Here is a 56,707-nt window from a genome sequence, read left to right as displayed (position 1 = left end):
TCGTAGCCTGAGCGCTTGGCGATCCTAGCCGCCCCACCACCGTGGTTGCGAGACATAGATAATGCCATCTGTGTCAGTCGTCTTCGAAGTTGTAGCTGCCCGGCGCCAGGTTTTCAAAGCGGGTGTATTTACCGATGAACGCCAGTCGTGACGTACCGATGGGACCGTTCCGCTGCTTGCCGATGATGATCTCCGCGATGCCTTTGTGCTCGGTTTCCGGGTGGTACACCTCATCCCGGTACACAAACATGATCACGTCAGCATCCTGCTCGATCGCTCCGGATTCCCGCAAGTCGGAGTTGATCGGGCGCTTGTTCGGGCGTTGCTCCAGGGAGCGATTGAGCTGGGACAGCGCCACCACCGGGCAGTTGAATTCCTTGGCCAGCGCTTTCAGGGACCGGGAGATCTCGGAAATCTCGTTGGTCCGGTTGTCACCGCCCGAACCCGGGATCTGCATCAGTTGCAGGTAGTCGATCATGATCAGGGCGATATCGCCGTGTTCACGCACCAGACGCCGGGTCCGTGCGCGCATTTCCGACGGGCTGATACCGGCCGTATCGTCAATGAACAGCTTGCGATCGTTGAGCAAGTTGACCGCCGATGTCAGGCGCGGCCAATCGTCGTCTTCCAGGCGACCGGCACGAACCTTGGTCTGATCGATACGGCCGAGGGACGACAACATACGCATGATCAGCGATTCGCCTGGCATCTCCAGCGAGTAAACCAATACGCATTTGTCGCTGCGCAACACGGCGTTTTCCACCAGGTTCATCGCAAAGGTGGTTTTACCCATGGATGGACGGCCGGCGACGATGATCAGGTCAGACGGTTGCAGGCCGCTGGTCATACCGTCGAGATCGGTATAACCGGTGGACAGGCCGGTAATGGCGTTGTCAGTGTTGAACAAGGTGTCGATGCGGTCGATGGCCTTGGTCAACAGGTCATTCACGCTCACCGGGCCGCCGGTTTTTGGCCGGGCCTCGGCGATCTGGAAGATTTGGCGTTCGGCTTCGTCGAGAATCTCTTCAGCCGAGCGGCCTTCCGGATTGAAGGCGCTGTCGGCAATTTCGGTGGCGATGCCGATCAACTGTCGCAACGTTGCCCGTGCGCGGACGATCTGCGCATACGCCTTGATGTTGGCGACGGACGGCGTGTTTTTTGCCAGCTCGCCGAGATAGCCAAGGCCGCCGACTTGCGAGGTCTGACCTTCCTTGTCCAGTTGCTCGGCCAGGGTCACGACGTCGATCGGTGAGTTCTGATCGGCCAGCTTGGCGATCGCACGGAAAATCAGGCGGTGGTCATGTCGATAGAAATCACCGTCCGATACCTGATCGAGCACGCGCTCCCAGGCATTGTTGTCCAGCATCAGACCGCCAAGCACGGCCTGTTCGGCTTCGATCGAATGCGGTGGCACCTTCAGCGAGGCGGTTTGAAGATCGTATTGCTCGGGATTGGAGATGTCATTCATTGGGAAAACCATCTTGTTGTTCCGGCAAAAGCCAGGGGCGCAGGGGATTGGAAATAGGCGAACTAATCAAAACCCCTACGGAGGGCGGCGAGGCCCACCTCTGCCAGTAGGTGGGCGAGCCCCTTCTTTTTTCGCTTTGACAGATGTAGCGAGCTGCTGGGCGCCAATCCGGCCCAGTCGCGGGTTGGGATCGACCTGCTCGACGCCCATTTCTTCTTCAGTGAAATCGTGAGTGCCCGGCACTAGGTTCTCAAACCGCGTGAAGCGGCCAACGAAGCCGAGGCGCACGAACCCGACCGGGCCCTCACGCTGCTTGCCAATGATGATTTCAGCAGTCCCCTGAAACCTCGACTCAGGGTGGTAGACCTCGTCACGGTAGGCAAACAGGATCACGTCGGCATCCTGTTCAATGGCCCCGGATTCCCGCAAGTCGGAGTTGATCGGTCGTTTATTGGCTCGCTGCTCGACACTACGGTTCAGCTGCGACAAGGCAACCACCGGGCAGTTGAATTCTTTGGCGAGCGCTTTGAGCGAGCGCGAAATCTCGGAAATCTCGTTGGTACGGTTTTTCCCGGTTGAGCCTGGGACCTGCATCAGCTGCAAGTAATCGACCATGATCAAGCCGATCTCGCCATGGGCGCGTTGCACCCGTCGGGTTCGGAAACGCATCTCCGAAGGACTCAGCCCGGCCGTATCGTCAATGAAAAAGCGGTTGCCTTGGTTGATCAGGTTGGCGGCGCGTGTCAGTTTTGGCCAATCGTCGGGCAGAAGTTTCCCCGACCGCACCCGGGTATGATCAATGCTGCCGATCGAGGAAAGCATCCGCGAGATCAAGGCTTCGCCGGGCATCTCAAGGGAATAGACCAGGACAACCTTTTCCGACCGCATTACAGCGCTCTCGACCAGGTTCATCGCGAAGGTGGTTTTACCCATTGAGGGGCGGCCGGCGACGATGATCAAATCCGCCGGCCGAAGGAAATTAAGCTTCTTGTCCAAATCATGAAAGCTGGTGGACAGGCCGCCTGCTTCCCCACCCGACTCCTGCAACGCTTCGATTTTGCTGACCGCTTTGCTCAGCAGCTGATTCAACTGGACCGGACCACCCGCCTTCGGCCGGCCGCTGGCCACGGACAGGATCAGTTGCTCGGCTTCGTGCACCACGTCGTCAGCCGCTTTGCCGTTTGGATGCAAAGCGTTCTTCTGAATGGTGGTGCTGATGCCTACGATATGCCGCAGGCTCGCACGCTCACTGACAATTCGGGCATAGGTGGAAATGTTTGCGACGGAGGGAGTGTTCTGAAACAGTTCAGATAAGTACGCCGGGCCGCCCGTTTCCTCGAGAACACCCTCAGTGGCGAGCACATCCTGGAGCGTCACAACATCAAAGGCTCGGCCATTGTCTGCCAGCTCACTGATGGCTTTGAAGATCAGCCGGTGATCTTCACGGTAAAAGTCATTTTCCCTTACCAGATCTGAAACCCTGCTCCACGCGCTGTTGTCCAGGAGCAGCCCACCAATAATCGCTTGCTCAGCTTCGACTGAACAAGGGGGCTCCCTTTCGGGTGGCAATGAAGTATCGGCTGATACGTGCAGTTGGTCGTTCAAGCGGTTGGCCTTGCGAAGTTGAGAGCACGACAGGACACAGAGAAAGCAAAACCCGGCCGGCGACAAGCCAAACCGGGCGAAAGATTACCACCCTAACGGCGCCTTGGCTTGCGCTCGACGGTTCCTACAGATTGCAGGCCCAGAGCTCAGAGCCTCAGGGATCAATGGCCTAGCAAATAAACGCTTAGCCGGCCGATCCGGCGGATACGGCGCTGTATGGCGATATGCAACAGTAGCACCGCTATGCCCGGCAATCCGAACATCAAAGTTGCGATGCCAACCCAGTGGGACAAGGAAGAAAACAACTCTGCCTGCGCCGTTGCGGGGTCAGCGTACGCCTTGGCTGGACCCGAAAAGTGCTTCACCTCAGCGGCACTCTCGATCGCATAGGCCAGGCGGTCAACGCTTGGCGGTGCTAAACGCAGCTGATTGACGATCAATCTTCACGCACAGCACTTGAACCGATCCAATGTCCCGCCGAGAAATCTCTCGTGACATGCGATTCGCATCGGTGAGCTTTTGCTTCACGCACGGCGAACCGCCGGCAATCGCCGCCTGGAGTTCCTCCACGGAAGCTGGTTCAAAGTCATGAGAAAGGTAGTCGCCTGCGATGACACACACCAGCAACGCAACGGTACCGGCTAAAATTGGGATCGGTTTCATTTCTTACCTGCATGTTGATCGCGCATGGCTTAGCGATTAATGATTCGTAACGCGTACGCAGACTATACGAACAAAACGAATACAGGGAAGTTGCTCCGTAAAGTTTGTTGTGGGGCCGCGCTTGCGCGTAAACCTGAGGAAACGTCTTGCTACTGCTCAGTAGTCGGGCGTCTTTTTTCCAAACCGTAGCTGACCATCTTCAAAACATCTGTCGGGTCTTGTCCTTCCTCGACCATCCTGAATGCCGCATCGACAAGGCCTTCTAGGTGCTTCGGAACTGTCGCGTATGCATCCGGCAGTTCGTCATTGCTTTCTTTCTTCTGTGACATCGGAATCTCACCTCAGCGGAACTTCGATGGTTTCGGCCCGGCCACTCAAGGTCTGGAAATCACAGAGGCCGAATTGCATGGCGCCTGGCTGGTGGTGTGCAGCAGCCACCGCCACCTGTTCGGTAAAGGCCGATATTTCCCTGGGCAACACCTCCCGGCCGGTGGCGGTCCTGATCTTGTCTCTGAATTGCCTCAACTCTTCTTCCATAGGTGCTCTTCTACACCGGGGTGTCCCGCGGTGGCTACGTTAGGGTACTTGTAGGGTGCTTGTGGTCTTGATCATCCGCCCACCGATGCCGGGGAGGGAGTAAACAAGGGGGCCTTCGAGGTTTTCGCCACGTTGGCCAATAACCGCCCTCACCTCTTGGCTCTGGAGCTGAGGTAAATGCGAGGAAACCTCCACGCTTGCCTTACCAGATGGCAAGGGGCGCCCTTCGACGCTAAACCGTGTGGACGCAAACCGGCCATTCACCACCTCGACGTTCTGCATGCCACCGTACTGGCCGGGAATTCTGAGTGTTACGGTGAGCAGGGTTCCGTCCGGCATATTGGTCTTGCCATAGATGATGGGGTAGCCGCTTCGATCGGCCTGGATGGTGACCTCGGGAACAAGGGCCAAGGTCTGTGCTGCCATTCCGATCATGATCAGAAATGCAGATCCGCCGACAAGACATAGCCGCCCCTTCATCTGTTCGCCCCTGGTTGGATCGAGCCGGCTGGTGTCGCCGAGACAGATTTACTTTAGCTGCTTTATTGGCTCGTTCTTGCTCCGCGACGCTTTCGCCAGAACTGAGATAGGAAAAATCTTGCCAAGTGCCTTCAACACCATGATGACTGCCGCTACGCCCAGCACCAGACCAAGCACCATGCGAATCAGCATGGTCATGTCGTTGGGACCATTCAGCTGATCACCGGCGGACAGGACGCTCGATACGCCCAACAACATGTTGAGTTCGGTCGGGTAACCAAACACGCAGAGGTACCAAACGCTCCAGAATGCGAGCGCCCCGAGCAATTTCCTGGCTTTCGACATCAACTGTGGAAGTGTCACGGTTTGTCTCTCCAACTCTCTTCTCGACTCAGTATCGGCTTTGACCTCTCTCGCAGCTGTTGTGAGCCTCGCGGATTACAGATGGGGAAAGCCAATTACTTCGTCAAAGGGGAAAAGTTTTTCCGGTTAAGTGCAAAGTTTTTCGATTGAGCGCAAACCCGTCGTCAAGCGGCTTGAAGTTCAACCTGCCAACGGCAATTGTGAGTGCTGCCCGGGTATCGCCAGCCTGAGCCCACAATCAAGGTGATGCCCTCGGTGGCGTCCTCGTATACGCGGCAAGATAGCTCTGCGACGTCACCCGCTGGCTGCGAGGTCGCGGTACCTTTGAAGAGGGACCCCTGATGCCGCTTGAGAGCTACCGTGTAGCGGTAGCCATCGGAGTGCGAGAGGTCAAATGCGATCTCATTTCCGTCATTGCGCGAGACGGCAGCCGTGATGTCCTCACCGTCGTCCAAATCGTAAAACCGTCCAGTCAAATTCATTTCGAAGTGTCCTTGATCACTCAGGTGAGGTTTGGAATTCCGATCGCATCCCAATCGCCAGGTTGCGGGAGGTAGCCAAGAATCCAGGGCCATTCCACCGTGAATTCATGGTCTTCGGACGCGAAAGTAGCAGTTTCGGTGTCGAGGTAGTCAAGCACCCACATATGCGTCTTGAGGCCATCTTCCAGCGTGACTGGCGTCAGAATGGCAACCAGATGGCGATAGGCAGGTGGTGGCGCGGGCGGCGTCCAGCCGGGCACCAATTTGGCATGGAGGGGTGGATGAGTTGTGTCGACCCCTTTGAAGATCTCAGCATCTTTTTGAGTGAGCAAGTTAAAACCCCTTCGATTTACGCAGCTGCTTGGTCGGGACGAAAAACACATTTGCACTCGTCGAAATGAGCGATGAGGGTCCCTTCCCCGTCGAAGTATTTCACGTTCCAGGTCGGGTGGCAGTTGTGCAGATGATCGCCATGCTTCAGCCGGTTCGTGAACCGCACATCAAGGTTGGCACTGCCGTTCATGCCTTCGATAGTGCCCATGTCACCATTCACTTCAACCATCATGCCGAGTCGAGCAAACTCGATTCCCCGGCATCGAAGCATCTCCTCTTGGAACTGCTCCGCCTTCCTCTTTTTTGCTGATGTGGCCACGGTAACTTCCTCGTTTTGTCAGACGCAAAAAAGGGCGTCCTCCCCGCAGAAGCCCCGATAAGGCGGGGCTGTAAGCGATACTGCATTTAGGCTTCTGAAATCGAGTTTTCCATCATTCGGGTCAATCGCCCCGCTCTTACGGCCTCGGCCCAGCAGTGCTGGGCTTGGGCGTACCTAGTGCGTTTATCCTCGATATTGGTTATTCGTCTAAGGAGTGCTTACGTCGAAGATGCTCGCTTACGCAATCCAACGAACAACTGAACGCCACGCAAAAATGGACGTCCTTCTACGGCCTCGGCCCCGGCTTTTAAGGCCGGGGCTTGGGCGTACCTGAGCGCGAGTTTCCTATCACAGTTCGCGTGATGCACCTGAACGACTTACTGCACGCGCACACGCCAAGTCCTCATAGGCCAAAAACGCGTAGAACGCTGCTAAGGCACCAGGCACAACATACATAACGACTTTTGCCAAGAGCTTTGCCAGACCAAGCATGTTGGCCTGTATTTGTGTGAACGCATCACCGCTGGTGTAAGGCTCGGTGAATGTCAAAAAGCCGATTCCCAATACCAGGATCACGGCGATCACAAAGAACATCATGAATTTAATTTGTTGCCGGGCTGCCCGTGATCCGATCAGGAGCGAGACACACAGACACACAGAGAGGATGTAGTACCAAAACGTGTACTGCGTGAAGCCCAGTTGTCCAACTCCCACACCTACTAACGTGGTGAAGACGATGATTCCGACCGCGCAAAACCAACCGGCAAACATGCCCAAAAACAAACCTGCGATGGTTTTCATTTTTTACCTCGGTTGTGCGGGCGCTTGCGGCACCCTTGATGACTTACGGATGAAGCCATATGCCATTATTTAATCATAACGCGTATGCATAACACCACATCGATAAAGACAGAATCTCAGTCCCCCTCCGGCTAATGGACGAAACCGCCTGTATTTACCATCGGTTCCAGGTCCTGATCATTTACATTCGGCGCCGGTGTGTAATTCAGCGTACCGTTGAGGATTGCTGCCTTGATCGCTTCAAACTCCCAGGCGTGATACTGCGACTCCGCGTAAACGCGCATTTCACCGTAGTCATGCTTCTTGCGCCGGATGAACGCCTCGGCGGCATCCTTGGTGAAATGGCTGTTCACGATCTCCCAGCGCGTGTTCCAGCCGGTAACGGTGTGGTCTTCAAGCTCGCTGAGGATCTCCCATTGATCATCTTGATCCGCACTCATGAACTTGCACTGACAGTGGGCTTGGGCCTTTCTGTTGATGCTGGCTTTCTCATTCCGATCGAGGTGTGCCCAGTATTCTTTGGGGCTGAACCATGACCGATCCTCAAGGCAGACGACGCGACCTTTGGCATAGTCCACTTCAAAGCCGTAATCGATCTTCTTGACCTGGACGGTGAACAGGGCTGCCGCGGTTCCGTGGGAACGAACACCCTGCCCCACACAGTCATGCCGCAGGCGCTGAACGAAATCAGCCCACGTTGCTGCGTTGAGATCTGCGCCGGTGGCCAGGCTCGGTGCTGGCTCACCGTCAGTACTCATGGGGTCAGTCATCACACCGCCTCCGTCGACAACAGGTCATGAGCACTCACAACCGTCATCCCAAGGCGTTCGGCGATGATCACTTCAAGACGGGCACCCTTCGAATGCTCCCAACCCGATAGCGTGGCCAGGGTGTAACACTCCATCAGGGCGACGATGTCGCGGCGCAAGCAGTCGCTCCAGTCCTTGGTTGGGTGGTCGATTTCGGCGGGGTTGATTACGGCATGACCGGCCGCCCGAAGGCGAGCTGCCATTGCATGGAAGGCCGGGAAGTTCAGGTCGACCAACCCGGTCATGGGCCCTGATAGGTAGATTGGCTTTTGCGGTGTGGCATCGTGCCAAGTGCAGACCTCGAACTCTCCGGGTTTCAGCCCCAAACACTGGCCGTCAGACATAACCGCCGCAACAGCACCATAGCTGTTTGTCCATGCCCGGAATGTTTGACTGATCACCGCCGTAGGAACAGCGCCTGTGATGTAGGTGAAGCCGATCACCGGCATTGGGTCGGCGGTTACGGTCTTGACCATGCGAACAGTGTGCGGGACACGATCACCGAACGGGTAACCCTGGGCCCGATGGTGCAGTGCCGGGCAATCGATTTCGGGTTCAATGATCATGCGGCCTCCTCGGCTTGCCGGAAGACCGGCAAGGCGCCGGCTTGTTCGCGCACCTTCTGCATTTCGTCTTCGGGGTAGCCCCAGATGTTCTCGCCGTTGAAACGCTCAGGCCCGAGATAGAACGGATCCAGCGGTTTACCGGTAAGAATGAAGTCCCGGAACCCTTCAACCACGTTGCGCAGCGTGCCGCCGCTTGAGAAACCGCGCCATTTGTTCCAGAGCGTCGGGTGCGTGTAAATCCGTTTATGCGTGGCGTAGTCGATGTACCAGACACGACCGCGCTCGTCGACTTCCATGCTTGCATAAGTCTGCTTGCTGGCGCTGTAGAAGAACCGGCGCCCATGCGCGGCAATGATTTGAATTGCTTGGTTGACCTGTTCGCAGCGCTGCCGCTTCAAAACGAGTTTGTTAACTGGGAGCATGGGATGTCCTGTGCCGAGACAAGCCCGGCAGGTTGATGGTTGGGTTACGCGGCTATTGATCGACGCTCGGCTGATCGCCATGGGTCGTTCGCCCGGGCGAGGGCTGCCATCGGTGGCGGGCTAACGCTGTTCCCGCACATATGCACTTGCTTTGTAATGGTGAAAGGCTTGCCATCGGCGCCGACGGTGATGTTGTAGTCCGCGGGGAAACCCTGGGCCTTGTACAGCTCGGCTGGTTTGAGCATCCGCAGGCAAATATCGACGATCACGTACGGCGTGCCTTGCACCATCACCGTGACCATCGCCAGTCGATCTTTGGTGGTGATGGTCGGCGCCGGGGCATCACAGCCGCTGGTGTTATCGGCGCCGTAATAACTGATCAGGAAAGCCGCGACCCGCAGCGCACCAGCCTCGTGCTCCGGGGAAAGCTTCAGCGATATCAGCGAACTCTTACCGCCACCGCCTGCGGTAATTGTCGGTGCAGGATCATCGACCCCCGCCCCTACGCTGGCGCCAAACTGACGTTCCAAAAATGCAGAGACAAGCCCGTGGTGCTGGCCACCGGCGCTGATGGTGTGCAGCGGGTCATCGACATCGCGGGCATCGCAATTGCCGCGCATGTGCACCAGGCTGGCCGCGACCAGCTGCTGTTGGCTGCCTGTGTTGGTCACCGTGGTCATTGGCTCGTCAACGCCCTTGGCGTCGGTCGTGTTGAAACCACCGTTCATCTGGGCCATGAACACTGAAGAAATCCCCATAGCATGGGCAGCGCCAGCCGGGCGCTTATAGTTGCCACCGCTGGTAATGGTTGGCACTGGCTCATCGAGCGGTTTGCCTTCATCGTTGAAGCGAAACTTCACCAGGTGTGCAGCTGCAAGAGCCCGGTGATTCTGGGTCATCAGCGTTCCCGCCGGTTGATCAATAGCCACTGGCTTGCCTGAGTATTCAGGACCGCCAGCTCCAACCAGTACCGCGCTGGCGAGTGCATGCTTTACACCGCCCGCAACAACTGTTCCCAACGGGTTGTCCAACCCCGGAACCCGCGGTTGCTGGCCTTCGCGCTCGCCGTAGCCGGACTGGATCAGGGTCGGACTGATCAACGTCAGCTCACCACGATTCGCACAGGTCACCGTCGGTAGCGGGGCCAAGGGATCATTGATCCGATCGCTACCTTGGTGAGTAGCCGGGGCGATGACCGGGCTGACAACGCTGAAGGCTCCACCTTTCGGGTATGACGTGATGGTGCGCAGCGGCTCATTACCGGACTGAACAGACTCTCCGGACCAGTTCGCAATCGGTACGATGAATGGATTAGCGTTATTGATGACGAATTTCTTCATGCCTTTGGCTACACGGCGCAGGGTCGCCGGGGCCAGATCCTTCTTGCGCCCGAAAATGCTTTTGCCGAGGTCGCTAAAGTCGATGCAATCTGCGGCGGTGCGCCATGGCAGCTGGCCTTTAGAGGGGTTCTTGGCGTGCGTCGGCTCTGGCCACACGATAGGCTGCCCGTCGCAACGCGCAATCATGAACAGCCGCTCCCGACTGGTCGGGGCGCCGAAGTCGCAGGCCTTGATCACACGCCACTCGACCTGATAGTCCATCCCTTCAAGCAGGGCGACGAATCGTTTCCAGGTACGGCCGCGGCGCTTTGGGTCCGGAATAAGGAACTGCTGGCTCACTGGCACCACTTCTCCAGGTGCGGCAACTTCGCCACCCAGTTTCACAACGCGCCCCGTTGCCTTGTCGCGCTTCGCAATCAATGGGCCCCACTGCAAAATCTGCTTCACGTTCTCGAGGCTGATCACTCGAGGGCGCTTCTTCCCGGCCCACTTCAAACCGATCCACGACAAGTTGCGAATTTCACGCTTGCGCGGCTGACCGCCGGCGGCCTGGCTGTGGTGCGTGCAATCCGGTGACATGTGGAACCAGCCTACGGCTTTGCCGCCGCACTCCGTATCCGGGTCACCTTCAAACACGTCAGTTGTGTAATGCCGGGCGCTTGGATGGTTGACGCTGTGCATGCTGATGGCGTCAGGGTTGTGGTTTTTCGCGACATTGACCGGCCGGCCCAGGCCCATTTCGAGCCCGGTGCCTGCACCGCCGCCACCACAGAAGAAGTCGACAACGATTTCATCGTCCTGAGGGTTGAAGCTGAGACCGTATTGAGTTTTGAAATCTAACGGGTGTTTCTTCTGTAATGCAGTCATTGATGAGCCTCGTCGGCGGGTGTGATTCGCAAGAGTTGGCGAGGCCGTTTATTGGCCACGACATAATAGCGATTTATGATTCATAACACGTACGCATACGATACCACTGTAAATGAACAAACTGGCAATGTTCAATACCTGCCTTTACAGTTGTTCTGCGCAAAGAGAGCCCATGGCGTTTTGAAGGCGGCGTTTTTGAAATAGCGGAAAACGCACCACCACAGCGGATGGCTTGACGGCGTTTGTCCAAAACACTGAATTGATAGAGGAATGATCGGCAATGGCAAGAGGCAAAACGACACTGCATTTCCGTGGGGGACCAAACGATGGCGAGGCGATTGAGGGCGTGGCCCTCTATAACGTGGTTCCGAGTTTACGATATGCAACAGGGAGCGGCTTTACTGAAGAGGCTAAGGGGCTCGTGGGTGTGTTCGTCAACGCCAGCACCCGTCCTGGTAACTGGCTAAGCTACGAAGTCGCTCTCTATTGCAAAGCAGAACCGGTAGAACGCCAATCAGGTGTTTATTATGACTTTACAGGTATGAATACCGTACATCGTTGCCGGGCATTTACCCAGACCCACTCCCGGTGTAAGAACGAAGCGCTTACAGGGGAGGAAGCATGCAGAGCTCATGCACGTGACTCAAATTTGGCCCAGGTTCGGCTTCGCCCCTAACAGGCATGTCAACGGTGCACTAAGCGGTTACGCCCACTGCACCGTGAAACATTGCAGTATTACCTCAGTCGTTCACACCACACTCGCAACAGATCAGGCACCTGTTTCTCATCAGTTCCCTTGGCAGGCGCTCCGATCGGGAATCACTTCACCGGCACTGAGCTTCTGAGCACACACCGCAACATCCACGCCATATGGCAGCGGTAGGTGCTGAACCTCTCCATAAACGACCTCGATTTGCTTCGAGATCACCTGGCTGGCCTGCAATGCCTGCACATCAGGCGGTATCTGCTGGCTGTATTGCTGGCCGTTTGCGTTGTACGAATAGCTGCGCCCCACCTGGTACTTCAGATTGATTGCCAACGTCGCGCTAGTTGCGCTCGTTGAGACGATTTTGGCTGCGCCACTGATCACACCAATGCCCAATGCACAGGCCGTCCTGGACTGGTTACACTCACGCAATTCCATTGGCGGGTACGCAAGCGATGTCGCCTCCCCTGACTCTCGGACATCCAATCGCGCCCCGACACCGTGTTCGTGTTGGCCAGACATATCAGGTCCGTACGCGGACACGGTGACAACGGCCGTATCCCTTGAGGCAGTTGTTCCACCTGCACAACCAGCAACCACCACGAAAGCAAACATAGCGGCGAATCGAAAACCCATTTGCATAAATGCTCATTCCTAAACGATGGAGTGCGCCGCCCTGAGTGTTCGGCGCTAAGGATTTTTATACGGGGTTTCGCAGGCCGCTTCATCCCGATCGCGTGTATTTTTGGGCATTAAAAACCCCGACCATGTGGCCGGGGCGAGATGTGCATTCACCAGCTATGCCGAAGGCCTCAAAAACTTGGCCATACGGAAGGAGAACGCGTGAATGGTGTTCGGGGCATTCGCCCTCGAGGAAAGGGCCGCAGGAAACTTCAAGCCGCGTGAAACCTCGGGCAGAGGTTCACCGGACCCTCTCGAAAATCTACCGGCGGAATAGATGGGATAGATCGCCCCGGTATGCATCGCGTTCCGCTGCCTGTTCAGCGCGGGCCTTAGTCAACTCTTCAGACTCGAATGTGTAAACCACCTGGTACGGGCACTTCAGGGCCAGCATTGCACGCAAGCTGGTCAATCGGACGTAAGGCCCCTTCGGACAGACCTGAGCGCGAGTCGTCTGTATGCCGTCAAGGTTGTACATAATGGCCATCATTGCATGATTCCTTACGCCAGGGCGCTCCTCAACCTCCCAAGCCAGATCCAGATCGCCCAGTTCTAACTTCTGGGCATCAAGGAAGGAGCCAAACACCGCGAGGCGTGTAACCCAGTAATAAGGGGCCTCGGGAGGTAGAGCATTCAAGGCCTTTGCCGACGCCACTGCTTTGTCAATTAGGGCCTCGGCCTTCTTTCGAGGCAGAGGCTTGCCGAACCTGGCACGCGCCAGTTCATCCATGCGGTCGGTTGGTCGAGCTCCATCAGGAGTCTTTTCGATGAATCCCTCTGCGACAAGTTGCTCCCAAGTTGGCCGCGCTTCTGCGGGGCTCACCCCAAGCACGACTGCCAAGTCGTAAAGCTTTGCGGACTCCATGTCGGCAAGCTTGGCTGCGGCCATTCGCAGCAAGGGACCGTTAACGCCAGCGTAAGGACCGTAGGGCAAAAGCAGCGTCATATGGCCTCCTGCGACGGCGGTATTCCGTCTTCCGCGTCGCCCTCGTTGTCGTCGTACTCGGGCGCTAGGTCCGAGTCACCCCCACCGACTCGTTGGATGCCGCTGGCCGCCAAGACAAACGTACGCCGGTTCCAAGACCAGTGTCGACCAGCGGGCGGAGTCGAAGCGCCATCGAAACCTAATCTAACCCACTGGCCGTTCAACAGACGACGCTCAATGTGGCCCCTATCTTCAGTGGGATAGGGGCGATATTGCGCCGTGCCGATCTGATGATTGGCGTAGAGCTGGTAGCCACTGAACATCCAGCACAGATTGAGCTCATCGGGCATGATGTAGTCCCTGCACAGCCTGAAGGCAGAGTGCACGGCTGACATCCGATGTTCGGAGCGGCCCCTGAAATCTGTGAAGTTCAACGCAACGGGCATTTCCAGTCCCAAGAATACCCTCAGTGCTTCAGCGGCGACGGGGCCCTGCTCTTCGGGAACTTGATACCCCGCCTGATTCGGGGTTGCTTCGGGGTCCACGTAGCGTGAGGAAAACCCACTGGCCTCCAGGCTCGCATCCAATCGTTCGAGCCTGCGGGAGTGAGGCTCGAATAGACGTACACAGTCGTCATCGGCAGGGTGCCTGTTTTGCGCCATCTCCTGCACAATCTTCGCAATCCAGATGGGATCATCAACTTCAAGCCGATCATGCCCCCAGGCTAGCCTGATGAGCCTGGGCAGACAGGAGGACGCTCGTGGCATGCACCTACTCCGGGTATTGTGTTTGAGAGACCGTCGAAGCTGAGTCTAATCCGAATACACAAGACTTGAAGCCCCCCGAGCATTTACTGCCAACGAAGCTATAGCTTTCGAGAAATGGCAGTGTGTATCCGGCGAATTTTTTTGAGCACTACATGAAGCGGTTTGCAGTCTGCATATCCCTGTTGAAGCAAATCAGAGATTTTATTGATCGCATCCAGCTGCTCAATTCCTTTCCGAATCTTTATCGGGGTCGCGTTGTAAGAATAGGCACCGCGTTGCTCGTCTGTAATTTCCCCATCGCTTGGAAACTCCAAATTCATCCAGTCATCAAGTGCAACCCTCACATCAGCGAAAGGAGAATCGCATGCATAAGGCATCCCTGAGTACTCCAAACTAGTCAGCAGAGCAGCAATTTCCAAGTGGAGATCCAATGAGAGCCGGTGACAACCTTTATTGATGGCGGCAAAAGCAAACCTCCAAAACCGCAATCTTGTTAACCACTTTTTTGACTTGTTAACTACCGTGGTTTACAGTGCAAAAAAGTGGTTAACAAGGTGGCGCGAAATGCCGGTTTTACGGGACGACATCAGGCTTTACCTCGAATCTACGCTAGGTGTGGATGCGCAGCTGAGGCCAGCCCCAGAACTCAAAGTGCCTCACTACATCAAGGACGCCTACAAACTCGTCAATCTGGTTCTCTTGATTGGGGGCAAGAACAAGCAGTCGAAGCTTTCGATGGTCCTGCTCCTGCCGGTTGATGACGAATATCCGGGCGCAGTGACGCTTGGAAAGCATATCGCCCAGGTACAAAGATTCACGGACAAAGTGGTCGTGTACGTGTGCAAGTCACTTTCGGTACCGGAGCGACGTAGCCTGATCGCCAACCACATAAACTTCATCCAGCCTGGCTATCAGCTGTTCATTCCCGAACTGGCGATGGACCTGAGAGAGAGCGTCCGCACGCGCCGCAATGAAGGGGAAGTGTCCGATCTTCTCCCTGCTTCACAAGCGATGCTTTTGGCTCGCCTGTATGAGGGCTGGGACAGCGATCAAGTCTTCAAGGCCGGCGACATCATGGGTGAATTCAAGTACAGCCGCGTCACCCTTGCCAAAGTGATCGATCAGTTGCTGAAGCTGGGCATCGTCCATCCCGCCCAAACCCGCGGATTCAAACATTTCTATTCGTTCAGTGCGCCTCCACCCGACCTTTTCAAAAAAGCTCTCCAATTTATGCGTTCTCCCGTTAAGCGGAGGGTGGCGATCGACCGTGTGCTTCACGCACGCAACGGAGTCTTTCTCGCCGGCGAGACCGCGCTGGCCAAGAGCACGATGTTGGCTGATCCCGCACAACCAGTATTTGGCATGACCAAAAAGCAATTCGACACCATGGTCGAAGACAAAGAGTTCAGGGAAACCGGCGAGGTGGACGAGATCCGGGCATGGGTGGAGATCTGGGCATATCGCAGTCTTGCGGAAGATAAAAACATTGCAGATGAAGCGTCGCTGCTTCTGAGTTTGAAAGACAATCCGGACGAACGTGTCCAGCAAGCTTTAGATGACCTTAGGAGGACCGTTTCGTGGCTGAGATCAGAGGATTAGACGTTTTCGGGCAGCATTTTAGTGAGTATCGTGACCAGTATGTCTTGATCGGCGGGGTGGCCTCCTGGCTTACGATGGATGAGGCCGGCCAATCGTTCCGCGCCACCAAGGACCTCGATATCGTGCTGGTCATTGAAGCGCTCAACTCTGATTTTGTGGGGGCTTTTTGGGAGTTCGTCCGGGCCGGAGGGTACGCGATCCGCCAGGTTGGCGAAATTGACGGTAAGCGTCCGGTGTTCTACCGGTTCCAAAACCCGGAAAATGAAGCCTACCCCGCCCAGCTCGAATTGTTCTCGCGAGCACCCGACGGTATTGAGCACCCAACAGATGCAACACTGACCCCCATTCCTACGGATGAATCAGTCTCAAGTTTGTCAGCAATTTTGCTCGATCAGCCCTACTACCAGTACCTTCTAGAGGGGCGTCACAGTAACGAACAATTAACCTTTATCGGCGCCGACCGGCTGATTCCGCTCAAGGCGCATGCATGGCTCGATTTGTCAGCGCGAAAAGAGGCTGGTGAGCAGATCGACAGCAAAAACGTGAGAAAGCATAGGAACGATATTCTGGTGCTGAGCGGGCAATTGACGGACGACCCCATCAAGCTGCCAGAAAGCATCCAGAACGACATGCGGGCGTTTGTGGAGCGCCTGGCGAAGGAGGAGATCGATCTCAACGCCCTCAAGCTGAAAGGCACTCTGGAGGGTTTCATAGAACGACTGACGTTGAACTTCGGGTTGTAGTCGCCACCCCAGTAGGAGAACGCCCAGTAGCACCACCAGCCCCACTACCAACCGTGGGGCTAAACCGAAGTAGGACCCCTATTGGCGTCCTCGATACTGAAGAAGGAAAACGCATGGCCAGCAAACCTGAACTCACCGATCGTGACCACGACAACATGGACGCGTTCCTCGGTTACGTGCTTGATGCGCACAAAGCCGGTGACATCACAAAGCAAGAAGCAGTCGCCGACCTAGCGCATGTAATGACCGCGCTCGACCAACGTAGCTACGATGAGGTGCGGTCGTGGTTTGAAAAAGGTCGTAAGCATCTGGCAGACGCAAATTAGAACTCCGACCCATCCCAAGCCCGCCGATCGCGGGCTTTTTCGGCAACAGGGTCCACTATTCAAACCCAGGTGACAGGACAGGTGGTCGAGTAATGAAATTTCAGAAACGCTTGCGCGGCGTCTCCAATGGGCAAATGTCTGATGATGCCCTGACGAAACTCCTTCGAGATCTCTCCCGCGAAACGATTGCCCTTTCCGAGGGAGGCAGGACTAGCTGGGCCTTAATTGTGAGTCGCTGGGAACTGAACAACGGCTACTTCGATATCGAATTTTCGGAGCAAGCTCTGGCGCTGATGGAGGCCACCCAGGACAAACGTGCAGAACTGGTCCAAGTACTTTTTGAGCACATCACCACCACCGTGCACTGAGCGCGCCCGCAAACCACTTGGACGAACTCCACGAGAAAACATGGAAAAAAGCATGTCCATCACGAAATTCTCGTTGATTGCCCTTTGCGCCGCTTTGATGGCCGGCTGCAATGACAATGCACCCAACGTCACGATCCCGGCCGGCTCCCGAATTTTCATCAAGGCGAATCACTTGGACGATACCCTGACCGGTAAGGTCCTACCCACAGAATGGAAAGCCGGAAACTTCGAGAAAAGTGAATACAACTTCTCGCAAGTGTTGGTGGAGAGCAATTGTTCGTTTGAGGTAGCCCCTCAATGGGACAGTCGGGTCAAACGCCTTATGGCGGACAAAGGCACGTTAACTTGTGATGGCGCTGTATCTCGCGAGTTGCCTGGCTACTTGGTCGACGATCAAGGTATGGTTGGCCGCAATGGCGTCGCTGTTGGTGACATCATTGCATTTGTCATTTCCAGCAGCGTTGCCGTCGAATAAGGTCGGCAACTGGCATTGTGTAACGCGGATCAGTAAGCAATTCTCGAGTGACCTGGTGGAAGCCCGTATTGCACGTACTGCCAAAGCCACTTCAAAATATGGAATCTTTCATTGCATCAATGGCGACCAGCCATAAAACTTTCCAAACACTAGGGCTATGAGCATGACTCTCGGCGATTTTAATTGGTCCATTCGCAGATACCTGCGATCTCGGATTGGTAGCGCGCCTTCTCGCGAAGACACCTTCGACCTTCTTGCCACACTGCTGGGCTACCAATCTTTTCAGTGCCTAGCGAGTGATGCTGTGATCGTAAGGCTACACGGGGCGGACCAAACCTACATCGACGATGTCATTGCCCTTAGACAAAGTCCGTTCCCAATAGAACACGCAGCAATGCGTCATAAAGCAATTGGCGCCGAAGGTGGGGCAGGTGCAACCGCGCAAGCCTTAGCCGACTACGCTGATGCTCGCGTTCTGGTTGCAATACCGCACAGCATTTTGGTTGATCCGGACTCTTATCCGGACCTTGATGCACCATTTGAAACACTGAGGGAGAACGCGGGCGTGCTTGCCCTACATTGCGCATTGCAGGAGGATTGGAAACTCAGAGATCTCCCGATCCAGATGCTCGAATCGGAGTTCATTAACAAGCCAGAGTTGGCTGTTCCGCTTTACCATATTTACAACGCCATTCTTGATTGCTGCCACGAAGATAGCCCTTACCGAGTGCATATTTGCGAGAAAACCGCCTTCTACAAACAAGCAGCGGCGTCGAACGGGCATGCCTTGTATACCCGAACTTCCCAAGGGCAATTGCAGACGATTTCCAATGGATCAGGGCGACCGCTCTGATGGAGCAATGTGGGAAACTTGACGCGTTAAACCGGCACCTGTAGCGCGTCGGGTGATTGGGATCTTTCCCTGGAGCAAATTAAAGCCAGTCACCCGTCGAGCAGTTCACATCGGTATCTCAATTCCGTGCGCAAAAAACCCGACCTTTGACCGGACGTGCATTCGTCAAAACCGTCAAACGCTTCAGTCGTTTTCCTGCCCATACACCCTTCGCATCAGCTCGTCCGCTTCAGTGTATCGACGAACAGTGATGCTCACGGTACTGCGACTGGCCCCAGTCTCACGGACAGCATCGGCCTGAACGACACCGTCGACCAAGACTCGGCGAGCTGCACGGTTGCCAGCGCTCTCCACATCCCCGCGCATCAGCTTCACCAGGGCATCGTATTGTTCACCCTTCATAATTGTTCCTACGGCTCAATATCTGTTTCAGGACTTGATCCCTGCCAGTGTGGTCAGCTGGCTGAAAGTTTCAATAGCGCCCCATCATACCAGCCGAACAAGTGACGCATCGCCCAGCCCGCAGCACGTCAATTTAGAACCAGGCGAACCTCATTGCTTCGTGGCCTTCAGCATCACCACCGACACGCTGACACCTGCAAACGCATTGTCGATGACGCTGGACCATTCATGATCGAAGCCGGGTAGCAGATCTTTGCCTTTCGCTGATGCCGGTAGGATCGCGGTCAGGTTCCCGTTATCTGCAACGAGCCGGCCGGCGGCTTTCGTATGGCTCTGCCAGCGCCCTTCGCTGAACGGTGGATTCATTGCGATACGATCGAAACGCTCGGTGGTGGTTTCTGCCCACTCAAGAAAATCCGCTTGAGTGACATCGTAACCCTTGGCCCTGAGGACGTTGCAATGCAGCTCACTGATCTCGATACACCTCGTGCGATCTTTTGGCATCAGATCGGCTAAACCACCTACTCCCGCCTGTGGCTCGGCGCACCGATGCGTCGGCCCGATGTCTGCCAGCTCGATCAACTGGGTGCCCAGCTCCACCGATGTTGGGTAGAACTGATGCGCTTTCTGGTCGGGGATGCAGCCTGACAAGACGATTTCATCAAGCACCGGGCGGGCGTTGTAATCGAAGTCGAACCAGACATGGGCATTTTTGTTGCGGCGTACGCCCCCAATCATCGCAAGGACCCGCTCCGCTTCTTCCTGAACAACAGCACTGTGATTGCCATAATCAAAGCGCAGGGCCCACTTGCAGTCTGTCAGAGGCGGGCGCGGCTCAGCCCACCGATCAGTTCGGGTGGGCGTGCAGGGCTCGGAGCGCATGCTGTGCAGCAAATTGATCACGGAGAAAGGAAGCGGGCGGCCAAAAAGCTTATGGCTTTTGGCGCGAGCCTTGGGCTTTGTGCGGAAACTGGCCGGGATTGCCAACGGGTACAGGCTCGCCAAAACAGCATTCAGGCGCCAAGCCATGTCTGGGTGTACCTGGATGTGGCAGGTCCCTTTTTTGTACATCTTCATGCGGATCGTCCCGCCGTCGACTTCATGCCAGTCACCGGTACGCCGGCGGAAGATTTCGAGCAATGGACCGGTGTCACCGTGACGTGGCTCTTCGCGCCCCATGAACTTCGCGATAACACAGCGCAGGTCATTGAGGTAACCGGCCCGGTCGTAGTTGATGCTGTCATAGCTGGTCAGCATGTTGGCGACAATCATGCGCATGCCGAAACCTTGTGGCTGATTCGTGACGTGCTCACCCGTATCAGCTACGTCTCTAACCATTGACACAGCAGTAGGCCAGCAAGATTGGGCTTTACCACTGAGTCAGTGAACTGCTCATTGACAGTCAATGTTTGCGCCTGATATTGACGCATCAGGAACGCCAAAAGTGGAGGATTGACAGAGGCATCCGGCCTCAGATTCTTAACGCCTCCAAACATTGACAGTTTTATTTGGGTGAATGCAAACGTGCCTTTGAAAAGGCAGTGCCGAAGCCGATGAGAATTACGACAATTTGCGGCCGAGCCAAGCACTAGCGGCGAGTTCAAACCTACGCCGAGGCTATATACAAAAATCACGACCTCACTGAAGCAGATATGCGCCGAGCGCTGTTTGGCGGTGCAGCCACTTGCGCAGACTCATGCCTTACATGAACATGACAATCTTTCGGATAACTCGAACATCCAGCCAGTGAAGGCTGCGGAGAAAAAGAAGATCGGTGAAAGCGTTCACCCCCGTGTTAAGGGTCACGCTGCGGGTCGGTAATGAGTTTGAGGGTAGGAAGCACACAATGGTCCATGAGGAGGATACGCTCAGTACGCGTCTCGCAGAACAGGAAGCGATCAAAGCGGCCAGGAAGAATTACCGCCTTGTAGAGTTGGTTTCTGTAAAACCGATGTAGCGTGGCTCATCGACTTGCCACCAAAGATCAGTGCACCCGTTATAAGACCATCCCCTCGGCAAACCTGAATCAGCAGTTTCTCGACCATCCGAGTGCCCTGGGTAGTGGATAACAGTGCGAGGGGCTGTTCCTTGGCAAAACGTTGCTTAGGCTTGCTCAGCCAGCGCTGGGCTTTTTTGACGTCTCCGAACAGCGCCTCTGCCATTGCTGTCACATGTGCAAGTCGGAACAACCGATCACTCTCGTCCAGATTTAAGCGTTGTCGGCGAGCCAATCGGGCGTTAAGGGTCCCAACCGGCATAATCTTTTCAAGGGCGACTGCGTCGTACACGCCAGATTCGCTAAGCAATTTGAATCTCTCGGCTGCGAATCCTGCCGCGATAATCTCGTGGTTCTCTTGCTCTGATGCCCCTACGCCAATTTGAAGTGAAACTCCAAGATGACGTCGGTAGTGACGGTACACCGGTTTAGGCAGCAATTCAGCCAACATAGGTCGCCTCTTGACCGGCCATGTTCCACGACGGGTGACGTTCTTCTAGGAAAGATGGGCTGGTAGTACAGCCCTGTCAACGTCGGCATCTGACAACAAAAATCCCCCGGGAAGGAAATGTTGCTGCTCAAGACTTCAACTGACGCGTCCACACGAGCATGCAGGTTCTCCTCACGTATTCACATGCCCGGCCGATAACCACTATGTCCTGCTGGGCACTGGATAACGGAATTAGGGATGAACCGGATGATGTTTCGCAACGCTCTCGCATTTACGCTGGCATTAGTGGCCTGTAACTCAATAGCAGCAAGCTTTGATTGTTCTAAGGCCGCAAATTTTGCGGAATCCAGCATCTGTAATGACGGCTATCTGAGTGGCGTCGACAGCATTCTGGCGCGCTCCTATCAAAAAGCCCTCGCTGAAACGGAACACCCGGATGAGCTACGGCAATCACAACGCGAATGGCTATCGGTGCGAGACCAGTGCACCACCCAGAAGTGTCTCGATCAAACCTTGGGAGCTCGTGTCACCTTTCTGGATAGTTACTCACGCGTTGAAAAAAGTAAGGCATACGCTGCAGAAGAGAAGCTGCGCAAGGATGAGTATGAAGCTCAGCGCCAGGCAGAGGATCTTGCCAACTCACAAAGAGATCAGCAGTACCGGATCGCTCAGGAACAATTCCGTCAACAAAAACAGCAATCTGCTCAGCCGCACCAGGTGGCTCAAACACAATCACAAAGTGTGCAACCGGCGCCCTCCTCTCAGAGCCCAGCCAATGTGGTTTCGGCACAGCAAGTGCGCCCTGCTCAGCCTGTAGCTGGGAAACCAGCAGTGCTACGCATGTGGCAGGCCTTCTGGGCAGGCCCGGCATGGAAATACACGCTCTTGATAGGATCTTTGATCACCTGCCTGGCGATCTGGAGACACCACACAGAGGCTGCCACGATCTACACCGACTACACCGATGCTGCGATCACGAATGCGCTGCCCGCGATCGGAGCGGTTGCGGCTCTGATCCTTCGCTGGCTTGAAATGCCTGGCTTGGTCTCAGGGATAGCGTTGGGTACCGGGATTATCTTGGCCATTGCATATGCCGTATTCGCGACCTTCCGGACAAACCAGGGAGCTCTGAGTATCACCCTAGTTATTGTTGCCAAGCTCACTCTCATCACAGTGTTCTACGCGTTGATTGGAATGCTGATCGCGTCTCTCTTTTCGAACAGTGCCAGACGCAAAGGTGAATCCCAAGCGCGTGCTGCTGCTAGAAACAGTCGAGAGAAGAAGCAAACGATGGCTCTGATCACAGGCTTGTCGGTGGCTTACACCGCTTTTACTGCCTGGGTCTGCCGGCGACCTGAGTTCACCTCACTTTCCGAATGCCTGGAATTTGATACAGCACCTGCATAAGCCAGGGCGATCGGAACGCGATCGCGTGCTTTAGTAAACAAGTAGCCCGGGAGATTTCCTGGGCTTTTTTTGTGCCACGTTACTATCACTGCAGCACCTACACATTTGCTAACCAAGTTTAGTAGCACCCCAGCGGTCAAAGGTGAATACCCAAGATCAAATTGGGGCAGAATTCGACGATCAAAATGGAGCACATAAATGAAGTGGATTAAAGGGGTGATTGTCGGCGCATTCTTGCTCGTAATCACTGGTGCGGGACTGGGTCTGTTTTATGTTTTGCCGCAGTACGACGTGGTGGCCATCACCGGCGTTGAGGTAAAACGTGTGGACGATGACGGCGTCATCAATGCTGAAAACCCGGCCGACGGCCCGACCCGGGACGTGTATTTCATTAACACTGAACACCCAACATCGAAAGTGGTAAAAGTTTACCGAAACGACGACACCGGCTGGAGTTTTCCGTGGTACTTCAAGTTTGATTCGGCCGACGTTCAGGCAAAGGCTCAGGGTTACTCACGAGATGCCCAGCAACTGGCGCTGATCCGTTACTACGGCTGGCGCATTCAAATCTTGTCCGTGTTCCCAAACATCACAGACATCGAAGCCACAAACAGTCGCGAAGAGCCGTTTCCTTGGTTCAACACGATCTTCCTCAGCGTAGGCACGCTACTGATTTTGTTTGTGGTGTTTTTCATGCGCCGGCGATTCAAGCGCAAGACCAGGGGCGAAGTACTGGGTTGAACAGTTGAACCACCCGCCTTTTCAGCTTGGAAGATTCGTTAACCGCAGAATGAATGCCAGTCAGTTACCTGACTGGCATTTTTTTGTAGGTGCGATTCCTTGTTACGGCTAGGCTAAAGCAAGCCAGTCAGCGCTTTACCATTTCACACTGACGTCGCATGTCATCGTTTTTGATGCTCCCGCAACTGCCATTGCCAGTCTTGGCGTAGCACAGGTATCGCTGGTCGTCGTCGCGGATACTCGCGCAACTGCCGTTGCCTGTTTCGACGTAGCAGGCGTTACGCAAGTCGTCATTGTTGATGCTTGCACAGCTTCCGTTGCCCTCTTTCACGTAGCAGTATTTGCGCTTGTCATCATCACGGATACTCGCACAACTGCCATTGCCGGCCTCCACATAGCAGGTAGCGCGCAGATCGTCGTCCTTAATGCTCGCGCAACTCCCATTCCCTTCTTTGACGTAGCAGTAGGCGCGTTGATCGTCGTTGTTGATGCTGCCGCAACCGGCGTGAGCGAAGCCGCTGAGCGCCAGCAGCATTACCAAAAATAGCCTCATCCCACCCTCCATTAATTGCCAAACGCTACCTGAAACTGTTCGTAATTGCCGCCTCGATAACCGTGGTTCGGGCACAAGAAGGCAAATGACAGATCAGCCGCGAGCTTCTTTCTGAAGGTCGTCCAACTCGTCCACGATGTCTTCATCACGATCCTCGAACGCCTTGGCCATATCACGCTGTAGATCAACCTGGACTTCCATGGTTTTCTTGGCCAATTTCATGCCGTCCTTAGAGCCCATGATAATTTTCATCGCCTGATCCGGATGCTTGTTGGCCTCGATCATCAATTCGAGTTCGTCGGCATCAAAGTGATCTGCGTAGACCTGGACCAGGGTGTCTTTCAGTAGGTCCTGGGAAATGTTGTCCTCGATCACGGCCTTGATTTTTTCTGGCGCGACTTCGCGATATTTGGATGCATAACCCGACGTGGCGACTTGCACTACCATCTTGTATTGGACGTCCATGCCCATCAACTTGACCAGTTCTTCAGCTTTGTCCTGGCTTGAACCGCAACCGGCCAGCAGCACCGAGCAGAGCGCCGTGATTGCCCATTTGGAAACGTTCGTCATGAAATGCCTGCCTTTGTCTTGAGATTTTTTTTGGTGACCGTGGAGTACGGCGGACCGCACTCCAGGCTCTAGGAAATGTGGTGATCAGTTCGTCTCAAGCGTGAAGCTTTTGCTCACGAACAGGCCGGAAAATAACGACTTGTCTTCCTTGAAAATGTAGGACTCTTCAAACTTGGCATCGGTGGCCAGCTTTTGAGCGATCGCGCACTCCGAATCGCTGTGATCCTTGCCCTTGACTCCAAAGTCACTCTGATAACCTGATAGGCCTGTTTCATTGCAAAAGCCGGTGAACTCCTCACGCTTGGTAGCGGCCTTGAATTCGTCGAACGACTCCTTTAACTGGTCGAAGCCCTTGTAGGTCAGCGAGTAGCTGGCCACCTTGGTCTTACGAGCAAAGTCACCTGCGGCTTCCGCAATTACGGCCTGGCCCATGGACGTACTGTAAGCCCCCATGATGAAGCCACTTAGCGCGCTCTTGAGTTGCGCCTGGACATCGTCAAGCTCTGGGATGGACGCAAATTTAGCCTCGCGCACAATCCGGCCAACTTCGCTGCCGTCATTACGATGCACCACTACAAACTCGACCGAGCCTTCGCCGTCGCTGGAGCGCGTGAGCTTGAAGTCCAAGTCAACTTTGGTGCCGAACTCCCCTGTAGCGCCGGTGATAAATGCACCAGTGAACGGCAGACGTTGGACGATATTGCTACCCCACGAGTAGGGCGACTTGACCACGCCTCCGTACTGATCCATCTCCGCGCGCGGCTGGATCTCATCCGCTACTTCCGAAGGCAGGACCACATCTGTGCCTTTGTGCGACAGGTAAGGAGTACTCATGTCCATGCCCAACAATTGGACATGAATCTCGCCCTTCTTGTTATCACCTTCGCGGCTAACCTTGAGGGCGTCGGCCTTCAAGTAAACGCCACCGGCACGACCGCCACCAGTACTGGACGAAAGCAGATACCGTGACCATTCGACCAGGGCAGACTCTTTTGCCCCGGAGTCCATTCCACCGAGCAGCCCCATAATCCCTTTCAGGAATTTATCTGCGCCGTTGGTCTCTGCTGCAACCAGGCGGATTTCTGGTGTTTCAACGGTGACGTTTCCCGACCAGAAGGAATAGGAAATATCTCCCTCGCTCAGGACGTTCTCGAGGAAGTACTGTTCCTTCATCTCATCGTACTGACGCAGCGCTTGCTTCTTGCCGGAGCTCGATAACCCCACACCAGCCGCAAGAATCGCAATACCGGCGACCGCAGCGGCGATGAGGATGTGCTTCTTGTTCATCGTTTTCATAGTCGGTTGCCTTACTGAATTTGAGCAGATGCTTGCTGCCAATCAATCACGTGCTGCTGAGAGACTGCAGGCGTCCAGTTGAAGTCGATCCCGGCGCTAGGAAATTCCTTGGCCAGTACGGCACCAAATGACACTCTGTCAGCACAGTGGTCTTGCTTGCAGGCCTCAGCCGCGCCAGCGGTATACACGCGATACGTAGGAACGGCGCGACCGTCTTCGAGCGGCAGGAAGGGTGTCATGTTTGCCGCCGGCAGCACGTACCACTGGCTCTCCAGTTCAGCATCAGCCTGTACACGCCCCTTACGTGGGAAGTCGACCTCGTAGAAGTCGCCGCTCTTTCCGGTGACGTGAATCATCATCGGCACAGCGGACTTTGAAGAGCTCGGGTCCTGCATTGCGATCGGCGATGGGAAGGTGACTTTGATACCGGCCATCTGCGCCAGCGCTTCAGCCTCCCGACCTTCGAATTCCTTCATCCCGGATTTGAGTTGTTCGTAACGCTCCAAGACGCGTGTGTGCAGCTCAGCCATTTGCTGCTGCAGGCGACGTACTTCTCTCAGGCGGATCTCCTCGCGACGCAGGGCGAAGTTATTGCCTTGGCGAGCATCGAAGTAAAACTCACCACGGTTCTCGCCCATACGCGTTTTGAGAATGTTGTCTTTGGTTTCCGACGCGTATCCCTCGGGGTAAAGCGCTTCGAAGTTCTTGGCGAAGAAGAGGTTCGACAGGCCGACGGTCGTTGGCGACGTTGCCTTCACCAATTGGTAGACCTCAACCACAGCGCGCTTCAACTCAACCGCATCAAGAGCAAATGCCTCATCTGCAGTGATCACTACGTAATACGGATCACTGGAGAACGGCGACAGGACACGGTAGTTGGGGCGCTCAAAGGCCAAATACACCTTCATGTTACGCGCAGGCAGTTCACCCACCTGAAAGAGTGCTTGGTCTGCCCGGCTATTCAGGAAAGAAAGCGCCTTGCCTTTCACCGCTGGGACCAGTGCCTGGTTGAACATCAGACCGCTCGGGTGCACGGTTGTTTTTGACCAGGTATCACCGCGATAGGTGTTCGGTACCGCCCAACGCAATTTGTCAAAGGACCCCTCGGCATAGCCTGATGCAGAGCAAGGCATGGCGGGTGTCGACGCAAAGGACAGACTTGGATCGGACTCATCAGTTACCGACTTACTGATAACCCATTTGCATCCGCTTCCGTCGGTAATCCCCATCAGGTTCTGGTTGGCCAGCACCAATGAGCGGCCGAAGTCACCGGTAGGAACGGCGGCAACAGCGGCCGGCGCTTCAGCTGGAGCGGCAGGCTTAGGGGCGGCGGCTGGAGCTGCCTCCACAGGTACTGTGGCCACGGCAGCTACAGGAGCAACAGGGGCAACGGGCGCAACCGTCACAGGTACTTGAGCCACCGGCACCGGTTGCACTGGCGCGGGTGAAGCCTCTGGTGCTGGTTGTGGTATCACAGGTGCCGTTACAGGCGCTGGGGCCGGTGCAGCAGCCACAGGCGCTGCGACGGCAGGCTCAGTAGGCGCAGCGGCGGCTGGTAGTACAGACGCAGCCGCCCCAGCTGCTGGTGGCGTAGGAGGAGAAGCCACGGGGGCTACCGAAACAGCGGGCGCGGCAGCGGCCGGAGCGGCAGGCGGTGAAGTCAGCGTGGCCAGGCCCAGATTGGTCGCATTGCCCGCACCGGTGGCGTAAACCGCCCCCTTTGCGTCGACTGCTTTCCAGGTGACCTTGGCCGTCGGGCATTCCTGTCCGAGAATATACGGGAGCTTCGATAGAAGCGTGTTCAGCGGCTTCTGGTCATCCCACGTTGGGCGCTGCATGGTGATGGCCACTTCTGGTTTGCACCAGGTGGTCGCCTCACCATCAACGTTCACCTGGATCTGTTCTGTCTTCGAGTAGGCGAGCTGGTGAGCCCAGGCTTGCGGCGCGATGCCGCAAGCACCCACTACAACGAGAGCGAGTGCGCGGTTTTTCATGAAGATCCCTTAGATGAGTTCCCAGGTGCCGTTGGCTTGTTTGCAGAAGGTGTTCTTCTCCTGCTCAGTGTTTCCGTCGGCCGCTTTGAGGCTCACGGTCACCGGCCGGCAAGACGTTTCAGCAGCGACCTGCTGAGTTGGCAACGTCGGGATCGAATCCAGATCGAAGGCCTTTGTTTCCTTGTCGGCAGCGACGTTCATCTCGTCCAGGTTGGCCGCGGGCTTCACACTCTTCGCAACGGCTACTGATTTTGGTTCAACCAAATCTTTGTGGACGTAGCCGACAGTGACACCCTTGCGGCCGACAAGAATCCAGTCGCCTGTCGAACCAACGGCAGTGAACTCGGTGCCGGGTTTCAAACCACCCACTTTGTCTGCGCCTTTTTCAGGCGCGGCGCGGACGTTCGAACTGCTTTTGGTGACGTACTGCTCGTTAATGAGTTTCATCGAAGGGACGGCAACGATCTTAGGTGCACGTTTCACTTCAACCGTTTTGGTTTGGGTGAACTCTTGGCCCTGAACGATCTCCGCCGAAGCGCCGGAATGCGCCGATGTCCAGGACACAGGCAAACTGGACCCGCTCGGCGAGGCGTTCAAAGCATCTTGCGTGCGTTGCGCCAGGGCCTGCTGATCCTGCTCATCGAGTTTTGCACCGATTTTGTTACCGATGTAACCGCCCAGTGCACCGCCGACCAGGGTTGCCACGATCCGTCCGTTGCCTTTCCCGATGAACTGCCCGATGACAGCGCCAGCGACGACACCCACTGCGGTACCAGCCTGTTGCTTGTTGATGCCCAACTCAGCGCAGCCAGAGGTTGATGCTGCGATGGCCAATGCCAGTACTGAAACGAGAAACTTTTTACGCACGGTGACTCTCCCTTTGTGTAGGTCACTCTGCTTTCAGCAGAGGCCTTGTGATGTTGTAAAGCATTGCTTCTGAGGACATGGCCCAATGGAAAACGGTGGCAAGCACAACTGGCTGTTTGCCCAAGCTCCTGAACGCATCTCTATAACCGGGGCTATCGACAATTGCGTTGCCAACAACGAGAGGCAGCATAACGATCGAAATCACGGCGACCGGTCGAACGAAGCGAATTCGCCCGGGGAGGCTTCGAAGCGCCTCAATACCCGAGATGATCAAGACCACAAGACTGATGCCGCCGAAGAACAACCCGCTAAGAAGGGAGAAGGGGATAAACCACATATTCTTGAGGACGTTCAAACCCTCAGCGCCGTGGATGTCGGTGTGAGCGACGTCATAGGCCATGTTGTCGGCAATGCCAGGCAGATAAGCCTGGTACTGCTCTCGCGTAGCCAGAAGGTTCATGCCCTTCACATAGAGAGGACCGAGCTTGGTTTTCGCCATGTGGCGAACCTCGGTGGTGTTGGCCAGCGCATCTCGTGTCCGCACACCGGGATTGATTGACCGGGCATACTCGTCAATGGTCGGCTGGTACCCCAGATCTGCCCCAGCATTCGGCCACTTGATCGGTCGCCACTCACTCCCCGGAATTCCCCCTGCACGAAAACCTTCGAGCTGTGCATACGCCCTGCTGATGTCACTGATGGAGGGCACGACAGTTTCTTGCAGCCGCTCGTATAACGCGTCTCCATTACGGACGGTGTAGCCACGAAAAACTGCAGCTGAAAAGCCTTGGAAGTTCTTGTCGATGCGCTCGACGTAGGAGCCTTGAACACTCATCAGAACGCCGAGGTTTGCTATGAAAGCCTTGCCCTCTCCCTGGTCCTTGTAGGCCTTGTAGGGTATCTGCGGAATAGTCAGGGAGTCGTAAAGCAACCCCTTTTTGGTGACGTATGCGTAGAGGCTGCTAACCCGTAGCGAGCCGGGGAATTGCTCGGCGATCCAATCCGGAGCGGCCCCCTGAAACCACCAAGTCAACGGAGTGACAACAAGTGTCGATGCTGCGAGCCAAACCCACAGCACCCTCCCCTTGCCTTGGTAACGTCGATAGCAGATTCGCCATACCAGCAAGCACATGCTCGTAGCCGCCAGGATCTGGCTATACGTCTCAAGGACTTCGAGTTTTCGGAGGGGGATATCAGCGCCAGCGAAGTTGAGCAGCTCGGCGTTGAACAGCAGACTGCAGATCAAATAAAGGGCGTTCAAAACAACAAGTGCGATTAGCATCCAACGGGTCCTTGTCAGAAATTAAACGCCAGGCCCTGGATGATAAGGGGGAGCGCAAATAGATGTAGCATATTGCCATCTAGCAGAAGACGGCACCACTCAAAATGCCCCGTCGAATTCCGATGCAGAACGCCGGGCAGATGTTTTCGTTACCTACGATCAGAACTTAACGGGACTGAGAGGACTTTCAATGCCGGGCACAACATTCCCTCCCGCACGTTCCAATTCTGGGTTTCAGACGGTGTGTAAATGGAGAATGGATGTCTCGGCGGTCGCCGGCGGCCAAGCCGTTAAATTGCATCAATGCGATCAGTCCCAATGAGGGGATCTTTCCCCTTGGCCGGCGTTCGCGCTCAAACAACGAAAGCGCAGCGCATGAACAATGCATTGCGAAAACCCATGGAATAGGCGGCATGAATTGAATCAGTCACTCAAACCCGGCGAGAACACAACGATCTCTTCCTCCCAAGGGCGGGTGGAAGTTACCCATGCGGCAGGTAACAACCTGGACGTAAACCTTACTGCGTTTTTGGTCACCGACACTGGCAAGGTGGTGGATGACAGCGGCATGGTTTTCTTCAATGCACCCGTGCACCCTTCAGGCGCGGCGACATTCGCGCCCCCGATCGCTCATGGCGACACGGTCAGTCACAGCATCAGCTTCGACTCGTCTCGACTCCCGTCCAATATCACGAAGATCGCAATCACTTTGACGCAAGACGGCAACGCCGGCGGCTTCGAAGCAGTCAAAGACCTTCGCGCTATCGTCATTGCCGGGGACCAAACCCTGGAACTGGCACCTGAGCCCTTTTCACAAGAGACGGGCATCATCGTGCTTGAGTTGTACGTCCGGAACGGCCAGCTCAAGGCGCGCTCTGTATGGCAAGGTTTCGCCTCAGGTCTTGCCGGACTCTGCGGGTTTTATGGCATCGAAGTTGAAGACGTTGCATCCTCCGCGCCGGCGGCGACACCTGCACCGCCTCCAAAGCCCGTCAACATCGCCAAGACCGTGGTTAAACTGGACAAACCTGGCAGCAGCCACAAGGTGTCCCTCGAAAAAGGGCCGTCCGCTCCAAAGGTTATTCGGGTCAGCGCAACGTGGGTTGATAACGGCGACGGATCTGACAATGACGACCTCGATCTGCGGATCGGCATCCTTCGTCCTGATGGGCGAATGTCCATCATCCAGGCACCTGACAAGCGTGGGGCTTTTGACGTCGATCCCTTCGTTTTCCATACCGGTGACGTAGTCTGCGCCAGCGCCTCCGCTCCAGGTATTGAAACCGTCGAAATTAATCCAGCAATCTCGCAGCTCATGGGGGGCAAGGTAGTGCTGGTCTGCAGCGTTTATTCAGCAGTAGACAACGGTGCGGTTTCGGTGGCATCGCTGAAACCAAAGATGCGGATGGAATACGGCGACCAGGTCGTAGAGTGCGCATTCGAATTCAAGTCCGGGTTTTTCAGCTCAATGGTGTTCACCTATGTAATCGGTCAAATCGAAATTGACCAAGATGGTATCCATCTAAGTCCATCCGGAGTTACCTCCAAAGCCGGCAGTGAAGCCACCCCCTGGCTGACTCGGAAGGGAGACAAAATTGAGCTAACGATGGACGGCCCACACGTATTCAAAGGGCGCCCAATCGAAAGGAGCGGCAAAAAGCAGTACGTCTAAGCTTTCGTGCTAGTAGGCGCTTTAAGCAGCTTCATGCCTGACCAGTACTCCCGCGACGGCACACGGCCGCCGCGGGATTTCTATTTTGGTTGTATGCCAGCATCATCGGCCTCATAAACCCATGTTGAATCGCCCCGCGCCCTCGAACAAAACAGCTCTTCCCATAGGAACTTCCCGCGGCGACCTCACTGGCCGTATAAGACTTGCAGGAACTTCGAGCGCCGTTAGGTTTAACCCGACGGATGAACCAGCCGCCGGTGCAGATACGGCTGTTTCACCAAGGCCATCTCATCATCAGGCGCTCTAATCGTCACAAAGGAACCATGCATGCAGATCACCCAAGGCCAGCGCATGTCGCTGGCAAATATTCTTCCCGGTCTATCCTTCACTCTCTCGGTCAACATCGAAAGCCCCAGCGTAGTCGACTTCGTCTGTTTCGGTGTCGACGACCAAGGCAAGCTTTCTGATGATCGCTATATGGTCTTCTTCAATCAGCCTGTTACGCCTTGCAGCAGTGTGAAGCTTGCTGCGGGTGGCCAGTTTGAAATTAATCTAGCCACCCTGCCCGCCACTATCGATCGCTTGATCTTCACTGCCTCCATCGACGGTGCCGGGGCGATGAGTGACATCCGGAATGGCAACTTCAAAGTAATCAGCCCCGCTGGTGAGATAGGAGCGACCTGCGCGTTCTCAGGGCTCACGTTCACAACCGAGAAAGCGGTAATGATCGTTGAGCTTTACCGAAAGAATGGGGAGTGGCGGTTGGCCTCTAACCTTCAGGGTTTTGCTGAGGGCCTGGACGCTCTCGTGAGGCACTTTGGCGGCGAAGTTACTGAAGAAGCTGCACCGGCACCAGCACCTGCCCCATCTCCCTCCACAATCTCTCTGGAGAAACGTGTAGCTGCTGTCGCGCCGGAACTGGTCAGTCTGGCCAAGAAGGCACAGGTAAGCCTCGAGAAAGCCTGCTTGGTTGGGATGAAAGCTCGTGTTTTGCTCGTGCTCGACGTCACCGACTCGATGCGAAATCAATACAAAACCGGCCGCGTACAGGAAGTCCTCAATCGTCTTGTGCCCATCGCCGTAGCCATGGATACAGATGCCGAACTTGAGTGCTGGACATTCGCCGAACGGCCACTGCGACTCTCACCTGTGACGCTTACCAACTACCAGAACTTTGTCGAATCCGACAACAATGGCTGGACCAAGTGGGACGTCGGTCGGCGTTACAATGATGAACCGAGAGCGATCCAAAAAGTGATCGAATCCTTCCAGGCGTCCAAAGACAAAACCCCTATGTTTGTCGTTTTCATCAGCGACGGTGGCGTTTCTGAAAACCGCAAGATCACGCAACTGATGGTGGATGCAGCGAAGCTGGGAATCTTCTGGCAATACGTTGGTTTAGCAGGCCGGAATTACGGCATTCTGGAAAAACTGGACACCATGCCCGGGAGAGTCGTGGACAACTGCGGATTCTTTGCCCTGGATGACCTTCACGACATGACGGAAGAGCAGTTGTACGACCGGCTGATGCAGGAATTCCCGATGTGGATCTTGGAGGCAAAGCGCGAAGGAATCATTCGCTAATCCTCTCCTGCACTGCCCTGCCTCACACCGCGGCGGCTCAAGCCGCCGCGGTTGTCTTCAGTTCAAGACCAACATATCCATCGGCGTCACCTCAACAAAACGCGCAGAGCGGTCCAGCTTTACCACTGCGCCACACGCGTTCAGGGTCGCTGCAGGATCGATCGCATCCAGACGATTAAAATCAATCGCATCCCACTGATCTCGGCCTACTAAGACCGAGAGCACGTAGTGATCATCCACCGCACCGGTTGCGGTGTTGTTACGCTGAATGTAGCCCGACACCAGGATCTTCTGGATCGCTGGCAGTAGAGCAAATACCTCTCCTACAACTCGAAACAGAGAGCCATAGCACAGCGCGACAAAGTCTCTGCGTACCTGGGCATCCGAACGATTTTTGAAGGTTAGTTTGCCGTTACCCCGGGCTTCAGCGCTGCGCTGCGGGATATCGCCCTCATCAGGTAAATCAACATCGAGCGCGACGCCGGTAACGTCTTGTGAGAACTCATAGGCCACTTGGGTTTCTTTTGGCCAGGCAATGCCGCTCAACACATAGTCCAGGGCACGTTCCATCTGAGCACTGAAGCCCTTTGCCGCCAGCCGGAATGCTTTCTCGATTTCGGTGCGTTCAAGTTCATGGGCGTCCCGCGTGGACTGCCAGTTCGCGAGGTCTTGTTGATACTGCTCTTCCGCCGACTCAGCCTCACGCTCAATCTTCGCGCTGCGAAGGAGCATTCGATCCATCAAGCCTGGCGTCTGCTGAGTGGGCCTCGTGGGTTCTTCAATGGCGAATGGAGCTGGGATTACCGGCATGGCACCCGGCCGAGGCGTAAGTAGGTGCACACCTAGGCAGGATTCGAGATCCTGATTGACCTTATCAGCAGCTTTCGCCAGCAAGTCCTGAATGGAATCGGCCATCTCCGATTTGACACGTTTGATGACAGCAGTCGGCAACTCGATGTCATCCATGTCCGTAATCAACAACGTGCCGTCGTCGTTTACTTTCACCTTTACCTGGCCCGAGTATTCGCTTCCGGCAGGGCCTGGTTGGGAACTACTCGATCTACTGGGCCGGTCGATCCTCTCGCGGTATGAAAGACCAGTACCGGGTAAACCCGCATTGAGATAAGTGCCGTTGCGGCCCATCGTCATACTCAGACCACGGGGCCCAATCGAAGTACTGACCCCCTTTCCGCTGATGTTAAGGCGTACGCCAGGCACAATCGTGATTCGCTTGCTGAAACGAAATCCCATGACTACTCCTTGATCCTTATTCCTGGATTCTTTGTTGCTTGAAATGCCGGCATCGGTTGGGGCCCCTACGACAGGCTCGACTTTCATTTACATCGGAGGTCGCGCCTGTGGCAATAGCGCAACCACCGATATGTCACTTATGCCCGTCCGGCAATGTAATCGTCGATCGAACTGAATTGCCGATTGCGGCACATCCAGCCTGAGAGGAATACGAACACGGTCGTGGCAAGAACTGCCCAGCCGCGCCGCCGCCGGGCCTCACTTTTGGTGCGGGCACCACCGCACAGCAGGAGAGCCATCATAAGGAAGTAGAAGGTCAGCAGAATGACCTTTGCAAAGAGGGATAGAAGGAAAAACCAGATGCTGTTGCTTCTGTACGTTTGGATAAGCACCTGCAAGGACATAAGACCACCGAGGACGCAGGCAGCAATGATGGAGTAGTTGCGTGGGACCTCGAGCCAGGCGCTCGCGACGAAATACGCACCAATCCCCAAGATCGGAGTCAAGGTTGTCCAAAGCGCGTCGGTGTAGTCCTGATAGATCGTAATGGTCCCCCGGCGGTGCAGGTAAATGCAGACCAGCAGCAACATTGCCATCACGAACAGGCCAATCTTCAAGTTCAGGATCGCTTGATGATCATCCGCTGCACTTCGCGTCGCTGCCGGCTTCACCGCGGCGGGAACCATTGGAGAAGTAGCGGCCTTTGAAATCACATTCGTTTCAGATTGATCAACCCGGGTAGCGGCAACGGAGGTTGGCGCTTTAGATGGATGATCAACCTTGGTGCGTAATAGAACACTGAGCCGATCAGTCATCGAAGCGGTTAAGCAACTGGCGGTCTTGCAGTTGTCGCGCAGACGCAACCAGTCTCGTTGATCTTGACGGACCTGGGCCTTGTTCGGCGCTGCGTCTAATGCGCGGACATATTCGGAGTTCATCTGCTCATCCAGACGACTGAGTGCAGAATCTGTGCAAATCGATTTCTCAGCAAAGCTTGCAGCTTTGGTGCAATCAAAGCTGGTGGCGTTGGAGTGGGCTGATACCAGGGTGAGCAACATGGCGAAAAGGCCAGAGCCGATGTTGAAGCGCGACATATTAGATTTTTCCTTCTTTTTGTTTGCTCCAGCGTTTCGCCAGAGCCCTGCCTAACCGCGCTCGCATGCACGCGGCTAGGTGCCTGATGCCTGGCTCTTACTTACGACGTTGGGGCCTGAAGAAATGTCGTGCCGTCCCACTTGTAGTTTTCGGTGCTCTGAACACTCGGGCAGCAATCAGCATCATCCGGACCGACGGAGAGAACAGTCAGCCTGACGGTTTGGGGATCAACCACCTGGATGTCCTGGACACCATTGCCGACTACAGCTTTCCCACGGAACTCCCAGCCTGCCGAACCGCCAATGAACGCGGCAAGTGTTTGGAAGTAGCCATTACCGCCGCCTTGACCTTCGATCGTGTAAAGCACCACGGCATCCTTGATACCGTCGTTATTCAAGTCAGCAAAGATGATCTGACGACCGTCCTTGTATTCATCCCCACCATCCTGATCAATCTCACTCGAGATCATCCGATCTGCAGATGCAGCAAGGTCGGATGGCACTAATGCTTTTGCCTGAACTGCTGGCTCAACCGACTGGCTCGCTGGCTCCGCCGGCCGGGCAGTCGGGGTGACCTGAGTTTGACTCGGTGCTTGAGGTACCTTGCCCAACAAAATTGCCTCGGTCTCAGTCATTGGTTCGTCAGGCTTAGCAGATGTTTTGCTCGCTTGAACACCAGCGCTGACCTTTTGAAGCACTGCAGCACGCAGTTCTTGCATGTCTGAAATGTCGAAGAGTTGGTTGCGGGTATTTCCGAACGGTTGGGCTTCACCCAGGAACCATCGCGCAAAAAAACCGGGACGTTTGTTTTCTTGTTGATCGACCAGGTGGTCAATTAGCTCGTTGGCGGTTTTTGAGAAGCGATCAAACCCGTCCTTGCCCACGACCTGCACGATCGTATCCTTTTCCCTGTCGATGTTACTGCGCGCGAGCTCGAGCATGACAATGTTCGTGTCGACCAGTTTGCTTTCGCACTCGTTCGTATAATTTCCAAGGCATGCCTGCCTATATTCTTGAACTGCATTGTTGGCCTTGAAGTCGTTGTAGGCTCCGCAGCCTGACATGGACACCAAAACACCTGCAGCTATAACCCCACGAAACATGCCCATCCAAATATCCTTTTGAAACCGAGAACCGGTGGACTGTCATGGCGATCGCCAGCAGTCGCTCCTAGTGAAGAAGTGGTAGATACCGCCCACAGGACCCACTCCGTGGTCTTTCTGTAGGCAAGAAAAAGCCCCCATTTCGCGGGGGCTTTCTCAAGCCTTGCGGCTTAGCCGATGTTCACGCCCATCGATTTAGCCAGCGGGGCTAGGCCGCCAGCAAAACCTTGGCCGATCGCCTTGAACTTGAACTCGTCGCCATTGCGGTACAGCTCGCCGAAGATCATCGCGGTTTCGGTCGAAGCGTCTTCGCTCAGGTCGTAGCGCGCCAGTTCTTTGCCGTCAGCCTTGTTCACTACACGGATGTAAGCGTTAGCAACCTGGCCGAAGCTCTGCTTGCGTGCTTCAGCGTCGTGAATGGTCACAGCGAATACCAGTTTCTTCACAGCGGCAGCCAGACCGGTCAACTTGACGTTGGCTTGCTCGTCATCACCAGCGCCTTCACCGGACTGGTTGTCGCCCAGGTGTTCAACCGAACCGTCTGCCGATTTTTTGTTGTTATAGAAGATAAAGCTGGCGTCGTCGAGGACTTGGCCGCTTTCACCCAGGATGAAGATCGACGCGTCGAGGTCGAATTTCGAACCGTCGGTAACTCGTGCGTCCCAACCCAGACCTACAGTGACTTCGGTCAGGCCTGGGGCCTCTTTAGACAAACTTACGTTCCCGCCTTTCTGCAAAGATACGGCCATTTTCGATTCCTTTAAGTGAGGTAAACAAGGCCTTGAAATCAAGACCAAGCAAACAAAAAATAATTAAATTAACGACTTAGGCGTTAAAAATTCATGCCATAGTTATTGGCCAGAGCTTTCAGGCCGCCGGCATAACCCTGGCCAACAGCGCGGAATTTCCACTCGCCGCCGTTGCGGTACAACTCAGCAAACACCATCGCAGTTTCAGTCGACGCGTCTTCTGCCAGGTCGTAACGAACGACTTCCGCATTGGTCGTATCGTTAACGATGCGAATGAAGGAGCCGCCGACCTGACCGAAGCTTTGCTTGCGTACTTCTGCATCGTGGATGGTAACGATGAAGACCACTTTGTCCACGTCGGCCGGGATGCGGCTCAGGTCTACCTTGATTACTTCGTCGTCGCCGTCGCCCGCACCGGTGCGGTTGTCGCCAGTGTGCTCAACCGAACCGTCAACGCTTTTCAGCTGGTTGTAGAAAATGAAGTCGGCTTCGCCGCGTACTTTGCCATTTGCTGCCAGCAATAGCGCACTGGCGTCCAGGTCGAACTCAGCACCATCAGTAGCACGCGGGTCCCAGCCCAGGCCTACCAAGATTTTGGTCAGGCTCGGGTCGGTTTTGGTCAACGAAAGATTGCCACCTTTCTGTAGGGTCAACGCCATGGGTATTACTCCTTGTGGTATGGGCTGTTACTCAGCGGTTTCAGGTTGAGCTTCTTCCTTGCCTGGGAAGACAAGGCTTGCAACCACACCAATCGCCAGTACAACCATAACGATCAGCAGGCTGGTGTTTGCATCGATTGTGTAGCCATGGTGGAACATGTGGTCGGTTGCGTTCAGGCCGAGTTTAATGGCGATGAAGAACAGCAGCGCGACTACAGATTTTTCCAGGTGGACCAGGTAGCGTTTCAGCGCTTCGAGCACGAAGTACATGGTACGCAGACCCAGGATCGCAAACAGCATGGCAGAGTAGACGATCAGGGGCTCACGGCTAACCGCGATCACCGCCGGCACAGAGTCGAACGCGAACAACACGTCAGACACTTCGGCCACTACAAGGCAAAGGAACAGCGGGGTCGCAAAAATCGTTCCTTTTGCTGCCAGAGTCATGCCTTTGTTCTCAGGCTTCTGGAGTTCCACCTCCAGCTGCTTACGGCTGACGAAGAAATTATGGCCATGGAGTTTCGGCCACACAGGGAACAACTTCTGGGCGAAGCGGTAAGCCATATGCTTGGAGTAGTCCTCTTCCTCTTCATCATCACCGCCGGCGCGCAGCATCATAACTGCGGTCCAAGCCACGATCACTGCGAAGACGATTTCGACCCACGGACCGAAAGCCAACAGGCCGGTACCAATGGCAACGAAGATGCCGCGGAACACAATGGCGCCGATAATGCCCCAATACAGGACTCGGTGACGCATGCCATCTGGCACTTTGAACCATGCGAAAATCGCCATGAACACGAACAGGTTGTCGACGCTCAGAACTTTTTCCAGGGCGTAGCCAGTTACAAACAGGCTGGCGACTTCAGGGCCGTGCTGTACGTATAAGAAGCCGGCGAACGCTAACGAGATAGCGATCCAGAAGATCGACCAAATCGAAGCCTTAGCCAGGGAAATTGGCTTGTCACCGCGGTGAGTAACCATGTCGAGGAGAAGCGCGCCGAGCGCGATCCCGACGAATACCGCCATGGTCAGCGGAGGGAAACCGATTTGAGTGTCCAAAGTAACGCTCCTTAGAGTTCAAAATCAGCTGGGTTAAGGCCCAGCTCAAGGCAGACCAAACGGCAGGCCGCTTTTTCTTGGGCGTCAAAGTCGCCGTCCGACGCACCGATGGCACAGCCCACGCGCACCAGGAGTCGGGACGCGCCGGCATCGTTCTTGATCTTGCCGATGACCTTCAGTGCTTCGGCTTGGCCGAGTTGAAAGTCGAACTCGAACTTTTCACAGTGTGCGTTGAACGCCTTGATCACATCGCCCATGTCGAAAACTTTCAACTCAGGCGAGTTTTGGATGAAGCCGGTCATCTTCTGTTTTTCCTCAGAAGAGATACCGCCGGATGCAGCTGAGATGAGAGCGCAATTGGCGGTCATCGCATCTAGAAATTTCTGATTCTTGAACTTCGAAACTTCGGTAGTTAGTGCTTCACGCGCTGCTGCTGCGTTTTGCTTAAGCCATGCAAACATGTTGTGTTCCCCCAAGGGCGGGGTCGTATGACCCCGCCATGATTTCTATTTGGACCCGGCAGTCCACCTCATGCCCCAGCCATAAGCCTGGTCCATGAGTTTGTGGCCTCGGTGGAAGTCCACCCGCCGAGAGACCTTAACGGCACCGTTCACGTTTTCAAGCATCGCTATGGCACACATTGGTTCACGGCCACCCTCTTCATTGAGACGCACCTCAATGTCAGGCTGACCAGGAATGTAAATAGTCACCACTCCATCGGTTTCTTTCCAAGAAGGCGAGCCCTCATAGATGAAGGCGAACACTAAAATGCGGCGAATTTCACTCCATTGTTTGCCATTGATATGCAACCACTCGCCACCGGAAACAGAGCCAGTACGGTCATCGCCCATCAGCTGTATGTATGGTTCCCGATTGAGACTGCCGAAGGACTCCCCGAGGGCTTGAACAACGCCCTTCTCGCCGTCTTGCAGCTCGTACAGGCAACCAACGTCCAGGTCGACGGATTGGCTTCGCTTGAAGAAGCCGCCCGAGCTGCCTTTGTTCCAGTTCAAGTTCACCTTGATTTCGCCGAAACCGGCTGCCGTCTTTTCAAGACTGATAGACGATCGTGTTTTATCGAGGGTGACCTTGCTCAGACTAATCGTAGATTTAGGTGCAGCGGCCGGAGCAGGCGGCGGCGTTTGTACCACTGGAGCAGGTGCAGGTGCAGGGGCCGGCGCTGGTGCGGCGACCTCTACACCAAAGTGCTTGGCCAACGGCTCAAGGCCGCCATTGAAGCCCTGGGCCACACAGCGGAATTTCCAGTCACCATTTCGGCGATAAAATTCGCCGAGGATGAGTGCTGTTTCCTTCATGCCACCGGTTGGGATTTGAGCTTCAATTCCACCCGTCACCACAACCGAAAGTTGTGACACGCGCTCAAAGCTCGCCTTGTTCTCGTAGATCGTGGCAGTGAGCGCCACTTTCTCAACTGCAGAATCAAGACGACTCGTATCGAGTGAAAATACTGCGCGCCCAGCCGAGGATTCGGTCAGCTGAACAGCGCCACCCAGAATTTGAGGCTGGCCATAGAAACACATGTCGCCATCGCCTCGGACTTTGGCCGAGGCGCCCAGTGCGAAGGCCGATACGTCAATGTCGGCCCCCGGGATAGGCGAGTAATTGATATCAACGCGAAGCTGGCCGCTGGCAACCGGCGCATTACCACCAGGTACGAGATTAGCCATTAGCGCAACGCCTGAACGGCCAGAGTGATCAGGTCGTCAGCAGTACGACCATTCGTGGTGGTGCCGATCGCCTTGAATTCCCAGTCGCCATTTTCGCGAGCCAGGCTCGCCATGACGATGCCGGTGTGCCCACCTTTTTCAGAAAGGTTGAAGCGTGCCAGCTCGGTGTTGTTGCTGCCATTCACGATACGGCAGTAGGCCTTTTCGACCTTCTCAAAAGACTGGCCCATGAATGAATTAACGGTAAAAATCAAGTACTTAACGGAGGCTGGCAGGCGCTGCAGGTCGACATTAATGGTCTCGTCATCGCCTTCGCCATCGCCGGTACGATTGTCACCGGAGTGCTTGATCGAACCGTCCTGGGACTTCAGTTGGCGGAACCACACCAGGTCGATTTTTTGGTAATCGCTGTTCAGCAAAATGCAGGAAGCGTCGAGGTCGATCTCGGAACCACCACCAAACATCTTGCCGAGGAAACCGCCCGCCTTGACTGGGTCCCAACCCAAACCAAGGCTGATGCTGGTCAGCGAACTGCCGGCCGTTTTAGCTAGGGAGATGGATTGCTGTTTTTGCAGGGTAAGTGCCATGGTTACGCTCCTTGTTGGTCATCAGTGTTCGCGTGTCGATCAGGGTTGACCGCCACTTGCAGGTTAGCGTGCGCGACATTGCTCACACCCAAATTCCCGCTTCTATCTGCCCGCAGGCGAAGACGGCGCCATGCGGGGTGAAAGTGTCGCCAGTGTGCTTCTTGCGCCGCGGCCAACAACTCGAAATCACCGCGGGTGTCACCCCATGCTTTAAGCCGGTACTGGCCGAGCGGCCCATACACAGCCTCAAGTCTGAGTACTTTGTTCTCGCATCTGCAGTTGTTGCCAGTCATGCGCCCGGTCAACAGACCGTCTACCGCCTCAAGCTCGGTGCCGATCAACTTGATGCCAAGTCGATCCGCAAACGGCTGGAGCACCAACGCTGGGGACGCGGAGCAGAGAGTAACTACTGCACCTGCCTCTACTTCGGCGGCGACAGATTTTAAACCTGAAGGGCGCATGAGCTGTTCCCAAAACAACCCGCAGAATTTCACGGCCTGCTCCTGCACCCATTTCATTTCTACGCCTGTAAGAAACGTGCTGATCAGCTGTGCTTTCAACTCATCACGATTCAAACGCCGAGCCAGGAATCGAACGCTTGGCAGCGCAAGCCGCAAAATGCGTCGATTGAATTCCCGGGGTCCGAAGGCAAACTTCAGGAATGGGACGAAGCTATCGTGCCGGGTCAGCGTGCCGTCGAAGTCAAAAACCGACAGCACCTGACGCCTTTGCCCGCCAGCATCGTCAAATCCCATTGTCATCGCGCGGCCTCGGCCAAACGGATAGGCGCCTCAATAGGTCCTACATCCGGTTGCCGAACTCCGTGCCACTCTGCTCTTTCAAGGATGTTGACCGCCCATTTGTAATGGGTCGCAGGCTCGCACATGGCATCGTTGTGCTTGAACACTGCCGGAGCAACTTCACTGACAATCATCCTGGCGCAGTTGAGGTCTTCGAGGCTTACGCGCAACGCGTCCTGGATCGTGTTGATCTGAGATGGATGAATCGCCGTCTTCCCTACCAAGCCATGGGCGATGTCGAGTTCCAGCTCCTCCATCAGCAAATGCGGTGTCGCGAGTTGTTCGAACACCGGTGCCGTCAGTGCGAAACCTTGAGACCCCATGACGCCTGCCAACATTGGGATCACGTAGCCCATTGGGGTGCTGTAGAGCGTTGTTGCGGGATTGCGACGAAGTCCAAGACTTCCCATCAGGTCGTTCCCGCCGATACGTAGGGCGATAATTCGCTGATTCAGGTTCGCCTTCAGCGCCTGGCCCAACTCGACCATTCCACCTGGGTTGAACACGTCTGTAGTTTCCAGCGTCGGCATGAGGTACAGCGCCGGGTTTGTAACGGCCTGTTCCCAATCTCCAAGGTTGCGCAGGGTCAATTTCGGCACAACGAACCCATCGACGTGGGCCATCAATGGCCATTCATTCAGCACGGCAGCCATCACCGAGTCTCGGGGGCGAACAAACAGCAGCGGACCATCAGACGGACGCCCACCGCGCTCGTTGATCGCGGTCAACAGGCCATGCAGATTTTTCAACGCCGTGTCGACGTCAATTTCCGCGACCGCATCCTCCAAGCAAACAACCAGAGAACGCAGTTCAGGCAGTTTTGTGCGGAAAACCACTTCCAGCAGATCCGCACGTGTGGCCGGCATGTAGAGCGTTGCCCCCAGGGCATAAGGAGAAAGGACTTTCATCAGCTCACACTCCGAATGATGGTAACCGCCCGGTAAGGGCCCAATGCAGCACCGACCTCTTCCACAGCCACCCCAGCGCCCTCAGTCAGGTGCATGAGCAACTGAACATCGCTGTCGCTACGGCTGCGAACCAAGACGTGATCCGGTACGCGACGCAGTACCGCGCGGGTTGCTTCGGCAATACCTGGCTTTACTCGGTTGAGATTGGTAATGCCGAACTGGGAGGCCAGCGACTTGACTACGTGCGCAGCTGCACCCTGCAATTCAAAACGCTGGGTGTCGGTCCATGGCGAGGCTTGAGGAACCGCCCCCAGCGCCTTTCGCTTCTCGTCGATCTGCTCGATGAACTCGCGGGTTAAATCGTGCTCACGCAGATGGTCGTAAACCACACAACCATGCAGGCCTCCATTCGCGGGCCAGATGGAGCGCGAAACCAGACCAGACACCGTCGCACCAAGGATGCCGGAGGGGATAACCCAGTCTTCAGCCGACGCGGACAACCACGCCCGGCCGCAGGGATCTGCCAGCACAACAAGCCGAGGTTCCTCAGGAAAGCGTGAGTCGCCATTGAGGCTGCGCTGAATCTCACCAGAGATAGCGCCCTTCCCTGTCCAGCCATCGACGAAGACGATGTTCTCGGCACCATGTGCCTGAATGATGGCTTCGAGGGCGACCTTATCTATCCCCCGATCCCGAACGATGCTGATTCCGTAGTGGTGCGCATCTCGACCCATGTCGAGCAGGGCCCGACGCAACAACACGCCGAGCGGCAGGCCAGCACGAACGAAAGACACGAGAACAATTGACGGACCCGTGCATGCCTCGCTCAGCGCCAGCGCCAGGGACTGAACGTCCATGGCCATGCGGGTACCGTTTTGTTCAAGTGCGCGCTCGTATAGGGCTTTATGCACGTCTGTCGGCGCACTCTCCAGGCTGATCATTTCGGAGTAGTGCTTCTGCTTCGACTGAATCAGACGCTCCTTCTCCAAGACATCAGTGGTTTCCATCTGAACGGCCTGCAGCAGAAACTGAACATCATCTGCTGCATAGCTGCCGCTCCCTACGGTAACCAGACCCGCAACGGCCTTAGTCATGGATTTTCACCCCAACCAGCTTGGCCAATTGGCTACGCGCAGGGGTCGCCCACATATGACACTCCTGCATGAAACCGAGGTCAGTGATGCTGTCCCCAAAGCCCAGCACAGGACGCTCACCATTGGCCTCACGATCACGGCGCAACAATTCTTGAACGGCCACTTCCTTCGACAGGCCCAGCGGCAAGAACGCGAGGTTGTTGGAATTTCCGTGGATGTGCATCCCTTCCAGTAAACCGCGAGCCTGTACTTCCGCGAGTACCGTTTGCAGGACTTCATCGTTGGATTCGTTGTGCTTGGTCACCACGTAGTGGCGCAGGCCTTCTTCCTCGACAACCCATCCGCGCAAGGAAATGCCAAGCTCCTTACCAATGGCGAGGGTTGCTTCACTGAGGCCTGGCAAGCGAGCCTGATAGTCAGCAAGAACATCGCTCATGCGTGCTTGCCATTCCTCGTCAAGCTTTCCATCAGGACCAAGGATCACGCCGCCATGGGAGCAGACGGCACCGTGCATGAAAGGCAGTTGCACACGACTGAATGCTTCAACGCTGCGCGCTGTAACTGGGATCACGTCGGTTGTGGATAGGAGCCAATGGGCAAGGGAATGTTGGACAGTGCTCATGTAGCCATTGGGTTGACCCTCGATATCGAGAGTCGCAGTGACCCGCGGCAAACCTTCTGGCATTTTGCGAGCAGTCTGGAACAGGGTGTCGTCGAGATCGACCAGGGCGAGGGGGCGCTTATTGACCATCGACAATCACCTCCGCGTTCAGGGATTCAATCAGCGAGGCGGACACAGCCTGCACAGGTGTTTCCGAGCAAATCAGGACGCGATCAAACTGTCCGGGGCTCACGTTGTAGAGGAAGTTGGGGATACCGAGACCGTAGTTGTCCGCGAACGACAACACGTGACCGATGGCATGGCCCAGAGCGATTGGCGAGCGACTGGTTGAACTGAAATGCACATCTGCGCCAGCACGCTCTAAGCGTTCAGCGAGCAGAAATGGACGCCAGACGAATTCACTGGTACCGACCACAAGTACGCGCTCACCTGCTTTGACGTTCAGGTCCAGAGCCAGGGTGTCTTCTACGACGCGAATACCATGACGCCCCCAGTCACTCTCCGCCGTCAACGGCCACTCACCAGGCTCGATGGTACCAACGGCCGGCATTTCCGGTAGCGGCGCCTCAGCGTCCTCGTGGAAGGTGTACGAACCCTGCAACAGCGATACCTGATGTGCTGAGTCCCCAATGGTTTTGCGAACAGCATCGCCGGACCAATCCGTCAGTACGCACGTCACCACGCGCTCGACCTGGGTCAGGCCGGCATCGACCAGCGCACGGTGAAGATTGATGAAAGTTTTGCCGGTGGAGGCTTCGTCGTCGACCAGCACCAGCGAACGGGCATTCAACATCATTTCCCGAACATCGGGATCGACAGGCAGATGAATGAGATGAGCGCTGGCGTGGCTATGCTCTTCTTCAAAACGGGCGAACAATTCATTGCCCGTCGGGTGACGTGTGCTGACCATGTAGACGGTGTCAGGGCGGGTCGCGCTGAAGGCACGATGTACGCCGGCACCCAAGCCAACTGCTGTTTCCGCCATGCCGATAACGAGCACAGGCCCTGGCAGATCTTCAGGTATTTGCGCCGCGAGACTGTGAAAGCTCGCGTTCATGATCGAAGGACGCACAGGGATATGGCGGCCCAGTACTTTGGACACGAATAGAAACGCACGCTTGGGATTACGGCGCTCGGCGAAACCGAACAATGAGCCCGGGTCGATCTGTGAGGCATCGACGGTGACATCGAGACGCCCGCGCATCAGTTGTGCGCTTAGCGCTTTTGTTACTGCGTTACTTTCCATGAAACAAATTCCTAGGTTAGCGTGAGGTCGATAACCTAACGTCTCGTCCGCAGCTTTCAAGTCAAAATAGGGGCTAAAAATTCTTGGCTTCGACGCGCCACATAGATGCTTGGGCCGAGCGAGCTAATTCAGCAGTGGTGAACGTCTTGCTGTTGGATGTTTGAGGTGCATCGACGCGGCACGCATCCAGAAAGGAGAGGAGCAACGACGCCTTAACCGCAAAATTCATATTTTGAGCATCAGGCATTGTCGACGTGACCAAACCGACTACGGCACCTGATGAATCAAACAAGGGAGATCCGCTAGAGCCTGGTTGAATGGCCGCGGTAAATTGCAAAAGGCTTGAATCGTTGTGGAGGCCAAACAACGCCGACACACCACCCTGGGTAACGTGCACACCGCCGCCGGCAAAACCTGACAACGGGAAACCCAAAGCAACAACAGATTCGCCTAGGTCACAGCCAAAGCCCTTTTTGAAGGACACTGGTTTCAATGTGGGGGATTCCATGACTCTGAGGAGAGCGATGTCGTTACGCTGATCGATTACGACTGGCTCCGCACGATAACGACCCTCAAAGGAGGAAATAGATATCTCACTCATACCCTCGATTACGTGGGCACAGGTGAGCACATGGTTCTGCGAAACAGCGAAGCCGGTACCGGTTGCTCCCGTGCGCGATCGATCAGGATCACCTGTACGACTGCGCCCTTTGGGATGAGCGTCATTGATATCGATGCCAATCCGACGCCCAAGGGCTGCCAACCCATAAGCCGAACCCTCAGCTAGGGCACGAAACTTCCATTGCTGATTACGGATGTAGAACTCGCCGATGATGATCGCCGCTTCACCGTTATCGTGAAGGTCCAATCGGTATTCGATCTGTTCGTCCACAAGCAAATGCAACGAACGAAGCTCGCTTACCGGGCCGGCTGCGGAAAATGTGTACGCGATAAGAAGCACCCGATCGCTGCCGGGCGGGAGGGCTGACAGGTTCAACTCACAACCAACCTTCGCTTGGTCGCCGCTCCACTCCATCCATGACTGTGTAGTCTGGAATAGTGCAGCCTCACCAGTGGGTTGGCGTTTGTCATTTACCGGCAGTATGGCAATCGCCGCGTACTCCCCGAAAGCCGAGGAGTTTCCGCATTCCAGAGTCCATTCACTCCGTGCACCTGATACCGCGGTGTTTACGCCTGGCGCGAGCACCATCATTCCTTGATTACTCCTTGAGTGCTAAAACCACCGCGCTGCAATGGTACCAAACTTCAGGTTTCTCGATGCCTCAGGATGTCATTTTGGCACTACAGCTGCAACGGTGACCCCTTTCACACGTACGTCTGGCCGCCAAACGGTAGCTGGCTCAGGGAGATTCAGGCGGCGAGTAGCAAATATGCCCGCCAAATTGACGCCAGCCTCCCGGGTATAACCAACGCCACCAGAGTAGCGCGGGTTGATTTCCAACAAGTGGGGTATACCCTGCGCATCATCCTTTGTCTGAACGTTCACAATGCCGTCACACTGGAAATGCTCGGCCGCTTTGAGTGCAAGCTCAACCGCTGCACCATCGTTTTCAAAAATCTGATGGACGCCGGTCTTCCTCCGGGCCACGAACGCGATCGCTCGGCCAGCCTCGCAGACCATATCGACCGAACACTCGCTCCCGGGCATGTAAGGCATCACAAGCATCGCTGGCGGCGTTGCTCTTTCGCTGTAAGCACGCATGTATGTAGCGAAATTCGCAACCCGTGCATCGGGATCAGCAAAGCAGCGAAAGGGATCAGCACCCTCTTTGAAACGCCAAAAGCCTTGGCCATAGATGCCGACTGCAGGTTTTACGCAGACCTCACCCGACGCCGAAAGAGTTTCGTAAGCAGCAAACATATCCTCAGCATTCGTAGCAGTGATCGCCGGCACGCAAGCCAAGCCAGCACGCTCTGCCTCAGCAGTAAACCTGCTCTTGTCATCAACGAGGTCGAAGGTTCGCATCGATGTCCCACCGGTTACCAGCACCAGGCCAGCTTCCTCGAATCGAGCCCGGGCCTGCTCAAATACACCCCCCAATCGACCTGCCAGGATTACTTTGATGCCATAGGTGCGTGCAGTCGAAATCACCCACGAGATCCGCTCTTCAGCACCACGAGGCTCGGTGAAACTAATATCTGCACCGGCCGTGATTTCAGGGCGATCGTCGCGATGCGAGGCGAAAATCTTCACCTCAGGTGGCAGCGCATCACGCGCACCTTGAATAATGTCGCGCTGGCTAGACTGCCCTTCGAGAAACCAAATCATGTTTTAACCTCACTTGTAGATGTGCACTGACAGTCAAACCCGATGACGGGGACTGACAGCATCCGATAAGTTCAACCGGAACATAACGAGTCCGGCCGTAGCGTCAAGGCAATGCAGCGCGTTGTTCCAGGAGAGCGTCATCACGAGACAAGCTCCCATCCACAATTTCGGTTTTCAGGTTTTAAACTGGACCGCTTGCATGCGGTTCCTGCGCTCGTAAAATAATTCGGGACGGTGGTGGTGAGGCAAAACTAGGCGAGGTCAGCCGGAGAAAAACAAACAGCATCGTCATTTTCGAGTCGAGTCCAGTTAAGAATGGGCACCGATCGCAACATTTTTCTAACAATTTTGCAGCGACATCAAGTAAATCGTCCACAGACATTCTATTTCAGCGTATGAAGCTGCAGGGCAACTGAAGCTCACCCCGTACCGTCCTCAAGTTTTGAACCAGTATCGACCCCGGGATAATCTATACCACCACCTGGAGTCCGGCGACTAAAGGGTCAACAACTACGCGATTGGGCAAAATTCCGCGTATCCACATTCCATGAAACGAGGACACCCGTGAAGGTCCATTTCCGCATAAGCCAAAACCCGCTCGCGCGCACCAGATGAGTGGCCGGGGATTAACAAACTCGAAGTAACTGCGTGCGGTAGTGTTGCGAAAAACTAAGCTCGTATGCAGGTCCAATCACGAAGTCTTTAAGAGACGCTGAAGAGCTATGACCAGCTTGATCTGGATGCATAAGGCCGAACCCGATCTCCAGATCGCTCCTCGACTCAGCATCGCCACTTCCAAACTCGTAGCTGACGGAGTCACTCGGCGCCCCCCGTACCAAGCTGAGCACAGCATGGGAATCTGGCAAGTCATCAGCTACCCGCTCAGAAAACTGCTGAAGCGTTGGTTCCGCCAGGACGTAAAGCCATGCTTCGTTGTCAGTCGTAGTTGAACGACGCAGGATCCGTCCTAGAACTTGTCGGTAGTATAATTCGGTCCTGATCCGACTCAGGTGACAGCACACCTGTAACCTAGGGATATCCGTCCCTTCACTGATCATCCCAACAGCGACTATCCAAGGACAACTGCTGTAGCGAAAGTCGTTGATTACCTGCTGAGCATTGGGAGTCTTGTTGGTTACGACTTGGCACATCTCACCTTGGTGCCGGAGCATAGCCGCGATCTGATGGGCATGTTCAATGTTCGTTGCTACCACTAGGCCGCCGGCGTCAGGCTTCACCTCGCGAATCGAATTAAGCTTGTTACACCCCAAGAGCAGTAGCTGCTTGAGAATATCCTCATGACATAAAAGATCTTCGTAGGACACAGGAGAGTCGGCCAAAAGCCTGGCTATGTTTGGGAAAATCGTGACCGTATTCTCGCTTGCAACGGCCTCAGAAAACCTAACCATTTGATTGTCAAGAATGACTATCCGAGGCGATCGACAAACTTGGTCCGCGATTGCCTCTGGCAATCCATATCGATAATCGCAGATAAGATTTGCCTCAGGCGTGGAATAGCGTGCCAAGGCGATTGCCTTTTGATCAGATCGCCAAGGAGTACCCGAAAGTGCAAGCGTGCATGCTGCGCGATCTTGAACTCTCTGAATGATCTGTTGGCCCCAAGCATTGCTTAACAGCGCATCGTGGCCTGCACAGTGATGTATCTCATCAAATACGGCGAATATACGATGCTCATCGAAGAGCCTCCAAAACGCCTCATCCCGATACTCCATACCTTGATAGGTACACACAGCACCCACAGCGCCGATTAACCCATCAAGCCGTCTCCCGAGCACTTCGGCAAACGTCCGACGGAAGCCATCTACCACTTGTCGAGATGGAGCGAAACAAAGGATCAAATCAATTTCATTGCGCTCGAGCAGCACCTTGGCTAGCTCTGCTGCCATTCGCGTTTTTCCCGAACCTGGTGTTGCTTGGCAGAAGAAGTGAGGGTTACCGCGATAGTGCTCAAGCGCGGTTTCTATACATTCCCTTTGCCACTCTCGAAGAGATTTTGTCATGCCGCGGCAATTGCCTTGAGCGAGTTTTCGAGCGCACGAAGATGCCCCAGCAACCGAGAGCTGCGGTCTCGAACCTCATGGTATTCGCCTTGAAGCCGGGCTCTTAAAACAGGGATCTCCTCAAAGAGCTGTTTGTAACGCTCCGTTTCCCCCATTGAGGACAGGAGGTCTAGGCGAGTCTCTTTTAGCATTTCTTGAAGACGGCCTTGGTCGTCCGATTCATTTTGTGCTGATCGTGTTGGCAGCTCGACCAACGGACCTTCAACGCTTTCAGAGTGAAAAGGGGATGAGTTGTCAGGTCTTTGAAATCGGGAAGCAACCAGCACAAGGTTTATATGGGCCGGCATTTCCAACAGATGGAAGAGCTGTCCACGCTTACTGAGTTTCGGCGACTTCACAACCCAGCCGGCACGAATCAGTCGACGGATTTGCTCATAAACGTAAATCCGAACTGCGCCCAGCTCATAGCCAGGGAAGTCTAGAGTCGCTGCATAGGCATCTCGAAGCTGGCGAGTCGTGAACCGCTGATGTATTTCTTGGCAAAGCAAGTCGTACAACTGCCTGTCGAATTCGAATGAATCATGTTTCATGCAGGCACCCAGAGTTCCGCGAACAAAAATACGGATTATAGTCCGTGGCTGATTCGTCCGCAAACGCCCGATAGTGCTGCCTCAAGCAGGTTGAGGCAGCTATGGGGAAATTGGCGAAGGCCTTGGGAACGAAGATACGGGAAGCAAGGAAGGCTAAGGGCTTGTCCCAAGACGTCCTAGCTCTCGTCTGCAAGGTTGATCGTAGCTATATGGGGCGCATCGAACGTGGAGAGGTAAACATAACGGTCGAGAAGCTTTATCAGATTGCTTTGAGCCTAGGGTGTGAACCAGGGTCACTTCTGCCGACAGCCAAAGATGCTAGCGATTGATAAGGTCAGGAATTGCCCCCTAGCAACCTCATTGAGGTAGAGACAAACCTTGACTTTAAGGATGCAACCTAACCTGAAAAGGCTTGATTTGGCGCTCCGCCAACTCTAACTCCCTTACGCGTTCCCATAGCTGTAGATTTTGTGTGAGGACCCGGTCGCGCTGCGCACGAACAGTTGCTAATTCAGTCGCCAAGGCATCAAGCTTATCTTCCAAACTGTCAATTTTTTTAGTGTTTGAATGACTGCCCCCCCGATTTGCCTCTGCACGAAAAGCCTCAATCCTGGCTAATATGGGCAAATGTGCGTTACGAGATTTCTTGAGGTAGCCACGATCAAATCCGGCTTCGAAACTTACAATGCTCGCGGTGATTTTCGAACGAGATAAGCCTACATGCTCCGCCACAACTGGCCTGCCTTCGAGAAGGCGCTGCAACGCCTCTTCACACTCAAGCAAACCACGACCAACTACTTTATTAGAACGCATAGCTACACATCCTTATCAATAAAGCGCGCCTTAAAGCTCAGGAGTCGTTCAAGATCCCCATTGGCTACTTGATATTCTCCCGAACCATAAGAATATAGCGTTAACTCTTCAGTCATAGCCTCAATGGCATGGCCAACTTTTTCAGGCTGTATTATTGCGCCTTCACATATCAAACATTCTGTGAAATCACCAAGCAAAAAATAATCACATCGACCAACCTTAGAACAACCACCTAAAAAAGTTGGCCGATAGCTAATCTCGCAATTCTTCACACGAATCAAAGTGTCTGCCCTAACATCCTCAATGCATACTTCACCATTCTTAAAACGAGCTTTCTGCTTCTCAATATAAGACCCCGTGCCTCCGAACAATGGTGCTTCCCTGAACAGCACATCGGACAGCAGTTGATTCGCAACAGCCATCGGCATCCCCATCTGAAACTCCAACGCAACATGCGAGTTGGGCAAGACAAAGCCATTACTTTTCGGATCGTAGTATCCAAAAATAGTCTTTAGATTTTGAAACCCATTACTGTAATAGCGAGCCATTTCGAGAGTCACTTGTTTGTATTGCGACTTCAAACTGGGCAACGAAATAAATCCACTATTGCTACCATAGAAAGCTAATGAACGGCGAAACTGGTGACCTGTCAGCGGCCAAGAACGACCTACCGCAAACTCTGGCTCACTGTAAAAGTCACGCTTCGTATCAGTTTGCGCCAACTCCTGTATGTCAGAAAGCTCAATCCTGACACCTTCTATTAGAGGAATTTTATTATAAAAATTCCCTAACTTCCCCACACCAACATCGGTATTGCGTTTTCGAAGGACTGCGGGATTTAGAAATAATGGACAGTCATTATCCACATCAATTTTATAGATACTTGCTAGTCCTCGACAAATTGCCTGCGCAATTTTTACAGCCTTGACAACTTCGCTCGGCGCGAACCACGATTCTGATTTTTTGTACCCTGTAAATTTTGTGGTCGTCGACAGAACTGAGACTGATCTCGCCAAGTCGCGAGTCACTCCATTATCATCAACGACCTCCTTTAAATAGATCTCATCAGACAAACAATCATACTGCATGCGCAGCACCTCTTGCTCTCTCATGCCTGTGTATAAGTGAATTACGTTTTTTACAATGTATTGCATTTTCAATAGCGCAGGGCTCAACCCTCTTTTATGAGAACAAGAAAAAACTCCAGAAAAAACCTCATTCAGACAATGAGCCTGAAGCACCTCAGTCATAATTGGTCTGTAATTAGCCTTTCCGCCAGGCAACAGACTTTTCTGAACATCATGAGCGAGCCCATAGAATTCATCGCAAAACTTAGATACAAAGCACTCCAGGCTTTCTACGCCTCGGTGAATCTGATCAAGCATATCTTGGAGAACGTTTATTAGCTCCAAATAGATCCTAGTTGGAATAACCGGATGTTGATTAGGCTCATGTCGACGCAATTCAATATCACGCGAACTAATAACGCGATAACCCAATCGATCATCACCAACAGAAATTAAATTGGCAAGCAAAGCTGATAGCATTTGCGGAAAATGTGGCTGCGCCCTCTCAGCAATAAACGCTGCCAAATAGACCGGGGTACTGAAAAGTTGTTGCAAGGACAACACACCAACTAAAGGCTTTTGGATTTGCTCATAACAAAACAACACCGCGCTCCGCAAAACCACCCAGCGCTGCTCTAATGTCTTTGCACTCAACCGCCCCAGACGACCACCTCCTGCGAAATATGCAAGACAATAGATAATGTATTTCACCTCATCGATCAACGCTTTGTTTTCGGGACCAATCGCCTTTAAAATCTTATCAAATCTAAATTTCGTGACCCTCGTCGCTCCAAGTCGATATGGATTAAAGTCCCATATCCACTCTTTATATATTGCCGTTGGCGTACCATGTTTATTTCGACACAGAACAAACTCAGATGAGGGTTTAAAGTTTATATCCAGCATTGCAGCATCAGGAGCAACGGCACCCAAATTACCCATGGCGGCATATAAACCACTTACCGCAGAGGCACTCAAAATACAACCCCCATTGCTTCATAGCGTTGCAGGCGTCGCTCCCAAAATGGCGTTAGCACCCCAAGATTAAATACTTTATTCCTCATGGCAGATACTAACTGCGAAACAGACTCCGAGCGATTTGCAATTGCCTCTAAGATAAACTCGACCCGAATGGATAAGTCCTTATAGAGTACTTCTGCGTGACCACTATCCTGAGCAGTATTGCGTACAGCGTTAACCACATAATGGAGACTTAATAACTTATGAATATCATCTTCATCGGCGTGACAGAAATAATGAGTGCAATACAAACAGCCGTACTGATTACGACAATTCGGCTGAATCACCGGTGCTTCGGTATCGCTGACGGGAACTGGAAACCTGAACGAGTCACAATGACCAACGGCAATTGAGTCAAGTTTATCTGACGCTGTAACACTTCGCTCACGTACCATTTGAGCAGCTTTACGCACTGAATCCCAGTAAGTACCAAACTCACTTTCCTGCTGTTCAACAGTGGCTTCTGAGTACGACGAAATATTCACCCCACTGGAATGATTTAACGCCCGCGCAACTGTTTCCAGGGAGTACTTAGCCGCGTGATGAGCGGAACTTTTATGCTTACGCGCCTTGTTATAGGTTATTTTTGGATATTTGCCATCTACAAAAACGCCCGAAATCGATGAGTAAAACCTAGTTGCCGCAGCCCCGGCATCAAGATCAGAAAATAATAGACAAACAGCGCCTTTAGAAATCTTTATCTTGAAAAACAATCTATCAACATATTCTCCATTGAGAATCCAATCACGCAACTTAAAATACTCTCGAAGCAGTGTTAACCCTTTTTTTCGCCCTAAGACATATCCGGTCATCTTTCCTCTAGCACGAAATTTTACAGCCGTTAATTCTTTCTTCAATACTGACTTATCAATCCCCAGAGCATCCTCATAACTAAACTGTTCCAGTTCAGTAGGTGATGCACCTGTCATCAACATAAAAAGAGAAATATATGCTTTTACAGCAAAGGCGGCCATTTGCAACCGGACATAATTACGAGATTCAGAATTAGCAAATTCTACGCTAGCCTGCGCATCTGCTATAGCACGCTCTGCTTCACAAAGCCTAATTGTCTGACCTCTTCCAGCATATTTGGACATGTATTCTTCGACTGTTGCAACACGTCTTTCTGCCACGTTATAACAATCATGCCCCTGTCGAAAAGGACTATTCATTCCACCATTAGAAGGAAACTTAACAACTTCATAATTTCTTATCCGGACTACGCATGGAAATGGCTCTTGCTCAAGAATAAAATTACTGTAATCACGCGCAATGGCAATACATACGTCCGTAAAAAAGTGTACATCGGATTCTCTAGGCGGCTTTATTGCTTTTCTTTGCCTAGCAATTGGCACGGCACTACGAACTACATAATCCACTACTGATGAAAACTGGAGTCCAATTATGAACTGTAAGGTCTTCTGACATTTAGCGGCATGCTGAGGAGCAAAATCCCCTTTTCTGATTGAATCATTAAGATAAGATGTGTAGTCAGCGTATGCTCTAGATGCACAACTCACATCAGTAAAAACCTCCACATAACCATTGGCATTTAACCAATTCACGACAATGTGCAACACTCTAAACTGGGTTACTATCGAATTATCGCGCAAACCTATTAGAGAATCGAGGAGCTTCACCACTAGCTCACGCCTACTTTCCACAAGAGATGACTCGACAACCGATATAGTACCGGCATTGTCAAACTCCCTCGATCTAGCTTCGCCTCGCGTTGCATATGCGATACTCCCAATATCGATAGGCGACTTATACCCCTTTGCATTGGCAAGCTTTAGACGCAAGCGCTCCGGAAACACATGCTCCTGACTGATTTCATCTACCGTGATGACTTTTGTTTCACGAAATGACCAATCAACATGACTATTCATCTTGAGCACTCAGTATAAAACTTGAATAACTACCTGAAAATAGACTAGCCTCAAACTTTTCCTGCGCGACAGTTTTCTGAGGAAGCATCTTGAATAGTTGAAGGTAATGCTCTGTCATCTCTCGTGTGGCGTGGTGCATTCGCTCCATTATAAAATCAATATCATCTCCTGGACGCATAAGCCCCACAACAATAAGGGCCTGCAATCTTTGATAGAGCTGAAACCCAAAAGTCGCACGCAACCAGTGATACGAAAAGTCCTGAGGGTACTTATCAGATGTCTTTTGCAATATTTTTCGCTTTATTGTGTCTGTGACTTGGCCAATGGGTCTAGATTTGACAATAGGGTAGCGCGGATCATCTTTTGCCATGTAATAACACCCTCCCTGATCAGATAAAAAGACGTACATATCCTCGTCTTTTATCTGTATATTTGGGTAATATAAAGACAGAGCGGCTCTAAACTTATCTCGCCGTTGCCTCATCATCGGACTATCTCCAAGCACCCGTAACTCCTCAGCAAGTTGCTTTGGCACGTGCAAACGTTGGCTACGGTCTTTCTTGGTATCCATCCCTGTGCCTGGACCGGCATGTAACAGATAGGTGCCATCTGCCTGCAGCCTTTCTGAAATGAACCCTTTTAGATGCTTTAACCGCATCGTAAGCACGGTCTGCTTACGGGCGCCAGTCATCAAAGCCGTCAACAGTATAAGACGTTCTAGTGCTGACCACTCCTCACCTTCAATAACCTTCAAAAACTCAGCCAGCTCAACATTAGACAAAGGACGAAGATCTTCGTTGTCCTCTCGCACATACCCTATTGATACCAGCCTTCCTGGAAC

61 protein-coding genes are annotated in these 56,707 nt (G+C 54.3%); 11 read left to right on the top strand and 50 right to left on the bottom strand.

Annotation, left to right across the window (positions count from 1 at the left end; translation table 11 throughout):
• Positions 1-73: 73 nt before the first annotated feature.
• The 19 genes from dnaB (H7995_RS22760) to H7995_RS22670 form a co-directional block, all read right to left on the bottom strand.
• Positions 74-1,468: a replicative DNA helicase gene (dnaB, locus tag H7995_RS22760; protein WP_185818893.1), complete on the bottom strand. Its 1,395-nt coding sequence runs from the start codon at positions 1,466-1,468 to the stop codon at positions 74-76.
• 75 nt (positions 1,469-1,543) lie between these two features.
• Positions 1,544-3,073, bottom strand: coding sequence for a replicative DNA helicase (dnaB, locus tag H7995_RS22755; RefSeq protein ID WP_185818892.1), 1,530 nt, complete (start codon positions 3,071-3,073; stop codon positions 1,544-1,546).
• Between the two features lie 399 nt (positions 3,074-3,472).
• Positions 3,473-3,736 carry a hypothetical protein gene (locus H7995_RS22750; RefSeq protein WP_185818891.1) on the bottom strand — a complete coding sequence of 88 codons (264 nt, stop codon included), beginning with the start codon at positions 3,734-3,736 and terminating at the stop codon, positions 3,473-3,475.
• A gap of 149 nt (positions 3,737-3,885) precedes the next feature.
• The gene (locus tag H7995_RS22745) at positions 3,886-4,065 is read right to left on the bottom strand and encodes a hypothetical protein (RefSeq protein WP_185818890.1); all 180 of its coding nucleotides are present in this window, start codon (positions 4,063-4,065) and stop codon (positions 3,886-3,888) included.
• A gap of 7 nt (positions 4,066-4,072) precedes the next feature.
• The gene (locus H7995_RS22740; RefSeq protein ID WP_185818889.1) at positions 4,073-4,273 is read right to left on the bottom strand and encodes a hypothetical protein; all 201 of its coding nucleotides are present in this window, start codon (positions 4,271-4,273) and stop codon (positions 4,073-4,075) included.
• Positions 4,274-4,312: 39 nt separating this feature from the next.
• Positions 4,313-4,753 (bottom strand): hypothetical protein, encoded by a 441-nt coding sequence (locus tag H7995_RS22735; RefSeq protein ID WP_185818888.1) that lies wholly within the window; start codon positions 4,751-4,753, stop codon positions 4,313-4,315.
• A gap of 48 nt (positions 4,754-4,801) precedes the next feature.
• The gene (locus H7995_RS22730) at positions 4,802-5,116 is read right to left on the bottom strand and encodes a hypothetical protein (protein WP_185818887.1); all 315 of its coding nucleotides are present in this window, start codon (positions 5,114-5,116) and stop codon (positions 4,802-4,804) included.
• 164 nt (positions 5,117-5,280) lie between these two features.
• On the bottom strand, positions 5,281-5,598 hold the full coding sequence (locus H7995_RS22725) for a hypothetical protein (protein WP_185818886.1): 318 nt from the start codon (positions 5,596-5,598) through the stop codon (positions 5,281-5,283).
• Between the two features lie 20 nt (positions 5,599-5,618).
• On the bottom strand, positions 5,619-5,930 hold the full coding sequence (locus H7995_RS22720) for a hypothetical protein (protein ID WP_244647803.1): 312 nt from the start codon (positions 5,928-5,930) through the stop codon (positions 5,619-5,621).
• Positions 5,931-5,947: 17 nt separating this feature from the next.
• A complete protein-coding gene (locus H7995_RS22715; protein ID WP_185818884.1) occupies positions 5,948-6,250 on the bottom strand; it encodes a hypothetical protein in 303 nt (100 codons plus the stop codon).
• Positions 6,251-6,598: 348 nt separating this feature from the next.
• Positions 6,599-7,051 (bottom strand): hypothetical protein, encoded by a 453-nt coding sequence (locus tag H7995_RS22710; RefSeq protein WP_185818883.1) that lies wholly within the window; start codon positions 7,049-7,051, stop codon positions 6,599-6,601.
• 131 nt (positions 7,052-7,182) lie between these two features.
• Complete coding sequence (locus H7995_RS22705; RefSeq protein ID WP_185818882.1) at positions 7,183-7,821, bottom strand: hypothetical protein; 639 nt, start codon at positions 7,819-7,821, stop codon at positions 7,183-7,185.
• Entirely contained in the window at positions 7,821-8,426 is a 606-nt protein-coding gene (locus H7995_RS22700; RefSeq protein WP_244647801.1) for a DUF4406 domain-containing protein, read from the bottom strand. Before H7995_RS22700 ends, H7995_RS22705 begins: the two co-directional genes overlap by 1 nt.
• Positions 8,423-8,848 carry a hypothetical protein gene (locus H7995_RS22695; protein WP_185818881.1) on the bottom strand — a complete coding sequence of 142 codons (426 nt, stop codon included), beginning with the start codon at positions 8,846-8,848 and terminating at the stop codon, positions 8,423-8,425. Before H7995_RS22695 ends, H7995_RS22700 begins: the two co-directional genes overlap by 4 nt.
• Positions 8,849-8,892: 44 nt before the next feature.
• Positions 8,893-11,055: a DNA cytosine methyltransferase gene (locus H7995_RS22690; RefSeq protein ID WP_185818880.1), complete on the bottom strand. Its 2,163-nt coding sequence runs from the start codon at positions 11,053-11,055 to the stop codon at positions 8,893-8,895.
• 787 nt (positions 11,056-11,842) lie between these two features.
• Entirely contained in the window at positions 11,843-12,199 is a 357-nt protein-coding gene (locus H7995_RS28530; protein ID WP_244647799.1) for a hypothetical protein, read from the bottom strand.
• A 505-nt stretch (positions 12,200-12,704) separates the two neighbouring features.
• Positions 12,705-13,388 carry a hypothetical protein gene (locus H7995_RS22680; protein WP_185818878.1) on the bottom strand — a complete coding sequence of 228 codons (684 nt, stop codon included), beginning with the start codon at positions 13,386-13,388 and terminating at the stop codon, positions 12,705-12,707.
• The gene (locus H7995_RS22675) at positions 13,385-14,134 is read right to left on the bottom strand and encodes a hypothetical protein (protein ID WP_185818877.1); all 750 of its coding nucleotides are present in this window, start codon (positions 14,132-14,134) and stop codon (positions 13,385-13,387) included. The genes H7995_RS22680 and H7995_RS22675 overlap by 4 nt, the downstream gene beginning before the upstream one ends.
• Before the next feature lie 98 nt (positions 14,135-14,232).
• On the bottom strand, positions 14,233-14,553 hold the full coding sequence (locus H7995_RS22670) for a DUF5623 domain-containing protein (protein WP_185818876.1): 321 nt from the start codon (positions 14,551-14,553) through the stop codon (positions 14,233-14,235).
• A 145-nt stretch (positions 14,554-14,698) separates the two neighbouring features.
• Between H7995_RS22670 and H7995_RS22665 the strand changes: the two genes are divergently transcribed.
• The 6 genes from H7995_RS22665 to H7995_RS22640 all read left to right on the top strand — a co-directional run bounded on the left by H7995_RS22665 (position 14,699) and on the right by H7995_RS22640 (position 18,498).
• Entirely contained in the window at positions 14,699-15,733 is a 1,035-nt protein-coding gene (locus H7995_RS22665) for a hypothetical protein (protein ID WP_185818875.1), read from the top strand.
• Positions 15,712-16,476 (top strand): hypothetical protein, encoded by a 765-nt coding sequence (locus H7995_RS28525; protein ID WP_185818874.1) that lies wholly within the window; start codon positions 15,712-15,714, stop codon positions 16,474-16,476. The genes H7995_RS22665 and H7995_RS28525 overlap by 22 nt, the downstream gene beginning before the upstream one ends.
• Positions 16,477-16,589: 113 nt before the next feature.
• Positions 16,590-16,802 (top strand): hypothetical protein, encoded by a 213-nt coding sequence (locus H7995_RS22655; protein ID WP_153328350.1) that lies wholly within the window; start codon positions 16,590-16,592, stop codon positions 16,800-16,802.
• A 92-nt stretch (positions 16,803-16,894) separates the two neighbouring features.
• Complete coding sequence (locus H7995_RS22650) at positions 16,895-17,170, top strand: hypothetical protein (protein ID WP_185818873.1); 276 nt, start codon at positions 16,895-16,897, stop codon at positions 17,168-17,170.
• 52 nt (positions 17,171-17,222) lie between these two features.
• On the top strand, positions 17,223-17,645 hold the full coding sequence (locus H7995_RS22645) for a hypothetical protein (RefSeq protein ID WP_185818872.1): 423 nt from the start codon (positions 17,223-17,225) through the stop codon (positions 17,643-17,645).
• 163 nt (positions 17,646-17,808) lie between these two features.
• Entirely contained in the window at positions 17,809-18,498 is a 690-nt protein-coding gene (locus H7995_RS22640) for a hypothetical protein (RefSeq protein ID WP_185818871.1), read from the top strand.
• 183 nt (positions 18,499-18,681) lie between these two features.
• Here the strand turns inward: H7995_RS22640 and H7995_RS22635 are convergent, their stop codons facing one another.
• The 3 genes from H7995_RS22635 to H7995_RS22625 all read right to left on the bottom strand — a co-directional run bounded on the left by H7995_RS22635 (position 18,682) and on the right by H7995_RS22625 (position 21,347).
• Complete coding sequence (locus H7995_RS22635; RefSeq protein WP_185818870.1) at positions 18,682-18,900, bottom strand: TrfB-related DNA-binding protein; 219 nt, start codon at positions 18,898-18,900, stop codon at positions 18,682-18,684.
• Between the two features lie 150 nt (positions 18,901-19,050).
• The gene (locus H7995_RS22630; RefSeq protein WP_185818869.1) at positions 19,051-20,238 is read right to left on the bottom strand and encodes a DUF4942 domain-containing protein; all 1,188 of its coding nucleotides are present in this window, start codon (positions 20,236-20,238) and stop codon (positions 19,051-19,053) included.
• A gap of 560 nt (positions 20,239-20,798) precedes the next feature.
• A complete protein-coding gene (locus tag H7995_RS22625) occupies positions 20,799-21,347 on the bottom strand; it encodes an antitoxin Xre/MbcA/ParS toxin-binding domain-containing protein (RefSeq protein WP_017849609.1) in 549 nt (182 codons plus the stop codon).
• Between the two features lie 237 nt (positions 21,348-21,584).
• On the opposite strand from H7995_RS22625, the gene H7995_RS22620 reads away from it, so the two are divergent.
• The gene (locus H7995_RS22620) at positions 21,585-22,754 is read left to right on the top strand and encodes a lysozyme inhibitor LprI family protein (protein ID WP_185818868.1); all 1,170 of its coding nucleotides are present in this window, start codon (positions 21,585-21,587) and stop codon (positions 22,752-22,754) included.
• Between the two features lie 198 nt (positions 22,755-22,952).
• Positions 22,953-23,495 (top strand): DUF1523 family protein, encoded by a 543-nt coding sequence (locus H7995_RS22615; protein ID WP_033896496.1) that lies wholly within the window; start codon positions 22,953-22,955, stop codon positions 23,493-23,495.
• A gap of 127 nt (positions 23,496-23,622) precedes the next feature.
• Here the strand turns inward: H7995_RS22615 and H7995_RS22610 are convergent, their stop codons facing one another.
• From H7995_RS22610 to H7995_RS22585, 6 genes are all read right to left on the bottom strand, one after another.
• A complete protein-coding gene (locus H7995_RS22610; RefSeq protein WP_042561205.1) occupies positions 23,623-24,048 on the bottom strand; it encodes a hypothetical protein in 426 nt (141 codons plus the stop codon).
• A gap of 93 nt (positions 24,049-24,141) precedes the next feature.
• Positions 24,142-24,618, bottom strand: coding sequence for a DUF2059 domain-containing protein (locus H7995_RS22605; RefSeq protein ID WP_033896494.1), 477 nt, complete (start codon positions 24,616-24,618; stop codon positions 24,142-24,144).
• An 84-nt stretch (positions 24,619-24,702) separates the two neighbouring features.
• The gene (locus tag H7995_RS22600) at positions 24,703-25,914 is read right to left on the bottom strand and encodes a hypothetical protein (RefSeq protein WP_033896493.1); all 1,212 of its coding nucleotides are present in this window, start codon (positions 25,912-25,914) and stop codon (positions 24,703-24,705) included.
• A gap of 11 nt (positions 25,915-25,925) precedes the next feature.
• The gene (locus H7995_RS22595) at positions 25,926-27,908 is read right to left on the bottom strand and encodes a hypothetical protein (protein ID WP_047338250.1); all 1,983 of its coding nucleotides are present in this window, start codon (positions 27,906-27,908) and stop codon (positions 25,926-25,928) included.
• A 9-nt stretch (positions 27,909-27,917) separates the two neighbouring features.
• Positions 27,918-28,775 (bottom strand): SH3 domain-containing protein, encoded by an 858-nt coding sequence (locus H7995_RS22590; protein WP_033896491.1) that lies wholly within the window; start codon positions 28,773-28,775, stop codon positions 27,918-27,920.
• A gap of 22 nt (positions 28,776-28,797) precedes the next feature.
• A complete protein-coding gene (locus tag H7995_RS22585; RefSeq protein WP_042561208.1) occupies positions 28,798-30,057 on the bottom strand; it encodes a hypothetical protein in 1,260 nt (419 codons plus the stop codon).
• Between the two features lie 418 nt (positions 30,058-30,475).
• Between H7995_RS22585 and H7995_RS22580 the strand changes: the two genes are divergently transcribed.
• Together H7995_RS22580 and H7995_RS22575 are read left to right on the top strand one after the other, a co-directional pair.
• Positions 30,476-31,729, top strand: a complete 1,254-nt coding sequence (locus tag H7995_RS22580) for a TerD family protein (protein ID WP_185818867.1) — start codon at positions 30,476-30,478, stop codon at positions 31,727-31,729.
• Between the two features lie 327 nt (positions 31,730-32,056).
• Positions 32,057-33,313: a VWA domain-containing protein gene (locus H7995_RS22575; RefSeq protein WP_185818866.1), complete on the top strand. Its 1,257-nt coding sequence runs from the start codon at positions 32,057-32,059 to the stop codon at positions 33,311-33,313.
• Between the two features lie 57 nt (positions 33,314-33,370).
• Here the strand turns inward: H7995_RS22575 and H7995_RS22570 are convergent, their stop codons facing one another.
• From H7995_RS22570 to H7995_RS22485, 18 genes are all read right to left on the bottom strand, one after another.
• Positions 33,371-34,564: a DUF4236 domain-containing protein gene (locus H7995_RS22570; RefSeq protein WP_185818865.1), complete on the bottom strand. Its 1,194-nt coding sequence runs from the start codon at positions 34,562-34,564 to the stop codon at positions 33,371-33,373.
• Positions 34,565-34,701: 137 nt separating this feature from the next.
• Positions 34,702-35,658, bottom strand: coding sequence for a lysozyme inhibitor LprI family protein (locus tag H7995_RS22565; protein ID WP_047303542.1), 957 nt, complete (start codon positions 35,656-35,658; stop codon positions 34,702-34,704).
• A gap of 101 nt (positions 35,659-35,759) precedes the next feature.
• Entirely contained in the window at positions 35,760-36,767 is a 1,008-nt protein-coding gene (locus H7995_RS22560) for a hypothetical protein (protein WP_185818864.1), read from the bottom strand.
• Between the two features lie 164 nt (positions 36,768-36,931).
• Positions 36,932-37,510 carry a TerD family protein gene (locus H7995_RS22555; RefSeq protein WP_033896483.1) on the bottom strand — a complete coding sequence of 193 codons (579 nt, stop codon included), beginning with the start codon at positions 37,508-37,510 and terminating at the stop codon, positions 36,932-36,934.
• 83 nt (positions 37,511-37,593) lie between these two features.
• The gene (locus tag H7995_RS22550) at positions 37,594-38,169 is read right to left on the bottom strand and encodes a TerD family protein (protein WP_033896481.1); all 576 of its coding nucleotides are present in this window, start codon (positions 38,167-38,169) and stop codon (positions 37,594-37,596) included.
• 27 nt (positions 38,170-38,196) lie between these two features.
• Positions 38,197-39,198: a TerC/Alx family metal homeostasis membrane protein gene (locus H7995_RS22545; protein WP_042562209.1), complete on the bottom strand. Its 1,002-nt coding sequence runs from the start codon at positions 39,196-39,198 to the stop codon at positions 38,197-38,199.
• Between the two features lie 44 nt (positions 39,199-39,242).
• Positions 39,243-39,692, bottom strand: a complete 450-nt coding sequence (locus tag H7995_RS22540; protein ID WP_033896478.1) for a tellurite resistance TerB family protein — start codon at positions 39,690-39,692, stop codon at positions 39,243-39,245.
• 45 nt (positions 39,693-39,737) lie between these two features.
• On the bottom strand, positions 39,738-40,919 hold the full coding sequence (locus H7995_RS22535; protein WP_185818863.1) for a TerD family protein: 1,182 nt from the start codon (positions 40,917-40,919) through the stop codon (positions 39,738-39,740).
• Positions 40,919-41,506, bottom strand: a complete 588-nt coding sequence (locus tag H7995_RS22530) for a TerD family protein (RefSeq protein ID WP_185818862.1) — start codon at positions 41,504-41,506, stop codon at positions 40,919-40,921. The genes H7995_RS22535 and H7995_RS22530 overlap by 1 nt, the downstream gene beginning before the upstream one ends.
• 2 nt (positions 41,507-41,508) lie before the next feature.
• A complete protein-coding gene (locus H7995_RS22525) occupies positions 41,509-42,267 on the bottom strand; it encodes an HAD family hydrolase (RefSeq protein WP_042561213.1) in 759 nt (252 codons plus the stop codon).
• A complete protein-coding gene (locus H7995_RS22520; protein ID WP_042561214.1) occupies positions 42,264-43,214 on the bottom strand; it encodes an HpcH/HpaI aldolase/citrate lyase family protein in 951 nt (316 codons plus the stop codon). The genes H7995_RS22525 and H7995_RS22520 overlap by 4 nt, the downstream gene beginning before the upstream one ends.
• On the bottom strand, positions 43,214-44,308 hold the full coding sequence (locus H7995_RS22515; RefSeq protein ID WP_042561215.1) for a cysteine protease StiP family protein: 1,095 nt from the start codon (positions 44,306-44,308) through the stop codon (positions 43,214-43,216). The genes H7995_RS22520 and H7995_RS22515 overlap by 1 nt, the downstream gene beginning before the upstream one ends.
• Positions 44,301-45,059 carry an HAD family hydrolase gene (locus tag H7995_RS22510; RefSeq protein WP_033896472.1) on the bottom strand — a complete coding sequence of 253 codons (759 nt, stop codon included), beginning with the start codon at positions 45,057-45,059 and terminating at the stop codon, positions 44,301-44,303. The genes H7995_RS22515 and H7995_RS22510 overlap by 8 nt, the downstream gene beginning before the upstream one ends.
• On the bottom strand, positions 45,049-46,176 hold the full coding sequence (locus H7995_RS22505) for a phosphoribosyltransferase domain-containing protein (RefSeq protein WP_185818861.1): 1,128 nt from the start codon (positions 46,174-46,176) through the stop codon (positions 45,049-45,051). The genes H7995_RS22510 and H7995_RS22505 overlap by 11 nt, the downstream gene beginning before the upstream one ends.
• Before the next feature lie 73 nt (positions 46,177-46,249).
• Entirely contained in the window at positions 46,250-47,389 is a 1,140-nt protein-coding gene (locus tag H7995_RS22500; RefSeq protein WP_185818860.1) for a trypsin-like peptidase domain-containing protein, read from the bottom strand.
• 78 nt (positions 47,390-47,467) lie between these two features.
• Positions 47,468-48,466, bottom strand: a complete 999-nt coding sequence (locus tag H7995_RS22495; protein WP_033896469.1) for an ATP-grasp domain-containing protein — start codon at positions 48,464-48,466, stop codon at positions 47,468-47,470.
• Between the two features lie 626 nt (positions 48,467-49,092).
• Positions 49,093-50,487, bottom strand: a complete 1,395-nt coding sequence (locus H7995_RS22490; protein WP_149415257.1) for a DEAD/DEAH box helicase — start codon at positions 50,485-50,487, stop codon at positions 49,093-49,095.
• Positions 50,484-51,077 (bottom strand): hypothetical protein, encoded by a 594-nt coding sequence (locus tag H7995_RS22485; RefSeq protein ID WP_033896466.1) that lies wholly within the window; start codon positions 51,075-51,077, stop codon positions 50,484-50,486. The genes H7995_RS22490 and H7995_RS22485 overlap by 4 nt, the downstream gene beginning before the upstream one ends.
• A 101-nt stretch (positions 51,078-51,178) precedes the next feature.
• On the opposite strand from H7995_RS22485, the gene H7995_RS22480 reads away from it, so the two are divergent.
• Complete coding sequence (locus H7995_RS22480; protein ID WP_033896465.1) at positions 51,179-51,406, top strand: helix-turn-helix domain-containing protein; 228 nt, start codon at positions 51,179-51,181, stop codon at positions 51,404-51,406.
• 55 nt (positions 51,407-51,461) lie between these two features.
• Here H7995_RS22480 and H7995_RS22475 read toward each other — a convergent pair whose 3' ends face one another.
• The 4 genes from H7995_RS22475 to H7995_RS22460 form a co-directional block, all read right to left on the bottom strand.
• Positions 51,462-51,890, bottom strand: coding sequence for a hypothetical protein (locus tag H7995_RS22475; protein ID WP_033896464.1), 429 nt, complete (start codon positions 51,888-51,890; stop codon positions 51,462-51,464).
• A gap of 2 nt (positions 51,891-51,892) precedes the next feature.
• Positions 51,893-53,935 carry an integrase gene (locus H7995_RS22470; protein WP_244647795.1) on the bottom strand — a complete coding sequence of 681 codons (2,043 nt, stop codon included), beginning with the start codon at positions 53,933-53,935 and terminating at the stop codon, positions 51,893-51,895.
• Complete coding sequence (locus H7995_RS22465) at positions 53,932-55,866, bottom strand: hypothetical protein (protein ID WP_185818859.1); 1,935 nt, start codon at positions 55,864-55,866, stop codon at positions 53,932-53,934. Before H7995_RS22465 ends, H7995_RS22470 begins: the two co-directional genes overlap by 4 nt.
• Positions 55,859-56,707 (bottom strand): site-specific integrase (locus H7995_RS22460; protein WP_244647793.1); only part of this gene is annotated, 849 nt, incomplete at its 5' end. The genes H7995_RS22460 and H7995_RS22465, both read right to left, overlap by 8 nt.

This window comes from Pseudomonas kielensis (genome assembly GCF_014236655.1).
Classification (GTDB): Bacteria; Pseudomonadota; Gammaproteobacteria; order Pseudomonadales; family Pseudomonadaceae; genus Aquipseudomonas; species Aquipseudomonas kielensis.
Note: the sequence above shows the minus strand (reverse complement) of the source record. Positions and strands in the feature narration are given on the sequence as shown.

Excerpts from the sequence above, each read along its gene's own strand:
- H7995_RS22490 (WP_149415257.1), bottom strand. The coding sequence starts at position 50,487 with ATGACAAAATCTCTTCGAGAGTGGCAAAGGGAATGTATAGAAACCGCG.
- H7995_RS22640 (WP_185818871.1), top strand. The coding sequence starts at position 17,809 with ATGACTCTCGGCGATTTTAATTGGTCCATTCGCAGATACCTGCGATCT.
- H7995_RS22540 (WP_033896478.1), bottom strand. The coding sequence starts at position 39,692 with ATGTTTGCATGGCTTAAGCAAAACGCAGCAGCAGCGCGTGAAGCACTA.
- H7995_RS22500 (WP_185818860.1), bottom strand. The coding sequence starts at position 47,389 with ATGATGGTGCTCGCGCCAGGCGTAAACACCGCGGTATCAGGTGCACGG.
- H7995_RS22555 (WP_033896483.1), bottom strand. The coding sequence starts at position 37,510 with ATGGCCGTATCTTTGCAGAAAGGCGGGAACGTAAGTTTGTCTAAAGAG.
- H7995_RS22620 (WP_185818868.1), top strand. The coding sequence starts at position 21,585 with ATGAACCGGATGATGTTTCGCAACGCTCTCGCATTTACGCTGGCATTA.
- H7995_RS22645 (WP_185818872.1), top strand. The coding sequence starts at position 17,223 with ATGTCCATCACGAAATTCTCGTTGATTGCCCTTTGCGCCGCTTTGATG.
- H7995_RS22515 (WP_042561215.1), bottom strand. The coding sequence starts at position 44,308 with ATGACTAAGGCCGTTGCGGGTCTGGTTACCGTAGGGAGCGGCAGCTAT.
- H7995_RS22465 (WP_185818859.1), bottom strand. The coding sequence starts at position 55,866 with ATGAATAGTCATGTTGATTGGTCATTTCGTGAAACAAAAGTCATCACG.
- H7995_RS22520 (WP_042561214.1), bottom strand. The coding sequence starts at position 43,214 with ATGAAAGTCCTTTCTCCTTATGCCCTGGGGGCAACGCTCTACATGCCG.
- H7995_RS22705 (WP_185818882.1), bottom strand. The coding sequence starts at position 7,821 with ATGACTGACCCCATGAGTACTGACGGTGAGCCAGCACCGAGCCTGGCC.
- H7995_RS22560 (WP_185818864.1), bottom strand. The coding sequence starts at position 36,767 with ATGGGCATGTTTCGTGGGGTTATAGCTGCAGGTGTTTTGGTGTCCATG.
- H7995_RS22480 (WP_033896465.1), top strand. The coding sequence starts at position 51,179 with ATGGGGAAATTGGCGAAGGCCTTGGGAACGAAGATACGGGAAGCAAGG.
- H7995_RS22695 (WP_185818881.1), bottom strand. The coding sequence starts at position 8,848 with ATGCTCCCAGTTAACAAACTCGTTTTGAAGCGGCAGCGCTGCGAACAG.
- H7995_RS22635 (WP_185818870.1), bottom strand. The coding sequence starts at position 18,900 with ATGAAGGGTGAACAATACGATGCCCTGGTGAAGCTGATGCGCGGGGAT.
- H7995_RS22510 (WP_033896472.1), bottom strand. The coding sequence starts at position 45,059 with ATGGTCAATAAGCGCCCCCTCGCCCTGGTCGATCTCGACGACACCCTG.
- H7995_RS22605 (WP_033896494.1), bottom strand. The coding sequence starts at position 24,618 with ATGACGAACGTTTCCAAATGGGCAATCACGGCGCTCTGCTCGGTGCTG.
- H7995_RS22710 (WP_185818883.1), bottom strand. The coding sequence starts at position 7,051 with ATGAAAACCATCGCAGGTTTGTTTTTGGGCATGTTTGCCGGTTGGTTT.
- H7995_RS22535 (WP_185818863.1), bottom strand. The coding sequence starts at position 40,919 with ATGGCTAATCTCGTACCTGGTGGTAATGCGCCGGTTGCCAGCGGCCAG.
- H7995_RS22610 (WP_042561205.1), bottom strand. The coding sequence starts at position 24,048 with ATGAGGCTATTTTTGGTAATGCTGCTGGCGCTCAGCGGCTTCGCTCAC.
- H7995_RS28530 (WP_244647799.1), bottom strand. The coding sequence starts at position 12,199 with ATGGAATTGCGTGAGTGTAACCAGTCCAGGACGGCCTGTGCATTGGGC.
- H7995_RS22505 (WP_185818861.1), bottom strand. The coding sequence starts at position 46,176 with ATGGAAAGTAACGCAGTAACAAAAGCGCTAAGCGCACAACTGATGCGC.
- H7995_RS22600 (WP_033896493.1), bottom strand. The coding sequence starts at position 25,914 with ATGAAAACGATGAACAAGAAGCACATCCTCATCGCCGCTGCGGTCGCC.
- H7995_RS22650 (WP_185818873.1), top strand. The coding sequence starts at position 16,895 with ATGAAATTTCAGAAACGCTTGCGCGGCGTCTCCAATGGGCAAATGTCT.
- H7995_RS22665 (WP_185818875.1), top strand. The coding sequence starts at position 14,699 with ATGCCGGTTTTACGGGACGACATCAGGCTTTACCTCGAATCTACGCTA.
- H7995_RS22565 (WP_047303542.1), bottom strand. The coding sequence starts at position 35,658 with ATGTCGCGCTTCAACATCGGCTCTGGCCTTTTCGCCATGTTGCTCACC.
- H7995_RS22575 (WP_185818866.1), top strand. The coding sequence starts at position 32,057 with ATGCAGATCACCCAAGGCCAGCGCATGTCGCTGGCAAATATTCTTCCC.
- H7995_RS22585 (WP_042561208.1), bottom strand. The coding sequence starts at position 30,057 with ATGCTAATCGCACTTGTTGTTTTGAACGCCCTTTATTTGATCTGCAGT.
- H7995_RS22725 (WP_185818886.1), bottom strand. The coding sequence starts at position 5,598 with ATGAATTTGACTGGACGGTTTTACGATTTGGACGACGGTGAGGACATC.
- H7995_RS22615 (WP_033896496.1), top strand. The coding sequence starts at position 22,953 with ATGAAGTGGATTAAAGGGGTGATTGTCGGCGCATTCTTGCTCGTAATC.
- H7995_RS22570 (WP_185818865.1), bottom strand. The coding sequence starts at position 34,564 with ATGGGATTTCGTTTCAGCAAGCGAATCACGATTGTGCCTGGCGTACGC.
- H7995_RS22690 (WP_185818880.1), bottom strand. The coding sequence starts at position 11,055 with ATGACTGCATTACAGAAGAAACACCCGTTAGATTTCAAAACTCAATAC.
- H7995_RS22750 (WP_185818891.1), bottom strand. The coding sequence starts at position 3,736 with ATGAAACCGATCCCAATTTTAGCCGGTACCGTTGCGTTGCTGGTGTGT.
- H7995_RS22740 (WP_185818889.1), bottom strand. The coding sequence starts at position 4,273 with ATGGAAGAAGAGTTGAGGCAATTCAGAGACAAGATCAGGACCGCCACC.
- H7995_RS22655 (WP_153328350.1), top strand. The coding sequence starts at position 16,590 with ATGGCCAGCAAACCTGAACTCACCGATCGTGACCACGACAACATGGAC.
- H7995_RS22545 (WP_042562209.1), bottom strand. The coding sequence starts at position 39,198 with ATGGCGGTATTCGTCGGGATCGCGCTCGGCGCGCTTCTCCTCGACATG.
- H7995_RS22595 (WP_047338250.1), bottom strand. The coding sequence starts at position 27,908 with ATGAAAAACCGCGCACTCGCTCTCGTTGTAGTGGGTGCTTGCGGCATC.
- H7995_RS22525 (WP_042561213.1), bottom strand. The coding sequence starts at position 42,267 with ATGACAATGGGATTTGACGATGCTGGCGGGCAAAGGCGTCAGGTGCTG.
- H7995_RS22495 (WP_033896469.1), bottom strand. The coding sequence starts at position 48,466 with ATGATTTGGTTTCTCGAAGGGCAGTCTAGCCAGCGCGACATTATTCAA.
- H7995_RS22745 (WP_185818890.1), bottom strand. The coding sequence starts at position 4,065 with ATGTCACAGAAGAAAGAAAGCAATGACGAACTGCCGGATGCATACGCG.
- H7995_RS22630 (WP_185818869.1), bottom strand. The coding sequence starts at position 20,238 with ATGGTTAGAGACGTAGCTGATACGGGTGAGCACGTCACGAATCAGCCA.
- H7995_RS22680 (WP_185818878.1), bottom strand. The coding sequence starts at position 13,388 with ATGACGCTGCTTTTGCCCTACGGTCCTTACGCTGGCGTTAACGGTCCC.
- dnaB (WP_185818893.1), bottom strand. The coding sequence starts at position 1,468 with ATGAATGACATCTCCAATCCCGAGCAATACGATCTTCAAACCGCCTCG.
- H7995_RS22675 (WP_185818877.1), bottom strand. The coding sequence starts at position 14,134 with ATGCCACGAGCGTCCTCCTGTCTGCCCAGGCTCATCAGGCTAGCCTGG.
- H7995_RS22475 (WP_033896464.1), bottom strand. The coding sequence starts at position 51,890 with ATGCGTTCTAATAAAGTAGTTGGTCGTGGTTTGCTTGAGTGTGAAGAG.
- H7995_RS22625 (WP_017849609.1), bottom strand. The coding sequence starts at position 21,347 with ATGTTGGCTGAATTGCTGCCTAAACCGGTGTACCGTCACTACCGACGT.
- H7995_RS22530 (WP_185818862.1), bottom strand. The coding sequence starts at position 41,506 with ATGGCACTTACCCTGCAAAAACAGCAATCCATCTCCCTAGCTAAAACG.
- H7995_RS22550 (WP_033896481.1), bottom strand. The coding sequence starts at position 38,169 with ATGGCGTTGACCCTACAGAAAGGTGGCAATCTTTCGTTGACCAAAACC.
- H7995_RS22485 (WP_033896466.1), bottom strand. The coding sequence starts at position 51,077 with ATGAAACATGATTCATTCGAATTCGACAGGCAGTTGTACGACTTGCTT.
- H7995_RS22735 (WP_185818888.1), bottom strand. The coding sequence starts at position 4,753 with ATGAAGGGGCGGCTATGTCTTGTCGGCGGATCTGCATTTCTGATCATG.
- H7995_RS22700 (WP_244647801.1), bottom strand. The coding sequence starts at position 8,426 with ATGATCATTGAACCCGAAATCGATTGCCCGGCACTGCACCATCGGGCC.